This is a genomic window from Bradyrhizobium canariense (assembly GCF_018130465.1).
In the GTDB taxonomy this organism is placed as follows: Bacteria; Pseudomonadota; Alphaproteobacteria; order Rhizobiales; family Xanthobacteraceae; genus Bradyrhizobium; species Bradyrhizobium canariense_C.
In genome coordinates this window covers 229,884-286,072 of record NZ_JAFCKJ010000001.1, presented here as the reverse complement: position 1 = coordinate 286,072, position 56,189 = coordinate 229,884, and the positions used below count along the sequence as shown (strand labels likewise).

Here is a 56,189-nt window from a genome sequence, read left to right as displayed (position 1 = left end):
TGACCGGAGCAGAAGCCGATCTCGGAGATATGCATCTCGATCGACTCGTTGCGGTAGTCGACGCCGCGCCCCTGCTGGAACAGGCCGCGCGTCGGCCGTTCCACCTTGTGCAGGGTCGATTCGATTTCCTCGATGGTGTTGGGATGGAGATGCTTGAGCTGGAGGAACACCGGGCCCTTGCCGGACAGCAGCTCATTGTAGAACTCCAGCATCATCTGGCCGGACCAGTAGTCGCATTCGATGAAGCGCGATCCCTCGTTGTTGGCGGTGAAGGCGCCGAATGGACCCGCGACGTAGGCACAGGCCGGGCCGTTATAGTCCTTGATCAGCGGGTTGATCTGATAGCATTCGAGGTTCGCCAGTGCCGCACCGGCGTGATAGGCCATGGAATAGCCGTCACCGGAATTGGCGGCATTCTCGTAGGTCCCGAACATGTAGCCGGAGGTCGGCAGGCCAAGTCGGCCGGCAGCGCCCATGCACAGGATCACGGACTTGGCCTTGATCACCAGGATTTCGGCGGTGCGGGTGTTGACACTGATCGCACCGGCAATGCGGCCGTCGGCGGATTTGAGCAGCCGCGTCGCCATGTAGCGGTTGGAGATCAGGATGCGGGCGCGGCGGAGCTGGCGATACAGCGCCTTCTTCACGGTCTCGCCGTTCGGCATCGGCAGCACGTAGGTGCCGATGTGGTGCACCTTCTTGACGGCGTAGTCGCCGTTCTCGTTCTTCAGGAAGCGGATGCCGAAACTGTCGAGCTCCTCGATGATCGAGTAGCAGTTTTGCGCGTATTTGTAGACCGCCTTCTGATCGACGATGCCGTCATTGGCGATGGTGATTTCCTTGGTGTACTGCTCGGGCGTCGCGTAACCGGGGATGACGGCGTTGTTCAAGCCGTCCATGCCCATCGAGATCGCTCCGGAGCGCTTGACGTTGGCCTTTTCGAGCAGGACGACATTGGCCTTCGGGTTCTTCAGCTTCGCCTTCAACGCCGCCATCGGGCCGGCAGTGCCGCCGCCGATGACGAGCACGTCGCAGGAAACCTCCGAAAGTCCGTCGACGATCTGATCTAGTGCCATCGCTTGCTCCTGGTTCGCCGGCAGGTCCGGCGCCTTTGCATCAGATTTGTTCAGCAGACGTCCCGGCGATAGCAATTAGTTGTCGCCGGGGTGCGATTTGCGCGTCAGCGCTCGACAAAGGCCTTTTCGATCACGAAATGGCCGGGCCGGCTGTGATTGCCCTCGACAAAGCCACGTGCGGAAAGCATCGCGGGAAGTTCCTCCAGCATCGCCGGGCTGCCGCACAGCATGATGCGGTCGGTCTCGATATCGAGGCCTGATAGACCGATGTCGTCGAAGAGCTGGTTCGACGCGATCAGGTCGGTGATGCGGCCGCGATTCCTGAACGGCTCGCGGGTGACGGTGGGATAGTAGACGAGCTTGTCGCGGATCAGCGGCCCGAAGAACTCGTGATTGCGCAGGCCTTCGACGAGATGCTCGCCATAGGAGAGCTCGGAGACCTGGCGACAGCCATGGGCGAGCACGATGGTCTCGTAATTCTCGTAGACGTCGGGGTCCTTGATCAGGCTGGCGAACGGCGCGAGCCCCGTTCCGGTCGAGAGCAGCAACAGGCGCTTGCCGGGAATGAGATTGCCGGTGATCAGCGTGCCCGTGGCCTTGCGGCCGACGAGGATGACGTCACCCTCCCTGATCTTCTGAAGGCGCGAGGTCAGCGGACCGTCCTGCACCTTGATCGAGAAGAACTCGAGCGCCTCCTCATGATTGGCGCTCGCCATGCTGTAGGCCCGCAGCAACGGCTTGCCCTCGACTTCCAGCCCGATCATCGCGAACTGGCCGTTCTGGAAGCGAAAGCCCGGATCGCGCGTCGCGGTGAAGCTGAACAGGGACTCGGTCCAGTGCCTGACCGACAGAACCGTTTCCTTCTGAAATGCGCTCATTGTCTCTCCTGACCTCGATTGCGCACAAGGTTTCGGAGAGACAGGAATCGGGCAACGCCGAACTGAACTTCCCGGTCGATTAGTTTCACATTTCGTGGCGATGATCGAAGAGCAGGCAGTCAAGATCAGCGCCCCGCGCCTGCGCCTGGCAATTAGTTGCTATCGCAGCAGCGCTGCGGCAACGTAGAGAAGGATCGGAGACACGTCATGACCTTGGTGGCACCGACCGTGGCAGATTACGAAGCAAGCGCCGACCTCGCGACGCTCCGCGTCCGCACCACGCAGGACGGCGAACTCAGCCTACCCGCCGAGCAACTCCGCCTCTCCTGCAAATGCGCCCACTGCACCCGCGCTCGCTTCGACGGCCGCTTCCCTGAGCGGTTTCCGGGCATCGCGATCACCGAGATCGGCGATCTCGGTTACGGACTGACCATCTCGTTTTCGGATGGGCACAACCGGGGGATTTACCCGAAGCCGTATCTGTTGAGCCTGGCGGGGCGGTAGACGCCACAGGTCGTCCTCCAAACTCCGCCGTCATTCCCCGCGAAGGCGGGGAATCCAGTACGCCGCGGCTTCTCGATAACTCATTGACGTCTCTGGAATACTGGATCGCCCGGTCAAGCCGGGCAATGACCGCGGAGTGAATCTGGCACGGACATTGCTCCTCTTTAGAACCATTTGAACGTTCCGGAGGCGGATGATGTTGCAGGCGGCCAATGTGGTTCGCGGGACGGTTCCCGCAACGGTCCGGCCTGCCGGCGGCTCCTCGCTGCTGCTCACCGAGAACCAGCAATGGATCGGCGGACCGCCGCCGTTGATGGACAAGCTCAGCCAGCGCGAGCGGGAGCTGGTGCTGAAGCAGGGCCGCCGAAAAGTGCTCAACCGCGGCCAGACGCTGTTCAGCCAGGGTGGCAAGCATGACGGTATCTGGCTGATCGAGAGCGGCAGGATCCGGGTGTTCTACACCTCTCCGCTCGGCCGCGAGATCACGCTGGCCTATTGGCATGTCGGCAATTTCGTCGGCGGGCCGGAAGTGTTCGAAGGCACCGTGCATCAATGGTCCGGCGTTGCATCCAGCAATTGCAGCGTGGTGCATCTGCCCGGAAAGGAGCTGCGATCCCTTGCCGTCGAGATCCCGAATCTGGCCATCGGCCTGATCGAAGGCCTGACCTTCAAGGGCAAGTGCTATTCGGCGCTGGCCCAGATGCTGGGAACGCGTTCGATCACACAACGCCTTGCGCATCTGTTGCTGCATCTCGTCGAGCTCTATGGCGTCGATGACGCCGACGGTCGCGTGATCGCGGCCGCCTTCACCCATGCCGATATCGCCCACATGGTCGGCGCCACCCGGCAATGGGTCACGATCAGCCTGAAGCGCATGCAGGAGAAGGGAATCGTGCTGACCAAGCGCTCGCAGATCGTGGTCTGCCGGCCCGACGTGCTGGAAGAGATGCGCGGGCAGGCGTCCGACTAGGGCCGGTGCCCATGCAAGCGGCTTTATAGTGCAGGACTGCCCAAGGAGTATGCAATCAACTTTTCCCGGCAACTAATCGACTGTGGTCCTCATTCCGGATTTGCCCTGCCCACGCCCTCACCCAATCATGGCAACCACAGCACATCCAACCGAATGAGGATGAGAATGGTCCGCCATCTTCCCACGCTCTCGATCGCGATGTCGGTGACGTCGCTGGCGCTTCTCCTCGCGCAGCCGGCCGCGGCGGAAACCGTCACGCTCGGCATCGGAACGCAGGACACCACGACCAACACGGTGACCGCCGGCGTCGTCATCCGCCAGCTTCATCTCCTCGAGAAATATCTGCCGAAGGACGGCAAATACGCCAACATCAAGTTCGAGCTGGAGTGGCAGAATTTCACCTCCGGTCCGCCCGTCACCAACGCGATGATGGCGAACAAGCTGCAGATCGGCATGATGGGCGACTATCCGCTGATCGTGAACGGCTTCACTTTCGACAGCAATCCGGAGAGCAAGAGCCGGCTGATCGGCATCGCCGCCTACAGCCTGTCGGGCTCCGGCAACGGCATCGTCGTTCACAAGGATTCGCCCTACTACGATCTCGCCGATCTCAAGGGCAAGCTCGTCAGCGTGCCGTTCGGCTCGGCCGCGCACGGCATGGTGCTGAAGGCGATGCAGGACCGCGGCTACGCGTCGGATTTCTTCCAGCTGGTCAGCCAGAGCCCGGAGGTCGGCTCGACCAATCTCCAGGAGAAGAAGATCGACGCGCATGCCGACTTCGTTCCGTTCGCCGAGCTGCTGCCGTTCCGCGGTTTTGCGCGAAAGATCTTTGACGGCGTCGAGACCAATCTCCCGACTTTCCACGGCATCGTCGTGCGCACCGATTTCGCCGAGAAATATCCCGAAGTCGTCGTCGCCTACTTCAAGGCGGTGATCGCCGCCAATCAATGGCTGCGCGACGATCCCAAGCTCGCAGCCGAGAAGATCCAGGAATGGACCGGCATCAGCAAGGAGGTCGTCTACATCTTCCTCGGCCCCAGCGGCAACATGACCACCGATCCCTCGATCAAGCCGGCGCTGATCGACGCCGCTACGGCCGACGTCAAGGTGCTGCAGAACCTCGGCCGCATGAAGGAGTTCGATCCCAAAAAATGGGTCGACGACAGCTACATCCGCAAAGCCTATTCCGAGATGAAACTCGACTATGACGCGCAGCTTGCGAGCACCAAGAACTACGAGATCGCCGGCGAAGATTCCTTCTGCAAGAAGCCGATTACCGATCCGCGCAAGGCCGGCGAGGTCTGGGTCGACGATTCAGGCATCATGCCCTTCTCGTCAGCCAGCTGCACGCTCGGCGCCTATGCCGACTACAAGGCCAAGGGCAAGAAGATCAACGTCGCCTACGTCTTCGATACCACCCGCGGCATCAAGCTGTTCGCCGACCAGGCTTTCTTCGCGGTCGGTAATGGCGAGGTTGCGCCGTTCCTGTTGAAGAAGGACGCCGAAGCCCATGCCGCCAAGATCAGCGGCAAGGTGCTCGGCTTCGACGACGCTGTGAAGGCGGCGGTCGGCGGAGGCAAGACGTGAGCAGTCCCGCCCTCCTCAGACATCCCGAGGACAACATGCCGGCAAGTGCAATCGCGGAGGCAAGCGCCATGCCCGCCTCCACTCCACCCGCATCACCGCCCTCCTTCGGCACGCTCGCGTTGCGCTGGTACCGGCTCAACCGGGGCGGGCTGCGTGCGACCGCGATCGGCATCATCTCGCTACTCGCCTTTCTGCTGGCCTGGCATCTGCTGACGACCTATCGCGTCGTGTTCTTCGTGCGCTTCACCAACGTGCCCTCGCCGCTCGCGGTCTATGCGAGCTTCACCAAGGCGATCCACGATCCCAAATTCCTGCTGCACGTCCTCTTGAGCTGCCGGCGCATCTTCTTCGGCTTCTCGCTCGCGGCGATCGTCGCCGTGCCGCTCGGCCTCATCATGGGCCGCTTCAAGCTCGTCCACGAGATCATCTTTCCCGTGGCGGAGGTGCTGCGGCCGATCCCGGCGATCGCCTGGGTGCCAATGGCGATCATGCTGTGGCCGACCAACGAGCAGAGCATCGTCTACATCACGTTCCTCGGCTCGTTCTTCCCGATCCTGGTCAACACGCTGCACGGCATGTCGCTGGTCGATCCCGTGCTGGTTCGCGCCGCGCAATGTCTCGGCGCGCAGGAGCGCTCGATCTTCCGCGACGTGTATTTTCCGGCCTCGCTCCCGCACATCTTCACCGGCCTCACCGTCGGCATGGGCGTGGCCTGGGTGTCGCTGATCGCCGCCGAGATGATCTCGGGGCAATACGGCATCGGCTATTTCACCTGGGAGGCCTATTCCCTGGTCCAATATGCCGACATCGCGCTCGGCATGATCGCGATCGGCGTGCTCGGCCTCGGATCGAGCATGTTGATCCGGGGAGCCGGACAATTGGTGATGCCATGGAGATCGAGATGAGCGAGATCGTTGCCAAAGCACCGCAGGGCCATATCGAGGTCAGGAATTTCTCCCTCAGCTACGACAGCATCGAAGGACCGGTGCAGGCCGTCACCGAGACGCAGATCCATGTGAAGCCTGGCGAGTTCGTCTCGATCGTCGGACCCTCCGGCTGTGGAAAGTCGACGCTGCTCAACGCGGTCGCCGGCTTCCTCAAGCCGACCACGGGCATCGTCACCGTCGACGGCGAGAAGGTGAACGGCCCCAGCGCCGAACGCGGCATGGTGTTTCAGCAATATTCGCTGTTTCCCTGGAAGACGGTGCGGGAGAACGTCGAATTCGGCCTGAAGATGCGCGGCATGGCGCGCTCGCAGCGCGAGCGCGCCGCGCGCACGCTGCTGGGACTCGCGGGCCTCGAAGCCTTCGAAAAGCATTACCCCGAGAAACTCTCAGGTGGCATGAAGCAGCGCGTCGGCATCGTCCGCGCGCTCGCGACGGGACCAAAGGTGCTGCTCCTGGACGAGCCCTTCGGCGCCCTCGACGCGCAGACCCGCGTCATCATGCAGCAGATCCTCACCAACATGTGGCAGCGGCTGAAGATCTCGGTGCTGTTCGTCACCCACGACATCGACGAGGCGATCTTCCTGTCCGACCGCGTCTACTGTATGACCGCGCGACCGGGTTCGATCAAGGCGGAGATTCCGATCCCGCTGGAGCGGCCGCGGCAGCAGTCGATGATGATGTCGTCGGAGTTCTTGGCGCTGCGCCGCGGACTGATGTCGCTGATCCGCGAGGAAAGCATCAAGGCGATGGGCGGCGAGATCAGCGATCTCGGCATGCAGGGGCTCAACATCGAGCTGCACGGCGCTTCGCTGGCGGATGTGATTTAGCGCTTTTTCCGACGCCCCACTCTCACTTCCCTTCTCCCCTTGTGGGAGAAGGTGGCGCGAAGCGCCGGATGAGGGGTTCTCTCCGCGCACTCACGGCAACAGAATCACTCGCGGATAGAACCCCTCACCCGGCTTCGCTGTCGCGAAGCCACCCTCTCCCACAGGGGGAGAGGGTGCACCGCCATCGCGGCGAGACGACTATTCACTTGAACCAGTGCACCAGCGCGATGCTGATGCCGAGCAGCAGCAGCAGCGACAACGTCACGGCCGCCGTCACCCGCCCTCCGACATTGGCCAGCACGCGCACGTCGACGCCGAGGCCCAGCGCCGCCATCGACACCACCGTGAGAAAGCTGGTGATCTTCGTCACCGGACCGACCACCGTGCCCGGCACGATCTCCAGGGAGCGCAGGGTCGCGAGCGCAAGGAAGCCGAGGATGAACCACGGGACCAGGCGGAAGAAGCCGACATTGGTCTTCTTGGCGTCGCTCTGCCAGCGCGAGGCCGTCAGCGAGAGGCCGACGACGACCGGCCCGAGCATCAGGACGCGCATCAGTTTCACGAGCGTGCCGATCTGGGTGCTGACGAGCCCCGCCGGCACCGTCGCGGCCAGCACCTGCGGCACCGCATAGACGGTAAGGCCCGCGAGGATGCCGTATTGCGTGGCCGACAGCTGCAGCAGCGGAATCAGCAGCGGCAGGCCGAGCACCATCATCACGCCGAGGATCGCGGTGAAGGAGATCGAGGATGCGATCTCGTCATTGTTGGCGCCGATGATCGGCGCCACCGCCGCAATCGCCGAATTGCCGCAGATCGAGTTGCCGCAGGCGATCAGGATCGAGAGCCGCGTCGAGAGACCAAGCAGGCGGCTGATGCCGAAGGAGACGCAGAGCGCGATCACGACGACCGCTGCGATCGATGCCAACAACGCGACGCCGGACGCCGCGATGGCGGCAAAGCTGATCGAGGCCCCCAGCAGCATGACGGCGACTTCGAGCAGCTGCTTGGCGCTGAAGGCGATGCCGGACTGCCAGCGCGGCGCGGGCTTCCAGAAGCTGCGCACGGCCATGCCGAGCAAGATCGCCATCACCAGCGCCTCGACATAGGGATGCTCGAAGACGCCCAGTTCCGCCCGTTCGAGCAGAGCCGAAACGCCGGCCACGGCGATGCAGAGGAGGATCCCGGGAATCAGCGCGACGATGCGGCTAGTGGCCGTGGTCGGCTTGGCGTCGGCCGGGCTGGATGCTTGATTCTGCGACACAAATCTCTCCCAGAGGAGAAGGATTTATACGCAGCGCCATCCGATTGGGAAATAAGTTTTCGACATATCAGGGCCGAGGGAAGTTCTATCCTCAGCCCGGAATAATCAGGCTCGCCTTAGAAGACAAGGCTCTTGGCCAGCGAGGCGACGCGGCTGAAGCTGTCATAGACGCCGGGCTCGAAGAAGGCCGCACGCGCAAGCACGATGCCGGCGACCAGCGACCAGAACAGGCCGGTGCCAACCCGCAGCAGCAGCTTTGACCCGCGCGAGCGCGGCTGGGTGTCCGTTGCGGACACCAATTGCTCGCCGAAAGGTTCAAACCGGGTGCGTTCCATAGCAGTCAATCCATCAATTTCTGACGGAAATGTCGTCGTTTCGGCCCTAAACAGCAATGGAAGCGATTGGCTTTTTTGCCTCCCGGAGGGGAAACTCCTTCCGCCGGAGGGACCCGGGGCAATAGTTTTCTTCTTCCGGCCTATTTGGGCACCAGCGCCCCCGGCTATAGCGCCAGATAGCGGCGGCGGATCGCCTCGTTGGCCTTCAGCTCGTCGATCCCGGCGGCATAGACGATCTGGCCCTTGTCGATGACGGTGGCATGGCTCGCCAGCCCCAGGCAGAAATGCATGTTCTGCTCGGCGATCAGCACGGTCGATCCGAGCTTACGGAGTTGCCGCAACAATTCGCCGATCCGCTGCACGATGATCGGCGCAAGGCCCTCGCTCGGCTCGTCCAGCAGCAGCAGCGCGGGATTGCCCATCAGCGTGCGCGCGATCGCGAGCATCTGCTGCTCGCCGCCTGACAGGCGCCCGGCGATGCGGTGGCGCAGCGGCTCCAGCAGCGGGAAGACTTCATAGATGCGCTTGATCGGCCATTCGTCCTGGCCCTCCGGTCCCTTCTTGCGACCGATGACGAGATTGTCCTCGACGCTGTGCTCCGGAAAGATCTGGCGATCCTCCGGCACGAAGCCGAGGCCGGCGCGCGCGATATGGTACGGCTTCCGGCCGGAGATCACCGCGCCGCGCAGGCTGACCATGCCCCGTCGCGGCGGCGCCAAACCCATGATCGCTTTCATGGTCGTCGATTTGCCCGCGCCATTGCGGCCGAGCAGCGCCATGGTCTCGCCCTGCCGCACCGAGAGCCCGACGCCGAACAGGATCTGGCTCGTGCCGTAGTAGACATCGAGATCGGCGACTTCGATCACTGCAGCGCTCATGCAGCGGCTCCCGCATGCTCGGTGCCGAGATAGGCCTCGATCACGGCGCTATCGTTGCGGATCTCGTCGGGCGTGCCGGTTGCGAGAATGCGGCCGTAGCAGAGCACCACGATCTTCGGCGCGATCTTGAACACGATGTCCATGTCGTGCTCGATGAAGACGACGGTGATCTTCTGCGTCTCCCAGAGCTCGCGCACCTTGTCGATCATGCGCCAGCGCTCTTCCGGGCCCATGCCGGCGGTCGGCTCGTCCAGCAGCAGCACTTTTGGTTCGAGCACCAGCGCCAGCGCAATGTCGAGCAGCTTCTGGTCGCCATGCGAGAGGGTCGCGGCCGTGCGGTTGCGCTTGCCGGCGAGGCCCAGCAGCTCCATCACATGCTCGGCGCGGTCGCGCGTCTCCGGCAACGGAAAACGCTTGTGCAGCACCGCGGACGAGCGCTGGTCGGCGCTGACGGCGGCGAGCATGGTCTCCTGCACCGTCAGCGATTTGAAGATGCTGGCGACCTGAAACGCGCGGCCGATGCCGTGGCGGACGATCTCCGGCGGCGAGCGACCGGCGAGATCGACGCCGTCGAGCAGCACCTGGCCGGAATCCGGCTTCAGTGCCCCGGTGATCAGGTTGAAGAAGGTGCTCTTGCCCGCGCCGTTCGGCCCGATCACGGCGGTGAGCGAGCCGTCGGGGAAGTCGAGCGTGACGTCGTTGGTCGCCTTCACGCCGCCAAAGGATTTTGCGAGGTTGCGGATTTCGAGCATGGCTAGCGCCCCTCGCCCGCATCGTGCCGGTGCGAAAACCATTCGGCGACGAAATCGAGCAGGCCTTTACGCAGGCCCAGCGCGAAAAACAGGATGACGACGCCCAGCACGATGCCGTGGTACTCGGTAAAGCGCGTCACGGTGTCGTTGAGCAGCAGCAGCAGCACGGTTCCGACCATCGGCCCGAGGAAGGTCGAGACGCCGCCGAGCATGTTGATGAAGATGCCCTCGCCCGAGATGGTCCAATAGGCGAATTCGGGATAGGCACCGGAGACGAACAGCGCCATCACCATGCCGCCCATCGACGCGAACAGCGCCGCCAGCACGAAGACGGTGAGCTTTACGCGCCAGACGTCGATGCCGAGGAAGCTCGCGCGCGCGGCGTTGTCGCGGATCATGCGCAGCGTGTAGCCGAACGGCGATTGCGCGATCTGGCGCATTGCCAGCAGGCCGAGGACGAGAAGCGCACAGCTCGCGATGTAGAGATGGACGTGGTTGGCGAGATTGATACCGAGGAATGCGGGCCGCGGAATGCCGCCGCGCAGACCCTGGTCGCCGCCGGTGAAGGAGGCCCAGGACAGGATGGTCGAGTGGATCAGCATCTGGAACGCCAGCGTGACGAAGGCGAAGTAGATCTCCTTCAGCCGCACGCAGATCGCGCCGATGACGGCCGCGATGAGCGCCGTGATCGCCAGCGTCGCGACGAAGGCCACGGGAATCGGCAAGCCGAGCTTCTGCATGATCAGGCCGAAACTGTAGGCGCCGAGGCCGAAGAACATGCCGTGGCCGAACGAGGTCAGGCCGGTGTAGCCGACCAGCAGGTTGAGCGAGGTCGCGAACAGGCCGTAGGCGGAGCAGCGAATGACGAAATCGAGCAGCGCCTTGCTGCCAGTGAACAGCGGCAGGCTCGCCAGCACGGCAAAAGCGACCAGCGCGATCAGCACATCACGATAGCGTTGAAGCACGGCGACGCTGCGCACCGGCGCCAGCCTGTCGGCGCGCCCGGCCTCCAGCTCGGTCATGCCGCCTCCTTGCCGAACAGGCCGGTGGGTTTTGAGACCAGCACGATCACCATGAACAGATACATCAGGCCTTCCGTGAACAGGGGAAAGCCGAGCGAGCCGAACGAGCGGATCAGGCCGAGCAGCAGTGCGCCGACCAGCGCGCCCACAATCGAGCCCATGCCGCCGATCACGGTGACGATGAAGGATTCGATCAGCACCGAAAATCCCATGCCCGGGGTCAGCGACCGCACCGGCGCGGCGAGCGCGCCGGCAAGGCCCGCGAGCATGCCGCCGAGCGCGAACACGCCGCCATAGATCAGGCCGGTGTTGATGCCGAGCGCGGACACCATGCCGGGATTGTGCGCGGCGGCGCGGATCACCTTGCCGATGCGGCTGCGCGAGAGCCCAATGCCGAGCACGATCGCCGCGAGAAGCGCTACTCCAATCAGCAGCAGATAATAAGGCGGCACGACGCCACCGGCGATGAACAGCGGCATCACCTGGAACGCCGCGGGCATGCCCATCGACCTGAATTCCGGCCCCCAGATCAGCCGCACCACGTCATCGAAGATCAGCACGAAGGCGTAGCAGACGAGCAGCTGCATCAGCACGTCGGCACCATAGACGCGGCTCATGAAGACGCGCTCGAAGATCAGGCCGAGAATGGCGGTGCCGGCCGCACCGGCCAACATTGCAAGCGCGAAGCTGCCGGTGAGCTGATAGGCCGTCATCGCGAAATAGGCGCCGAACATGTAGAAGGCGCCGTGGCTGAAATTGACGATCTTGAGCACACCGAAAATCAGCGTCAGTCCGACCGCGACCAGGAACAGCAGCATGCCGATGATGAGGCCGCTGGTGGTTTGTGTCACCAGGCAGGCGGAGCTGGAGAGGCAGCCGGCAAGCGCGTCGAGATCCACGGGAGCACTTTCATTGCAGCGCGCCTGATACGGCGCGGAGACCAAACGAAACCGGCGGAGACGGTCGGCCGTCTCCGCCGTATGCGTGATCAGGTGTAGCCCTTGCTCTTCTTCCACTCGGCCTCTAACTCGAAGATGGTCTTCCAGTCGCCGGCCTTGACCTCAGGGACATAGGGCTCCTGCGGGATCGTGGTGCCCCAGCCGATCGCGTAGCCAACGAGGGTGTGGTCGTCGCCGCGCATGGTCACGGTGCCGTCGGTGCCGAACGGGCACTTGATGGTGAGGCCCTTCAAGACCTCCGCGATTTTCTTGCCGTCGGTGGAGTTCGCCTTCTTCGCGGCTTCGGCCAGGAACATCACGGCGGTTGCGTTCTGCCACGACCAGTTGGTCGGATATTCGTTGTACTTGGCCTTGTAGGCATCACCCCAGGCGGCATTTTCCGGCGTGGTCGGGAACGACTTGATGTAGCGGTTGCCGGAATGGATGCCCTTGGGCAGGTTCTTCACCACGGTGAGCGCGGTGTAATCGGCCATGTTGACCGCGAACACCTCCATCTGGCCGAACATCGCGTAGATGTTGGCCTGGTCGATGTAGGAGGTGAGATCGCCGCCCCACAGGCAGGAGTAAAGCGCCTGCGGCTTGGCCTGCAGAATCTTGGTCACCACTTCGGTGTAGTCGGGCTGGAACAGTTTTGGCCAGGACTCGCTGATGATTTCGACGTCAGGCGCGAAGCGCTTCAGGTACAGCGTGAACTCGCCGGTGGTGTCGCGGCCATAGGCATAGTCGGGCGAGCAGGTCGCCCATTTCTTCAGGCCCTTGGCCTTCGAGATCGAAGCGGCGTAGCTGCCGCCGACGATGGAGTCATGGATGCCCTGGCGAACGCAGCGGAACGCGTTCGGGATGTGCTGCTTCGGATCGGCCGTCAGCGAGGACGCTTCCGAGCAGGTGTGGACACAGAGCACGCCGAGATCGCGCGCCACCTCGTGAACCGCGAACGATCCGGACGACGCCTCGCCATCGATCAGCCATTCGCAGCCATCCGTGTTGACGAGCTCACGCGCGACGCGGGCAGCTTCCTGCGGCTGGCCCTTGGAGTCGCGGATCACCATCTCGATCTGCCGGCCGGCGAGCCCGCCGGCTGCGTTGACCTTGTCGACCTCGAGCATCACGGCGTTGCGCGACGACGTGCCGAGCTGCGCGACCCGGCCCGACAAAATCGTCGGCATGCCGATCTTGATGGTCTTGGCTTGCGCGCGCGCCACCCACGGCGCGGCAACACTCATCGCACCGGCGCCCATCAGCGCCAATGTTGAACGGCGGCTGATGCCCGGCGTGCGGGTTCTCGTCATTTTTTCCCTCCCTCTGTCGGGTCGGCGTGTCCTGATCCCTGCCGGAGATCGTCTCGTCTCCGTGTTCCCGAGGATTTCAGAGGCAGGGGGTGACGTCAAGCCAAAGATGAATTATGAGTCAGAATTCATCAATGAGGAGACGGTGCCGGCAATCGGCGCAAAACCCGCAAAATGATCAACCTTTCGAGCTTCATCGCCTTCCATGCCCGGCGCACGCCGGAGCGGCCCGCGCTGAAATATCGCGGCGAGGAGATCTCCTATGCGGTCTTCGACGCGCGCATCCGGAAGGTGGCAGGCTGGCTCGCTGCGCAAGGCATCGGCGCGGGCGATGTCGTGGCGGTGCTGATGAAGAACAGCACGGCCTTCCTTGAGCTGGTCTTCGCCACCAGCCATCTCGGCGCGGTCTTCCTGCCGATCAATTTCCGCCTCTCGCACGACGAAGTCGGCTACATCGCCGGCGATGCCGGCGCGCGCCTCCTGATCGTCGATGAGGAGCTGGCTGCGAATGCCGCGGGCGCGAGAGTTGTCGTGCTCGACGAGGCCGCACAACAGAGCGTGACGCGCCTCGCTGGCGATATGCCGCCCGCGCCGATGCACGTCCGCCAATCATCCGACCTGATGCGGCTGATGTATACGTCGGGTACGACCGATCGCCCCAAGGGGGTGATGCTCACCTACGATAATTTCTACTGGAAATCGGCCGACCAGACGATCGCGCTGGGCTTGAGCGCGGAGACGCGCCTTCTCGTCGTCGGCCCGCTCTATCACGTCGGCGCGCTCGATTTGCCCGGCATCGCCGTGCTCTGGCATGGCGGCCTCATCCACATCGCACGCTCTTTCGAACCGGAGAGCGCGCTTGCGGCAATCGCGGAAGACAAGCTCAACGCCGCCTGGTTCGCGCCCGTGATGACGACCGCGATGCTCACCTGCCCCACCCGCGACCGCTACGCCGTGTCGAGCCTGAAATGGGCTATCGGCGGCGGCGAGAAGACGCCTGAGCTGCGTATCCGCGCCTTCTCCGAATATTTCCACAATGCGCGCTACATCGATGCCTATGGCCTCACCGAAACCGTCGGCGGCGACACCTTCATGGACGCCGGCCGCGAGATCGAGAAGATCGGCTCGACGGGGCGCGCCATTGCTCATGTCGAGATCGAGATCCACGACGAGGACGGCAACAAGCTGCCGCCGAACGTCGATGGCGAGATCTGCCTGCGTGGGCCGAAGATCATGCGCGGCTATTGGAAGGATCCGGAGAAGACGGCGTCGGCCTTTTTCGGCGACTGGTTCCGCAGCGGCGACGTCGGCTATCTCGACGATGAGGGCTTCCTGTATTTGACCGACCGCAAGAAGGACATGATCATCTCCGGCGGCGAGAACATCGCATCCTCCGAGGTCGAGCGCGTCATCTACGATTTGCCAGAGGTGCGCGAGGTCGCGGTGATCGGCCTGCGCGATCCGCGCTGGGGCGAGCGGCCGGTCGCGATCGTCGTGCTGGCCGAAGGCGCCAGCCTCGAGCTCCCTGCCCTCACCGAGCACTGCCGGGCGCGGCTGGCGAGCTTCAAGGTGCCGAAACAGCTCATCATCCGCGGCAGCCTGCCGCGCAACCCGTCCGGAAAGATTCTCAAGCGCGTGCTGCGCGCTGAACTGGAGACCGTGGCATGACGCAAGGCCCCGCCACCGAGAAAGTCACAAAACTCAACCGCGTCGAGCGCAACGCCTGGACCAAGCAGAAGATCTTCGAGGCCGCCACGAAGGTCGTCGGCAAGCATGGCTATGCCGAGGCCTCCGTCGCGCGCATCACCGAGCAGGCCGGCGTCGCGCAAGGCACCTTCTACAATCATTTCGAGAACCGTCAGGAGCTGCTCGACCAGCTGTTGCCGAAGATCGGCCTCGACATGGTCGAGTTCATCCGCGCACGCACCGGCACGGCGGATGCGGCGCGGCAGGAGATCGAACGCTTCTCCGCCTTCTTCGACTTCATCCGCGAAGTGCCGGAATTTCTGCGCATCCTCAACGAGGCCGAGTTCTTCGCACCTCACGGCTACCAGAAGCACCTCGACAACATCTCGGTTGCCTATGTCCGTATCTTGCGCCGCGCGCGACGCTCCGGCGCAATCGAGGATTACAGCGACGAGGAGTTCGAGGCCGTCGTCCACATGCTGATGGGCTCGCGCGGCTATCTCAGCCGGCGCTACTCCTATTCCGCCGATGGCGTCACCGCCGTTCCCGACCACGTCATCTCCGCCTATCGCAAGCTGATGACGCGCGGCCTCTTCACTGCACCCGGAGATCAGGACACGCCATGAACATCGAATCTCCGCACAAGCTGCTCGACCTCACCTCGGCGATTGCAGAAGGCGACATCCGCTGCCTGCTGATGGTGCTGGTGCACATGACCGGCGACGAGCGTTGGCTGGAGCCGCCCTATCTGCCCAAGCGCGACATCCGCCTCATTCCCGATCCCGAGGCCGGCGTGCCCCGGGAGATCCAGGATGAGATCCGCGCCGCGGTGGTCAAACTCTTTGCTGAGGGCACGCCTGCGCCTGTCATCACAGATCCCGGCGAAGAGCTGTTGCTGAAGATGATGCGCGCCTGCCTCGGCGAGAATGTCTCACCGGAATATGCGCCCCTGATGCGCGAGGAGATGGGTTTTGTGCCGCGCGAGCCGCGCTGGACCAAGCGCCCTTCGGACCAGAAGATCGCGGATCAGCATGTGCTGATCGTCGGTGCCGGCGTCTGCGCCATCGCGCTCGGCGTCGCGCTCGGCCATCTCGGCATCCCCTACACCATCGTCGAGAAGAACGAGGAGCTCGGCGGCACCTGGTGGATCAACCGCTATCCCGGCTGCGGCGTCGATACGCCGAACCACTCCTATTCCTACTCGTTCGGCTCGGGCAATGCATGGACCCGCTACTTCTGCCAGCGCGAGGAGTTGCACGGATATCTGCTCAAGGTCGCAGACGAATACGGCATTCGCAAGCATCTGCGCGTCAACACCGAGCTGACCTCGTCGCGTTGGGACGAAGGCAAGCGGCGCTGGATCTCGACGCTCAGGACCGCGAATGGCGAGGAAATCTTCGAATCCACCGCGCTGGTCTCGGCGATCGGCCAGCTCAACGATCCCTCTCGCGCCCGCTTCAAGGGCGAGGACAACTTCAAGGGAACGATCCTGCATTCCGCGTTGTGGTCCGATGACATCAAGCTCGACGGCAAGCACGTCGCCGTGATCGGCACCGGCGCGACATCGATGCAGCTCGTGCCGGCGATTGCCGACCGCATCGCCTCGGTCACTATCTATCAGCGCAGCGCGCAATGGGCGCGGCCGGTGAAGGGCTATGCCGACCCCATCAGCGAGGGCGCGCGCTGGCTGCTCGCGCACCTGCCCTTCTATGTGCAATGGTATCGCTTCAACATGTTCTGGCGCTACGGCGACGGACTTTTGCCGTTCCTGCGCAAGGACCCGGCCTGGCCGCATCCGGAACGCGCCGTCAACAAGGGCAACGACCGGCATCGCCAGGAGCTGACCGATTTCATTCGATCGGAATTGAAGGACCGGCCGGACCTGATCGAAAAATGCGTCCCGACCTATCCACCCTATGGCAAGCGCATCCTGCTCGACAACAATTGGTTCAAGACCTTGACGCGCCCGAACGTCGAGCTCGTCACCGACACGATCGATCATTTCGACCAGAACGGCATCGTCACCGCGGACGGCAAGCATCGCCCCGCCGACATCGTCGTGGTCGCGACCGGCTTCAAGGTCACCGAAATGGCCGCGCGCCTCAACATCAGCGGCCGCGACGGCAAGAATTTGCGCGAGGCCTGGGGCAACGACAATCCGACCGCGTTCCTCGGCCTCACCGTGCCTGGCTTTCCAAATTTCTTCTGCATGCTCGGCCCCAACTCCGGCCCCGCGCATGGCGGCAGCGTCATCTTCCAGTCGGAATGTCAGAGCCGCTACGTCTCCGCCTGCCTCGCCGACATGATCGAGCACGACGTCGCAGCGATCGATGTCCGCAAGGAGGCACTGGACGACTACGTCCAGAAGGTCGACGCCGAGCACGAGGCGATGATCTGGACTCATCCCGGCATGAGCACCTACTATCGCAATTCGAGCGGCCGCGTGTTTTCCGCGATGCCCTGGCGCTTTGTCGACTATTGGCGCATGACGCATGATCCGGATCTGCGCCAGTACAAGCTGACGAAGGTGTGAGCTCGAGGAGGGAGTCGCCATGCCGAAGCCACGCGTGCGCATCTATACCGACTACAAGAGCCCCTACGCGTTCGTGGCCAACAAGCGCCTGTTCGAACTCGAGCAGACACACGGCGTCGAGCTCGAATGGCTGCCCTATACGCTACGCGTCGCCGAATTCATGGGGACCGTGGAAGAGCGCACGCCCCACTTCTGGCGCAAGGTCCGCTATGCCTATATGGACGCGCGGCGCTATGCCAATGCGCAAGGGCTCGTCATGAAAGGGCCCCGGCGGATCTATGACGCGTTTTATTCCAGCGTCGGCATGCTCTTCGCCCAACGGCACGGCTTCTTCCGCCCGTATCACGACAAGGTATTTCGTCGCTTCTGGAGCCATGAGCTCGAGATCGACGATCTCGGCGAGATCACCAGCATCATCACGTCATGCGGCGGCTCAGCTAGTGAATTCGAAGCCTACGTCCACGGCCCGGCGCGCGCCGAGCACGACCGCATCATCATTGATGCCGAAGCGCTCGGCGTGTTCGGCGTGCCGACCATGGTGTTCAACGGCGAGCTGTTCTGGGGCGGCGATCGCATCGACATGCTGATCGCGCGTATCGAGAAGCCCGAGACGATCGAGGCCGCGCTCGGCAGCCGCCATCGCAAGCCGGCGTAGGCTCTACATATTTGTAGCATGATCTTTTGGGAAAACCGCTGCGCACTTTTCCGGATCATGCTCTAGGCCGCCAACCCGCTCCCCACCGGAGCAAACTCCAGCCCGAGGCTTTCCGCCACCGCCTTGTTGGTGATGCGGCCGCGATGCACGTTCAGCCCGTTGCGCAGGTGCGGATTCTCCAGCACCGCGGCAAAACCCTTGTTCGCGAGCATCAGGCCGAACGGCAGCGTCGCGTTGTTCAGCGCCTGGCTCGACGTCACCGGCACCGCGCCCGGCATGTTGGCGACGCAATAATGCACGATGCCGTCGACCAGATAGGTCGGATCGGCATGCGTGGTCGGGTGCGAGGTCTCGAAGCAGCCGCCCTGATCGATCGCGACGTCGACCAGCACCGCGCCCGGTCGCATCGATGCCAACATCGCGCGCGTGACGAGCCTGGGCGCACTCGCGCCCGGCACCAGCACCGCGCCGATCACGACGTCGGCAGCGAACACCTCCTCCTCAACCGACTCGATGGTGGAGAAGCGGGTGCGCACGCGCCCGGCAAAGAGATCATCAAGCTCCCGCAGCCGAGGAATCGAACGGTCGATCACGGTGACTTCGGCGCCAAGGCCCGCGGCCATGCGCGCGGCTTGCGTTCCCACCACGCCGCCGCCGAGCACGACGACCCGCGCCGGCTGCACGCCGGGAACACCGCCCAGCAGCAGCCCGCGGCCGCCGGCCGACCGCTTGAGCACGGCGCCGGCGGCCTCGATGGCGAGGCGGCCGGCGACTTCGCTCATCGGCGCAAGCAGGGGGAGGTGACCGGCCGCGTCGGTGACGGTTTCATAGGCGATCGCGGTACAGCCGGAGGCGAGCAAACCCCTGGCCTGTTCGGGATCCGGCGCGAGATGGAGATAAGTAAACAGGATCTGGCTTTCGCGGAGCTGGACCCACTCGCTTTTCTGGGGCTCCTTCACCTTCACAATCATGTCGGACTTCGCGAAGAGATCGCGCGCGCTCTCGGCAATGGTGGCCCCTGCCCGCCGATAGATCTCGTCGGACGCGCCGATGCCGCCGCCCGCGCCGGTCTCGACCGTCACCTCGTGTCCGGCCGCGACATATTCGCGGACCGCACCCGGGGTGAGCCCGACGCGATATTCCTGCACTTTGATTTCCTTGGGCACACCGACGCGCATCCCGGGCTCCTCCTGATTCACCCCGTGATCGTAGCGACTTGCCCGGTTTGGTTTCGTGCAAATATCCGCTAGCTTCGGTCTCCCTGCGCCGGTTTCCGGCGCGCAAACGCCCTTTCACGCTGGAAACGAAACCTTGGCCCTGGACCGGAAAGATCTCGCCATCCTCGCGGAACTCACCACCAATGCGCGGGCCAGCCACACCGAGCTCGCCAACAAGGTCGGCCTGTCCAGCACCGCGCTGGCACGGCGGCAGAAGGCACTGGAGGACGAGGGCTACATCCAGGCCTATCAGGCCGCGCTCGACCTCGCGCAATTCGGCCTCACCACCACGGTGCTGGTCCGTATCGCACTGGAAAGCCAGAGCGACGAGGCGTTGAAGGCGTTCGAGGCGGAGGTCGTGAAGTGCCCCTCGGTCGTGCGCTGCTTCCTGATGTCGGGCAACGACGACTACATCCTGATCGTGATGGCCCGCGACATCCAGGATTTCGAGCGCATCCATCGCACCGAGCTGTCGCGCCTGCCGCGCGTGGCCCGGGTGCAATCAAGCTTCGCGCTGCGCGAGGTCGTCAACCGCGCGGTGCCGAATGTGGTGTTCGGCGAGGCAAAGCGCTGACTGGGTCGAGCATTTCCCGGATCTCGCTGCACGAGCAAACTGTGCAACGGCAATTTTCCATTTCCCCATCAAAGATAATTGAAGGGCCGCTTCAACCGAACGGTTGAGGCGCAACAGGGGCGTTGATCAGACCCAGATGGATGTGGCGCGGCATAGCCAGTTTTCGCGGTCCACTTCATACAACCAGCTGATATTCGGGGTCTTCGATGTTCAAATCCAACCGCCGTATCTTCATTCAGTCAGTTGCCTTCGGTGCCGGCGTACTCGGCGCCTCCCAATCCGCGATAGCTGCTCCCGACGGACATGCCGCGGGTTACGACGTTGCTCCTGCATCGGAGTTCCTGAAGACGATCCCGCGGAAATCCGGCGATCCCGTCGCGTTCACTGCGTCGCTCGACAAGGGGCCGATCAAGGCCACGTCCGGAGGCTGGGCCCGCGAAGTCACCGCCCGCACCCTTCCGCTCGCGACCGGCATTGCCGGCGCGCATCTCTTCGTCAACGCGGGCGGTGCCCGGGAAATGCATTGGCACAATTCGGCCGAGTGGGCCTACGTCGTCGACGGCCATTGCCAGGTGACGGTGATTGATCCCGAGGGGCTACTCGAAATCGTCAATCTCGCACCCGGTGATCTCTGGTACTTCCCGAAAGGCCACAGCCACGCGATCCAGACGCTCGGGTCCGCCCCCTGTCACGCCATCCTCGCCTTCGACGACGGCCTCTATTCCGAGCACGGCACGTTCGGGATCAGCGACTGGATGAGCCGCTATGACGCGCCGACCCTGTCGCAGGTGCTGGGCGTGTCCACCGACATCCTCAGTGCCAGTCCGAAGGCCGAGACCTACATCATGCAGGGCGAGGTGCTGGCGCTCGACGGTCCGCAGGCGAAAATCGCCCGCGCGCTGGACCGCGATCGAACCCATCGCTTCCCGCTGATGTCGCAGAAGCCGCGTGTGAGCACGGCCGGCGGCCAGCTCTACGTGGCCTCCGCCAAGGAGTTTCCGGTTTCGAGCGCGATGACCGGGATCGTGCTCAAGCTCAAGCCCGGCGCGATGCACGAGCCGCATTGGCACACCGACGCCAACGAGTGGCACTACGTCCTGAAGGGGCGCACGCGCGTAACCCTGTTCGCGTTCGACAAGCGGGTCGCCGTCGCGGAGCTCTCGGCCGGGGAATGCGCCTACATCCCCGCCAACTGCGGACACTCCATTCAGAACATCGGCAAGGAGGATGCCGAAATTGTCGGTGTGCTCGATAGCGGCGCCTACCACGAGAGCAGTCTGGGTGATTGGTTGGCTAAGGCGCCGCGGCATCTCCTCGCCAATAATTTCGGGGTTCCGGAGGCCGCAGTGGCGAACTTCGGGCGCAAGCGCATGGTCATTGCCAGCGCGAGTTGACGGTTCGCCCGCGCCCGGAGCGCTGTCATCTAATTGTCATCGAATGTGCAGAGACCTGTGAGCCTTGCACATTCGGGACAGACAATGGACTATTTCAAGCGCTTCAACTTCCTGTTCGCCGCACCTGTGTTCGACGCCGACGACCTCGAAGGCGTCCGCTTCAACCAGATCATCGAGGAGATCCAGCGCTCCGGCTTCGAGGTCGTTCGCGCCCGCAAGCTGGAGGACGCGGAGATGGCGGTGCAGACCGATGCCGCGATCGGCTGCATGGTGGTGGACTGGGGCAAGAAGGGCCTGGAGGGCAAGACCTCGGCGCTGATCAATTTGATGCGGCGCCGCGGCCTCGACTTCCCGATCATCCTCCTGATCCGGCGCAAGCGGTTCGAGGACCTGCCGGTCGAGGTGCTCGACTTCATCGACGGCTATGTCTTCCTGTCCGAGGAGACGCCGACCTTCATCGCCAAGAACCTGATCAGCCGTCTGAAGCAATATGCGGAGACGCTGAAGACGCCGTTCTTCGGCGCGCTGGTCGACTATGCCGAGGAGGGCAACCAGCTCTGGACCTGTCCGGGCCACAATGGCGGCGTGTTCTACAACCGCAGCCCGATCGGACGGGTCTTCGTCGAACATCTCGGCGAGTCCGTGTTCCGCGACGACCTCGACAATTCCGTGCTCGACCTCGGCGACCTCCTCACCCATGAGGGCCCGGCGCTGAAGGCGCAGAAGGAAGCCGCGCAGATTTTCGGTGCGGAAAAGACCTATTTCGTGCTCAACGGCACCTCGACCTCGAACAAGGTCGCGCTCGGCGCTCTCGTTACCGACGGCGATCTCGTGCTGTTCGACCGCAACAATCACAAAGCCGCTCATCATGGCGCGCTGATGATCAATGGCGGCGTCCCGGTCTACGTGCCGACCATCCGCAATGCCTGGGGCCTGATCGGCCCGATGCGCTGGGACATGCTCGACGAGAAAACCCTGCGCGAGGCGATCCGCAATCATCCCCTGGTCGCGGACAAGGACGCCTGGCGCAAGGAGCGGCCGTTCCGCGTCGCCGTGGTCGAGCAGTGCACCTATGACGGTACCATCCACAGCGCCGAGATGATCCTGAAGCGCATCGGCCATCTCTGCGAGTACATCCTGTTCGACGAGGCCTGGGCCGGCTTTATGAAGTTCCACCCGCTCTATGCCGGCCGCTTCGCCATGGGACTGGCGAACCTTTCCCCCGAGGCACCCGGCATCATCGCGACGCAGTCGACCCACAAGCAGCTCGCGAGCTTCTCTCAGGCCTCCCAAATCCACATCAAGGATCGGCACATCCGCGGCCAGAAGCGGCGCGTCGAGCACCGCCGCTTCAACGAAAGTTTCATGCAGCACGCTTCCACGTCGCCATTCTACCCGCTGTTCGCCTCGCTCGACGTCGGCGCGCAGATGATGAAGGGCCGCTCCGGCGAGGTGCTGTGGGACGACACGATCCGGCTCGGCATCGAGCTGCGCAAGAAGATCCGCGCGATGCGCCGGGAGTTCGAGGAGAAGGAGCAGAATCCGGACCGGCGCTGGTTCTTCGAACCCTTCGTCCCCGATCGCGTCGCCATTCCCGATGTCAGCCGCCCCGGTGCCGCGCACAATGTCGCCTGGGAAACGCTGTCGACCGACGAGCTCGCCACCAATCCCGCGCTGTGGCAGCTCTCTCCCGACAGCGCCTGGCATGGCTTCCATGGCCTCAGCGAGGGCTTTGCCATGACCGATCCGAACAAGCTGACGCTGCTCACGCCCGGCTTCGATCGCACCACCGGCGCCTATGTCGAGCACGGCATCCCCGCGCCGGTCGTCGCGCAATATCTGCGCGAGAACCGCATCGTGCCCGAGAAGAACGACCTCAACTCCCTGCTCTTCCTGCTCACCCCGGGCGTCGAGGCAAGCAAGGCCGGCACGCTGATCTCCGGCCTCGTCGCATTCAAGCGGCTGCACGACGACAATGCACTTCTGGCCGACGTCATCCCCGAGTTCTACCAGCGGCGGCAGGCGCGCTATGCCGGCGTGCGGCTGCGCGACCTCTGCGGCGAGATGCACCGCTTCTTCCGTGCCGCCGACGTCAGCGCACTCCAGGCCCGACAGTTCATGCCCGAGCACATGCCTGAGATCGCGATGTCGCCCCGCGATGCCGCGCGCTACCTGTTCCGCAACGATGTCGACTATCTGCCGATCGAGGCGATCACGGGCCGCATCGCCACCACGCCCTTCGTGGTCTATCCCCCCGGCATCGCCACCATCGTGCCCGGCGAGCGGCTGACAGAGCGGGCCAAGCCCATGGTCGACTACCTCAAGATGTTCGAGACCTGCTTCAACACGTTCCCCGGCTTCGACGTCGAGATCCAGGGCGTCTACAAGGAGGTCGACGCCCAGGGCCGCATCGGGCTCTATACCTACGTCGTTACCGAGTAGGTGCCGATGAACGAAACAGGCGCACTGCGCGCGGATGACGAGCCGGTCCTGGTCCGGCCCTCACGCGAGAACGATATCGAGGCGATGCTGGCGATCTATCGCCATCACGTCCGTAACGGGGTGCCACGCGATGTCGAGGGAACCGGCGCGCCGGAGCCGGACGATCTGCGCGACCGGCGCAAGAATTTGAAGCAGACCCGCCTGCCGCATCTGGTCGCGACCTATCGCGGCGAAGTTGTCGGCTATGCCTACGCTGTGCTGTTTCGCAAGCGCCCGGCCTATCGTTATACGGCCAAGCATTCGATCTACGTCCACCACGCGCATCTCGGTCGCGGTGTGGGACGGCTTTTGCTCCAGGACATGATCGACGCCTGCGCGGCGGCCGGCTTCCGCCAGATGATCGGCTATATCGATGCCGACAATGCGCCCTCGCTGGCGCTGCACGAAAAATTCGGCTTCGCGCGCGCCGGCCTGCTCTGCGGTGTCGCCTATCGCCACGGCCACTGGTCCGACACCGTCATGGTGCAACGGTCGCTCGGCGCCGGCGTCACCGCGCCACCGCGCCCGGCCGTTAAGCCCTACGACGGAAAGTCAGCCGGTCTGACCTGGATGCGGTCGGCATGCAACGACCAATGGTGCAACGCCTGGTCCTTGCAGAATCTCGCCTTCGCCCGCTCTCTGGCTTCGTCCTCGTCGGAGGCGTCGATCTCCAGCGTACCCTGGCACACCTCGGTCTGCCGGCCGTACTGCCCGAGCACGTCCTTCATGAACCTGACGACATAAGTTGACATGGGACCTCCTGCCTGCTTCGGCGGCACTCTAATCCCATTTACCCGGTCTCGGGGAGGCAGATTTTGACCGGGATCAAAGCCGGCAACGGTTCCCGCCGCCGATCCAGGCGTCGGTTCGATCCGTCAGCCGCCCCGCCCTGCCCAAAGCCGCGCGCGACACGGAGCGCACCGGCCGACATCCATTACGTCGTGATATCGAGCAGCGACTCTGTCGTCTCGGCGTAGGCTTGAATGACCTTCGCATTGGCAATGAAGCTGTACTTCGCGGTCGCCATTTCAACGAATTCGCTGGCGAGATCGACATTCGGCGAAGCGACCAGGCCGTCCTGGTTTGCGAAGGGAGCGCTTGGATCGGATTGTACGGTAAAGCTCGGCGAAACTGCCGACACGGTCGCGACTGTGCCGCCCGGCGTCGAGCCGCTCGATTGAGAGACTTGATCGACTCGCAGCGGCACATAGGCGGCGGGAAACGTCGGAGCAATGCCCGCACCGGCCGATGTGCTCGATCCGCCTGATGCTGGCAGCGGACCGGTCGTGTTGACGTTGGCGATATTGCTCGCGGCCACGTTCACGCGCAGGCTCGCCGCAGAAAGTCCCGACGTCGCAATCGAAAGTATGCTCATGCCCCCTGATCTACAGGACAAGTCATACGCGTTCATTCACCGCATCGGTAAAATTCGCCGCGTTCTGTGTTCAGCCTCGTAACCAACGATCGGAGCGCGATCAGACTTCGCGCTCCTACCCCGGCGTCACACCGAACGCCTGCTTGAAGCGCTCCGCATAGCGCGGCCAGACCTCGGGATTGATGATGCGCGGCGGGCGCTTGCCGTCGAGCGTCTGCAGCACCTGCTCGGCAGCGATCCGGCCCATGTTCTGCCGCGCCTCGATCGTGACGCCTGCGGTGTGGGGGCTCGCCAGCACGTTGTCGAGCTGGAGCAGCGGATGCTCCGGCGGCGGCGGCTCCTTGGACCAGACGTCGAGACCGGCGCCCGCAATGCGCTTGTCGCGCAACGCCTGGAGCAGAGCATCCTCGTCGTGAATGAAGCCCCGGGCCGTGGTGACGAAATAAGCGTGCGGCTGCATCAGCGCGAACTCACGCGTGCTGATCATGTTGCGGCTGCCCTTGTTGAGGGGGCAGGAGATCGAGACGAAATCGGCGCGGCGCAGCAGCTCGTCGAGCTCCACCTTCTCTCCGCCCCGCTCGGCCATCACCTCGGCCGTGAGGTAGGGATCATAGGCCAGCACCTTCATGCCGAGCAGGCCCTGGCACAGCGCGGCGATGCGGCGGCCGACATTGCCGAGGCCGATGATCCCGACCGTCTTGTGTTCGACCTCGTTGCCGACGAGCTCGTTGCGGTTGACGTCGCGTTCGCGGCGCAGCCGGCGGTCCGACTGGATGATGCGCTTGGACAGCGTCAGCATCATCGCCAGCGCATGCTCGGCGACGGAATGGGCATTGCCGCCGGACTGGTTGACGACCAGCACGCCCGCATCTGTGCACGCCTCGACGTCGACGGGGTCGAAGCCTGCACCATTGCTCGAGACCAGCAACAGGTTCGGCGTGCGCTTCAGGAAGGCGGCATCGACGTGGAAATGCGGGGCGAGTTCGTCCCGGGCGGCGCCGATCTGGTAAACATGAGCGGCACCGATGATCGGCGCGTAGAAGTCTTCGGGGCTCTCGTTCTCGATGCGATCGAGCCGGACGTCGGGCCGCGCCTTCAGAATGTCGATATAGATCGGATTGGCCAGATATTTGACGTAGAAGACGCGCTTGCTGTTGACGGACATCAGGACCCTTCCGGCTCTCTCCTGGAGATCCGCAGGGCCAGCGCAGCGCGCGCTCCTTCCATGCGTTCCTCCGTTCTCTTGTTATTGCCGCTTATGACACGGCGCTGCCGGCCGCGGCAGGCCGCCTGGCGCAGATCACGGTGCAGCCCGGACATGTTGACAATCCCGCCCGCCGCGTCAAGTTCGGGCGACCGCCGCGACGGCCAAGGCGCCTAAGACCAAGACGGCGCCTAAGACAATGGCAAAGACCAAGAAGCATGCGCGGCTGAAGGGAGAACGCAATGGCGATTGCGGAGCAACATACCTCGTCCGAGGCGGCGCAGACCTCCAGCGACAAGAGCTGGCACGGCATCGTCCTGCAAACCCTGAAGCGGAACGAGATCAGCCTCGTCCCTTACGTGCCCGACCGCGTGCTGACGCCACTGATCAAGAACCTGCACGCCGATCCCTTCTTCACCACCTTTGCCACCGCCCGTGAGGAGGAGGCCGTCGGCATCGTCTCGGGCGCATGGATGGGCGGACGGCGGGCTGCAGTGCTGATGCAGACCTCGGGCTTTGCGACGCTCGCCAACGTGCTGGCCTCGCTCGCGGTGCCCTACCAGATCCCGCTGATCATGTTCGTGTCCGAGCGCGGCACGCTCGGCGAGTTCAACTACGGCCAGTCACTGGTCTGCCGCACCATGCGTCCGGTGCTGGATTCGCTGGCGCTGGAGCATCACACCATCACCCGGCTCGACGAGCTCGAATTCATTGCCGACCGTTCGATCAAGCAGGCCGTGACGACGCAGGCGCCGGTGGCGCTGATCCTCAACCCGCTGCTCACGGGCGGCAAGGTCTTCGACAAGTGAGGCCGGCCAAATGAGTTCAAACATGAACACGCGCAACACCAAGGTCATGAACCGCCTCGACGTCACCTCGCGCCTGATCGCGAAACTCAAGCACGAGGAAGCCGTGATCGGCGGCATCGGCAACACCAATTTCGACCTCTGGGCCGCCGGCCACCGTCCGCAGAATTTCTACATGCTCGGCAGCATGGGGCTCGCCTTTCCGATCGCGCTGGGCGTGGCGCTGGCGCAGCCGGACCGGCGCGTCTTCGCGCTTGAAGGCGACGGCTCGCTACTGATGCAGCTCGGCGCGCTCTCGACGATTGCGGCGTTGAAGCCGAAGAACCTCATCATGATCGTGATGGACAACGGCATCTACCAGATCACCGGCGCGCAGCCGACGCCGGCCGCGAACGTGGCCGACATCGTCGCCATCGCCACCGGCTCCGGGCTTGCCAACAGCGCCTGGGCCGCGGACGAGGAGGATTTTGAGCGTCTGGTCGAGGAAGCCATGTCGGCCTCCGAGCCTAGCCTGATCGCCGTCCGCATCGATGACAAGCCCGGCGTCGGCGCCACCCGACGCGATCCCGTGCAGATCCGGGAACGCTTCATGCACGGCCTCGGCGTGCGCGAACCACTTTAACGTTTCGTCATTAACTACACGGCGATCTGATCCCGCTCCGGCGACAGGCTGGCGCAAACCGTGCTAAGCCGCGCGAATGTCCATTCTGGCTCGCTCCCTTGCCTGGCTTCTCGCAACCGTCGTGGCTTTCGTAACCCTCGGCCCGCCCCGCCTGCGTCCGCATTTCGGTCTCAGCCAGGACAGCGAGCATGCGCTTGCCTTCATCCTGGTCGGACTGGCCTTCGGCCTCGCCTACCGGAATCGTCGCTGGATAGTCGCGGCTATCGCGGTGGCCCTGATCGGCCTGCTCGAGCTGATGCAATTCTGGGCGCCGGGACGACATCCACGGCTGGAGGATTTCCTGGTCGATGCCGGCACGGCCTGCATCGGGTTCGCGCTCGCAGCCGTCGCCGATTGGGTCATAACCCGGTTGCGCGCAAATTCGGCCCTGACGAACCAAGGCCCCGCGCAGTGACACTCCGCAGGGCCCAATTCTTCAAAGCCTGGCTCTTCTTCAAAGCCTAGCTCCGCCGATCAGTCGATGATCTTGACGACGCGGCGTGTGCGCGGCTCGACGATCACGCGGCGATCATTCACGACCGCATAGCGATACTCGGTGTAGTTCGGCACGGGCCGCAGCACCACGGTCGGGGGCAGCGGCTCGCCGACCACGACGCGCTCCTCGACGACGACGGAATCACTACGCGGGATTCCGCCCAGAATAGCATTCGGAATTTCAAGGCCGGCGCCGACAGCTGCACCCACGGTGCCGCCGACCATCGCGCCGACCGGGCCGCCGATGTCGCCGCCCGCACGCGCGCCGTTCCTGGCGCCCTCTTCGGTCGTCGACTGGGCAAAGGCTGCACTCGACGCGAGCAGCGACGCGGCAACCAACGAAATTGCAAGACGGGTCTTCATATGCACACCCTCCAGTTTGCTGATGCGCCTTCAACCGCGGGGCCGGAGCATTGTTCCGGTTCCCACGCGGCGAAAGACGTACCAAATCCGGAGAGTGTTACCGCGTAACAGTTCAGGCTGCAGCGATCTCGTGGCCCGCCATCAGCTCCAGCGCCCGCACCATCGCCGAGTGATCCCAACCCTTGCCGCCATGGGCGGCGCAGGAAGAGAACAATTGCTGCGCCACCGCCGTGCTCGGCAACGACAGGCCGAGCGCGCGAGCGCCTTCGAGCGCAAGGTTGAGATCCTTCTGGTGCAGCTCGATGCGGAATCCGGGATCGAAATTGCGCTTCACCATGCGCTCGCCATGCACTTCGAGAATCCGCGACGACGCAAAGCCGCCCATCAGGGCCTGCCGCACCAGTGCCGGATCGGCGCCGGCTTTCGACGCGAACAGCAGCGCTTCGCTCACCGCCTCGATCGTCAACGCGACGATGATCTGGTTGGCGACCTTCGTCGTCTGGCCGTCGCCATTGGCGCCGACCCGGGTGACGTTCTTTCCCATCCGGTCGAAGATCGGTCTCATGGTGTTGAAAGCGCGCTCGGGACCACCCACCATGATGGTGAGGCTTGCCGCCCTGGCACCGACCTCCCCGCCCGAAACCGGTGCGTCGAGATAATCCGCGCCGAGTGCCTCGATCTTCTTGGCGAACTCCTTGGTCGCCAGCGGCGAGATCGAGCTCATGTCGACCACGATCTTGCCCTTGGAAATGCCGCTCGCGACACCATCCTTGCCAAACAGCACGGCCTCCACATGCGGCGTATCCGGCACCATGATGACGACCGCATCCGCCTCCTCCGCGACCTCCTTGCTCGACTTGCAAGCGACGCCGCCCGCCGCGATCAGCTCGGGTGCGACCGGCGCGACGTCATGCAGGAGAACGCGATGGCCTGCGGCCAGAAGATGGCCGGCCATCGGCCGTCCCATGGTGCCTAGTCCGATGAAGCCGATGTCGATCATGTCCAAATGTCCTCAGGTCTCGAATGTCTGCGCGGCGTGCCAGGACAGGCCTTCCAGCGTCGTGGTGCGCGGCTTGTATTCGCAGCCGATCCAGCCGCGATAGCCGATCGCGTCGAGATGGCGGAACAGGAATGGATAGTTGATCTCGCCGGTGCCCGGCTCGTGACGGCCGGGATTGTCGGCGAGCTGGATGTGCGCGATCTGCGGGAGATATTCCTGCATGGTACGGGCGAGGTCACCCTCCATGATCTGCATGTGATAGATGTCGTACTGGACAAACAGATTGTTCGAGCGCACCTCCGAGATCAGCTGCACGGCCTGCTCGGTGCCGTTGAGGAAGAAGCCGGGAATGTCGAGCGTGTTGATCGGCTCGACCAGAAGCTTGATGTTCTCCCGCGCCAGGGTCGAGGCGGCGAAGCGCAAATTCCCGACCAGCGTCTCGTTGAGCTCGCGCGGATCGGCATCGACAGGCGCGACGCCGACGAGACAGTTGAGCTGCTCGCAATCGAGCGCCTTGGCATAGTCGATGGCGCGGAACACACCGTCGCGAAACTCGGCGACGCGATCGGGCAGGATCGCGATACCGCGCTCGCCTGCCGCCCAATTGCCGGCCGGCAGATTGTGCAGCACCTGCGTCAGCCCATGGCTGTCGAGCTGCTCGCGCAGCTGCGCCTTGTCGAAATCATAGGGGAAGAGGTACTCGACCCCGCCGAAGCCCGCCGCTTTGGCCGCGGCGAAGCGGTCAACGAACGGCATTTCGTTGAAGAGCATGGTGAGGTTGGCGGCAAATTTCGGCATGATGCTGTTCCCTATTCCGCCGGCTGCAGCACGCCGGGCCGCGCTGTCGCGACCTCGTCGAGCGGCAGATCCAGCACCTCCTCGAACTCGACGATGTTGTCGATCTCCGTGCCCATCGCAATGTTGGTGACGCGTTCGAGAATGAACTCAACCACCACGGGCACGCGGTGTTTCGCCATCAATTCGCGCGCGCTGGCGAACGCGGCCTGCGCGTCCCTGGGATCGGTGACGCGGATCGCCTTGCAGCCGAGGCCTTCGGCGACCGCGACGTGGTCGACGCCGTAGCCGCCGAGCTCGGGCGCGTTGATGTTCTCGAAGGAGAGCTGGACGTGATAGTCCATGTCGAAGCCGCGCTGGGCCTGGCGGATCAGGCCGAGATAGGAATTGTTCACGACGACGTGGATGTAGGGCAGATTGAACTGGGCCCCGACCGCGAGCTCCTCGATCAGGAACTGGAAATCGTAGTCGCCCGAGAGCGCGACGATATCGCGATCCGGACACGCCGCGCGCACGCCGAGCGCCGCGGGTAGGGTCCAGCCGAGCGGCCCCGCCTGCCCGGCATTGATCCAGTTGCGCGGCCTGTAGACGCCGAGGAACTGCGCGCCGGCGATCTGCGACAGGCCGATCACGGTGACATAGGTGGTGTCACGGCTGAACGCCTTGTTCATTTCCTCGTAGACGCGCTGCGGCTTGATCGGGACGTTGTCGAAATGGCTCTTGCGGAGCATCGTCTTCTTCCGGTCGCGGCAGGCCGCAGGCCACGCCTGGCGCTCGCGGAGCCTGCCTGACCGGCGCCACTCCCTGGCGACGGTGACGAAGAGTTCGAGCGCGGCCTTCGCGTCCGAGACGATGCCGAGATCGGGATTGAACACACGCCCGATCTGGGTCGGCTCGATGTCGACATGCACGAAGGTGCGCCCCTTGGTGTAGGTCTCGACCGAGCCGGTGTGGCGGTTGGCCCAGCGGTTGCCGATGCCGAGCACGAAATCGGATTCAAGCATGGTGGCATTGCCGTAACGATGGCTGGTCTGAAGACCGACCATGCCGGCCATCAGCACGTGGTCGTCGGGGATCGCGCCCCACCCCATCAGCGTCGGCACGACTGGCACGTTGGCGATCTCGGCAAACTCGACCAGAAGGTCGGACGCGTCGGCATTGATCACGCCGCCACCCGCGACGATCAGCGGCCGTTCGGCCGCATTGAGCATCTCCAGCGCCTTCTCGACCTGCTTGCGCGTTGCGGTCGGCTTGTAGACCGGCAGCGGCTCGTAGGTCTCGTCGTCGAACTCGATCTCGGCGAGTTGCACGTCGAGCGGCAAGTCGATCAGCACCGGCCCCGGCCGGCCCGAACGCATGACGTGAAAGGCCTGGCTGAACACGCGCGGCACCAGCGCGGGCTCGCGCACGGTCACCGCCCATTTGGTCACGGGCTTTGCGATCGACTCGATGTCGACGGCCTGGAAATCTTCCTTGTAGAGCCGCGCCCGCGGCGCCTGGCCTGTGATGCAGAGGATGGGAATCGAATCCGCGATCGCCGAATAGAGTCCGGTGATCATGTCGGTGCCCGCCGGCCCCGAGGTTCCGATGCAGACGCCGATATTGCCGGCCTTGGCCCGCGTGTAACCCTCGGCCATGTGCGAGGCGCCCTCGACATGGCGCGCCAGGATGTGGCGGATCGAGCCGCGCTTCTTCAGCGCCGAGTAGAGCGGATTGATCGCGGCCCCGGGAACGCCGAAGGCGGTCGAGATGCCCTCCTTCTCCAGAATTCGGACGGCAGCATCGATAGCTCGCATCTTCGCCATATCGGACCTCGCTCGTTTACGTCAGCGAGCGAGATCATCGGGCGCGCAAGATGCGATCTCAACGAGATCGATTTTATTTTCCACGATGCGGCAGCCGCGGAAAAATCGTGGCGGCTTCAGTCAGTTAGATCGAGACACGCGTGAAAGCGCTCACCCGAACAGCGGCGCCAGCTCCATCTGCGGCACCAGCACGAGGCCCTTGTCGGTGATGCGAATTTCCGGAATGACCGATAGCGGAATCAGATTGAAGCCCATGTAGGGGATGGTGCAGCCGGCCTCCGCCCATTCCTTCTTCAGCACCTTGACCTCTTCGGCCACCTCCGTGACGCGCTTGTCGGACAAGAGCCCGGCGATCGGCAGCGGCACCAGCGCCCTCACCTTGCCGTCGGCGACGACGCAGACGGCGCCCTGATGCTCCTTGATGGCCGAGATCGCCACCTGCATGTCGGCCTCGTTGGTTCCGGCGACGATGATGTTGTGGCTGTCGTGGCCGACGCTGGAGGCCACCGCCCCGCGCTTCAGGCCGAAATCCTTCAGCAGGCCATAGGCGACATTGCCGGCCGATTTGCCATGGCGCTCGACCACCGTGACGAAGCACAGGCCGTAGCGGGCGAACAGCGAGGGCCAATCCTTTGCAGGCTCGATCGCGATCTTCTCGTGAATGAGCGTGATGCCGGGCAGCGCCGTCTTGATCGCGTTGACGGTGCAGGCCTTTGACGGAAGCTCCGGCGTCAGCTTGAGCTTTTCCGGCAGCTTGACGGTGACGTAGGCCGCCTTCGGATATTGATAGCGCTGCGACAGCGCCTGATCGAGCTTCGGCGTGATCTTGCGGTTCTCGACCACGAGCTCGCCGCCATACCAGGTGCATTGCGGCTTCAGATTGTCGTCCATCAGCACCAGATCGGCGCGGCGCCCGCCGCCGAGCCCGCCGATGTCGCCATCCATGCCAAAGCGCGTCGCGCCATGCAGCGAGCCCATCGACCAGGCCTGCTCGGGCGACATTCCCGCCTTCACCGCCTCCCGCACCACCCAGTCGAGGCCGAACAGCAGGAGATCATCGGCGTCGCGGTCGTCGGTGCACACGGCCGTCCGCTTGTGCGAGGCACCGAGTTCGGTGATGGTGCGGATCGCCTGCGGCAGCGAGTGCCATGGCGTGGTCGGCGGTCCCCCGCGCAGGAACACCCAGACGCCGGCATCGAGCAGATCGTCGGCGATGTCGCGGTCGATCGCCTCATGGGTGTCGGTGACGCCGGACGCCGCATAGGCCGCAACGAAGTCGCGGCCGTAGACATGGCCGGACACCGGCCGCCCGCGCTTCAAGGCGGCGGCGAGGATGGCGTGGCTTCGCTCATCGCCCATGGTGACAGGCACAAAGTCCATCTTCTCGCCGAGCCCGACGGCTTCCGGCCAGCGGTCGAACAGGCCGGCGATCTTGTCCGGCGTAAGGTCGCCGCCGGCAGTCTCAAGTGCGGCCGACGTCGCAGGGACCGTGGAAGGCACCGTCAGGAAGATCGAAAGCGGCGCCTCGCGCGCGTCCTCCAGCATCGCCTCGACGCCGGCGACGTCCATCACGTTGCCGATCTCGTGGCTGTCGCAGAAGATCGTGGTGGCGCCGTTGAGCAGGGCCGCCTCGGCATAGGCGCAGGCCGTCACCATCGAGGATTCGATGTGGATGTGCGGATCGACCAGCCCCGGCGCGACGATGCCGCCGGCCGCGTCATAAACCGGCACGTTGCTGAAGACTTTCTTCGCGGCACCGGCCGGCTTCACCGCAGCAACGCGGCCGCCGGTGATCCAGACCTCGCGGTTCGCATGGATGCGCTCCGAATAGGTCGAGAGCACCCGCGCGCCGGTGACGACGAGATCCGGCGCGACACGGGCCGAGGCCACATCGGCCAGACGCCGGGTCATCGAATGCAGCGGTGCGACGGCGAAGCGGGTAAGTCTGGTCATCGGGACCCTCGCGTGGCGTTATGGCCCGGCGATGGTTACGCCCCGCGCCGGACCGGGCAAGCGCAAATATAACGGCACGCCCTGCTTACGCCTTAGGCGGCGAACCGCCTGCCGCCCCTGACCTCGCGGGTCTGCGCGAGTTCCGCCGCCTCGGGGCTGGTTCGGCAGCGGGCTTGACCCGAATCCGCATCGACCTCCCCTTCGACTCGTCGATCTCGAAGGAATTTGTCTTTCGCACGAGGTCACTCAGCTTGCGGAAGCCGAACGTTCTCGGATCGAAATCGGACGCGAGATTGGCAAGCTGGCGGCCGACTTCCCCGAGCGTCACCCAGCCGTCCTCGCTCTCCATCTGGGTGATGACCTTCTTGATGATGGGGGTCGCGGCATCAAGCGGCTGAAGCGACGTCGATCTCGAGGCGGCGTCCTGGGTGTTCGCCGGGGCGGCAAGCAGGTTCTCCGTATAGACGAACCTCCGGCAGGCCTGCCGGAAGCTCTCCGGCGTCTTCTGTTCGCCGAACCCAAAGACATCGATGCCCTGCTCCCGGATCCGGGCGGCCAGACGGGTAAAATCGCTGTCCGACGACACCAGGCAAAAGCCATCGAACCGGCCGCTGTGCAGCAGGTCCATCGCGTCGATGACCAGGGTGATGTCCGAGGCGTTCTTTCCCGTTGTGTAGGCGAACTGCTGCTGCGGGATGATGGCGTGCTTCGACAGGATGTCGGCCCAGCCCTTCGACCTGGCATGGGAGAAGTCGCCGTAGATGCGGCGAACGCTGGCCTCGCCGATCTTGGCAATCTCCTCGAACAGTCCATCGGCGATCTTTGCCGAAGCATTGTCGGCATCGATCAGGACAGCGAGACGGGGCGAGCGGAGCTCAGCAGGCATGACATTCCCTCAAAAGGACGCGGCAACGGTGCATGGATATACCGATGTCGGGGCGCCTGCCGCCACACCTGATTTCTTCAACGACCCACGACGGACCGCGAACCCGGCTCAGGCCGGCTTCACGACCGGGGTCACACCACCGAGCGCAGCCGTCAGTTCCGCCGCGACCTCGCGCACCACGCGGCCGATCTCCGGCAGCCGGGCGTCGGTGACCCGGCTGGTCAAGCCGGACACCGAGATCGCGGCGAGCGGCTCCGCCAGTGCGTTGTAGACCACGGCCGCGACGCATCGCAGGCCCATCTCAGCCTCTTCATCATCCACCGCAAAACCCTGCTTGCGGATGGTCGCGAGCTCCTTGAACAGATCGCTCGGTCGCACGATGGATTTCTCGGTCAGGCGTGGCATGCCGTGATGGCGGATGACGGCACCGACGTCCTCGTCGGAATAGGTCGCGAGCACCGCCTTGCCGACGCCCGACGTCACCATGGGGACGCGACCGCCAACCTTGGTCAGCGAACGCATGATTTCGCGGCTCTCCATGCGGGTCAGCACGATGATGAACTCGTCGTCGACGACGGCGAGGTTGGCGGTCTCGCGGGTGAGATCACGCAGCTTGCGCAGGTAAGGAATGGCCTGGGCGCTGAAATTGCGCCGCCGGGCAAAGCTCGCGCCCACCGTGAAGCTGCGCACGCCGACATGCCATTTGGATTCGGCGCGGTCGAACTGCACGAAGCGGCGGCTTTCCAGCGTCGCCAGCAGGCGGTGCACGGTCGAGGCGGAGAGCCCGGTGCGAACGGCGAGATCGCTGAGGCGATAGCCTTCGTCGTCTTCGGCCAGCGTCTCGAGGATCGACAGCGCGCGGTCGACGGACTGCACGCCGCCGTCGCGCGCGTCGTGGTCGGCCTCCGATGACGATCGGGGCTCGAGCGATTTGCGCCGGATCACGTTCTTGCCCATCGCGACCTGCCGCTTTGGCTATCGTCATTCCGGGGCGCGCGTAAGCGCGAACCCGGAATCTCGAGATCCTCAGGTGCGCAATTGCGCACTGGAGTTCGATGCTGCGCATCGCCCCGGGATGACAAGAATGATAACGCTCAGAGCAGCCCTGCCCCGCGCGCCCATTTGTACTTGGCGCCCAGGACCTCGACCGGCAGCTCGGTCGAATAGGCATAGGCCGGGATGCCGTTCTGGTAGAGATATTCGGCGGCCTCCTCGACCTCGACGTCGCCGGCGAGCGAGGCGACGATCGGCTTGACGAAGCCCTTGGCCTCCATCTCCTTCTTCACCTCGACCATGTTGCGGGCGAACACCATCGGCGGCGTCACGATGGTGTGCCAGTAGCCGAGGATCAGCGAATGGATGCGCTCGTCGGTCAGGCCGAGCTTCACCGTGTTGACGTAGGTGATCGGCGGCTCGCCGCCGGTGATGTCCACGGGATTTCCGGCCGCGCCAAACGGCGGGATGAACTTGCGGAAGGCCGCATCGAGATCCGCCGGCATCGCCATCAGCGACAGGCCGTTGTCGACGCAGGAGTCCGACAGCAGCACGCCCGAGCCGCCTGCACCCGTGATGATCAGCACGTTCTCGCCCTTCGGCGTCGGCAGCACCGGCACGCCGCGCGCGAACTCGAGCAACTGCCGCAGCGAGCGGGCGCGGATCACGCCGGACTGCGCCAGGACGTCCTCGTAGATCTTGTCGTTGCCGGCGAGCGCGCCGGTGTGCGACGAGGCCGCCTTCGCACCGGCCGAGGTGCGGCCGGCCTTGAGCACAATGACCGGCTTTTTCTTGGAGACGCGCTTTGCCGCTTCCGCAAAGGCGCGGCCGTCCTTGAGGTCTTCGCAGTGCTGCGCGATCAGGTTCGTGTTCGGGTCCTGCTCGAAGAAGGCGAGCAGATCGTCCTCGTCGATGTCGGACTTGTTGCCGAGGCCGACGATCGCCGACACGCCCATCTTGGCCGAACGGGAGAAGCCGATGATGGCCATGCCGATGCCGCCCGACTGCGAGGACAGCGCCGCGTGGCCCTTGACGTCATAGGCGGTGCAGAAGGTCGCGCAGAGATTGGCAGGCGTATAATAGAAGCCGTAGATGTTCGGTCCCATCAGGCGGATGTCGTACTTCTTGCCGACTTCGACGATCTCGGCCTGGAGCTCCGGCGCGCCGGCTTCCGCGAAGCCCGACGGGATCAGAACCGCGCCGGGAATTTTCTTCTCGCCGCATTCGGTGAGCGCTGCGGCCACGAACTTCGCGGGAATTGCGAACACCGCGGTGTCGATCACGCCGGGCACGTCCTTGACGCTCTTATACGCCTTGTAGCCGAGGATCTCGGCGGCCTTGGGATGGATCGGGTAGATGTCGCCCTTGTAACCGCCGTTGATGAGGTTCTTCATCACGGAATTGCCGATCTTGCCGTCTTCGGCCGAAGCGCCGACCACGGCAACCGCCTTCGGCTGCATGATGCGGCTCATGGCCGCGACAATCTCTTCGGTCGGGCGCGGCTTCGGCTTGGGCACGTAAGCGAAGTCGACGACGATGCGGACGTCGGCGGCGATCGCGTCCTTGGCCGTCGCGAACACCGGGTTGAGGTCGAGCTCGACGATCTCCGGGAAATCGGTGACGAGCTGCGAGACCTTGACGATGACATCCGCAAGCGCCGTGCGGTTCACCGGCTCGCCGCCGCGAACGCCCTTCAAAATCTCATGCGCCTGGATGCCGTCGAGCATCGACAGCGCGTCTTGCTTGGTCGCGGGCGCGAGGCGGAAGGTGATGTCCTTCAGGACTTCGACCAGCACGCCGCCGAGGCCGAAGGCAACCAGCTTGCCGAACGAGGCGTCGGTGATCGAGCCGACGATCACTTCGGTGCCGCCGGCCAGCATCTGCTGCACCTGGACGCCCTCGATCTTGGCATCGGACTTGTACTTCATGGCGTTGGAAAGGATCGTCTCGTAGGCCTTCTCGGCGTCTTCGGCCGTCTTGAGGCCGACGATGACGCCGCCGGCTTCGGTCTTGTGGAGAATGTCCGGCGAGACGATTTTCATCACCACCGGGAAGCCCATCGAGGAGGCCATCTTGCCGGCCTCGCCGGCCGACTTCGCCACACCCTCCTTCGGCACCGGAATGCCGTAGGCGTCGCAGACCAGCTTGCCTTCCGGCGCGGTCAGGCTGGTGCGGTTGTCCGCCTTGACCTGGTCAAGCACCTTGCGGACGGCATCTTTGGAATTGGACATGTGGCTTCTCCCTTGACCTTGGTTCTTTGCGTTCTCAAAGCGCGCGCGTGTTGCGGCTGCCCGTGATGCTTTCCATTCGCCGCGCTCTGTTCCATGTCGCGCAACGGAGTGGCATAAAGCCGAGATTACTCCGCCGGCTTGGATCAAAAATGGCTGGCGATGGCATTTGGTATGCCAGAAGCCAACTTGTCAAGCTGCAGCGCAGCTTAGAACGCTGCAAAAAATAGGCAGCTTGACATACTGGTATTTGGTATGCCAAAAACTTTCCGGTTAATATTCCTGTAAAAGACGACTCCCACTGGAGGAGATTCGTCGTGTCACTGCGGAAACCAACCAAGGCGTTGCCGAACATGGCCGAGGCAGATATCGCAATCGTTCGTATTGCCCCGGAGAGCAGCTTCAAGAACAAGGCGTATGACGCCTTGAAGGAAGCCATCCTCAAGATGGACATCTACTCGACGCCCGAGCCGGTGATGCTCGACGAGCGCGCGCTGTCCGAACGCCTGGGCGTGAGCCGCACGCCGATCCGCGAAGCCATCGCGATGCTCGAGCAGGACGGTTTCGTGAAGACGGTTCCGCGCCGCGGCATCATGGTGGTGCGAAGGACCAAGAGCGAGATCGTCGACATGATCCGCGCCTGGGCGGCGCTGGAGAGCATGGCGGCCCGCCTCATCACCACCACAGCGCGCAAGAAAGACATCACGGCGCTGCGCGACTACTTCAAGGATTTTGGCAAGGACCGCCTGCCCGAGGATCACGTCGAGGAATATTCGCGCGCCAACATCGCCTTCCATCAGGCGCTGATCTCGCTGTCGGAATCGCCGGTGCTGGTCGATCTCACCAACGACCTCCTGCTGCACGTGCGCGGCTACCGCCAGCTGACCATCGGACGTAAGGACCGCACCGCGACTTCGCTACCCGAGCATCTCGGCATGATTGAAGCACTGGAAGCGCGCGACACCGAACTCGCCGAGAAGCGCGCCCGCGACCACACGCTTGGCCTTGCCGCTTACGTCGAAGCGCACGGTCAGGAACTCTTCTAACTAGCAACGTTCACCAGAAGGGCGAGGCATCGCCCCCAAAGCCTGAAACGGCACCTTGAGACCAGGGAGATAAGGCCCATGCTGAATACCGCGACCAAGTCCGAAGCACCGGGCACCGAGCAGGAACTGACGGATGGTTTTCACCTCGTCATCGACGCGCTCAAACTGAACGGCATCACCACCATTTATAATGTGCCGGGCATCCCGATCACGGATTTGGGCCGCATGGCACAGGCGGCCGGTATTCGCATGATCTCGTTCCGCCACGAGCAGAACGCCGGTTATGCGGCGGGCATCGCCGGCTACCTCACCAAGAAGCCCGGCATCTGCCTCACCGTCTCCGCGCCCGGCTTCCTCAACGGTCTCACCGCGCTCGCGCACGCCACCACCAACTGCTACCCGATGATCCTGATCTCGGGCTCCTCCGAGCGCGAGATCGTCGACCTCCAGCAGGGCGACTACGAAGAGATGGACCAGCTCGCGATCGCCAAGCCGCTGTGCAAGGCAGCCTATCGCGTGCTGCACGCCCAGGACATCGGCATCGGTCTGGCCCGCGCCATCCGTGCCGCCGTCTCCGGCCGTCCGGGCGGCGTCTATCTCGACCTGCCGGCAAAACTGTTCGGCCAGGTGATGAACGCCGATGCCGGCCAGAAGTCGCTGGTCAAGGTGATTGACGCGGCTCCCGCGCAGATCCCCTCGCCCGCTTCGATCAAGCGCGCGCTTGATGTTTTGAAGAGCGCAAAACGTCCGCTCATCATCCTCGGCAAGGGCGCGGCCTACGCGCAGGCCGACGAGGAGATCAAAACCTTCGTCGAGAAGAGCGGCATCCCCTTCCTGCCGATGAGCATGGCCAAGGGCCTCCTCTCCGACACGCATCCGCAGTGCGCAGGCGCTGCCCGCTCGACGGTGCTGAAGGAATCCGACGTCGTGCTGCTGATCGGCGCCCGGCTGAACTGGCTGCTCTCGCACGGCAAGGGCAAGAACTGGGGCGAAGCGCCCAAGAAGTTCATCCAGGTCGACATCGAACCCAGGGAAATGGACTCCAACGTCGAGATCGTCGCGCCCGTCGTCGGCGACATCGGCTCGGTCGTCTCGGCCTTCAATCAGGCGATCGGTGCGGGCTGGACCGCCCCGCCGGCCGAATGGACCAAGGCGATCGTGTCCAAGCGCGACGAGAACGTCGCCAAGATGGCGCCGAAGCTCATGAACAACAAATCGCCGATGGACTATCACGGCGCGCTCGGCGTGCTGAAGAACGTCATCAAGGATCATCCCGAGGCGATCCTCGTCAACGAGGGCGCCAACACGCTCGACCTCGCCCGCGGCGTCATCGACATGTACAAGCCGCGCAAGCGTCTCGACGTCGGCACCTGGGGCGTGATGGGCATCGGCATGGGCCAGGCGATCGCGGCGACGCTCGAGACCGGCCATCCGGTGCTGGCGGTGGAAGGCGACTCGGCCTTCGGCTTCTCCGGCATGGAGGTCGAGACCATCTGCCGCTACAACCTTCCGATCTGCATCGTCATCTTCAACAATGACGGCATCTATCGCGGCACCGACGTCAACAGCGTCAACGCCGATCCGGCAACGACGGTGTTCGTCAAGGGCGCACGCTACGACAAGATGATGGAAGCCTTCGGCGGCGTCGGCGTGAACGCAACCTCGCCGGACGAGCTCAAGCGCGCTGTCAACGAGGCGATGGCCTCGGGCAAGCCGACGCTCATCAACGCGGTGATCGATCCGGCTGCAGGTTCCGAGAGCGGCCGCATCGGCAACCTCAATCCGCAGAGCGTTCTTCAGAAGAAAAAGTAAGTCCTCCCCTTCAACCCTTTATTCCCTGCGGTTGGCAGGGGCAGACAGAGTACGGAGCAACACGATGACCAAAGCGCTTGAGGGCGTTCGCATTCTCGACTTCACCCACGTCCAGTCCGGACCGACCTGCACGCAGCTGTTGGCCTGGTTCGGCGCCGACGTGATCAAGGTGGAACGTCCGGGCGTGGGTGACATCACCCGGGGCCAGCTGCAGGACATCCCGAACGTGGACAGCCTGTATTTCACCATGCTCAACCACAACAAGCGCTCGATCACGCTGGACACCAAGAACCCCAAGGGCAAGGAAGTCCTCACCGAGCTGATCAAGAAGTGCGACGTGCTGGTCGAGAACTTCGGTCCCGGCGTGCTCGACCGCATGGGCTTCCCCTGGGAGAAGATCCAGGCGATCAACCCGAAGATGATCGTGGCCTCGATCAAGGGCTTTGGTCCCGGACCGTACGAAGACTGCAAGGTCTATGAGAACGTCGCGCAGTGCACCGGCGGCGCCGCCTCCACCACCGGCTTCCGCGACGGCCTGCCGCTCGTCACCGGCGCGCAGATCGGCGACAGCGGCACCGGTCTGCATCTGGCACTCGGCATCGTCACCGCACTCTATCAGCGCACCCATTCCGGCAAGGGCCAGAAGGTGACGGCTGCGATGCAGGACGGCGTGCTCAACCTCGCGCGCGTCAAACTGCGCGACCAGCAGCGCCTCGCCCACGGCCCGCTGAAGGAATACAGCCAGTTCGGCGAAGGCATTCCGTTCGGCGATGCCGTGCCGCGTGCCGGCAACGATTCCGGGGGCGGCCAACCCGGCCGCATCCTGAAGTGCAAGGGCTGGGAGACCGATCCCAACGCCTACATCTACTTCATCACCCAGGCCCCGGTCTGGGAGAAGATCTGCGACGTGATCGGCGAGCCGACCTGGAAGACCGATCCGAACTACGCCAAGCCCGCCGTCCGCCTGCCGCGTCTCAACGAGATCTTCGGCCGCATCGAACAGTGGACGATGACGAAGACGAAGTTCGAGGCGATGGAAATCCTCAACAAGGACGACATCCCCTGCGGCCCGATCCTGTCGATGAAGGAGATCGCCGAGGACCAGTCGCTGCGCGCGACCGGTACCGTGGTCGAGGTCGACCACCCCACCCGCGGCAAGTACATCTCGGTCGGCAACCCGATCAAGCTGTCGGATTCCCCGAGCGACGTGGAGCGGTCCCCGCTGCTCGGAGAGCACACCGACGAGATCCTGCGCTCGGTGCTCGGCTTCAGCGACCACCAGGTCGCCGATATCCACAAGTCCGGCGCGCTCGACCCGCCGCAGAAGCAGGCCGCGGAGTAAGCGGACTTATCTCACAACGCGAAAGGCCGCCGGCTTCGGCGGCCTTTTTGTTGGCGGGCGAAGGGCTGCATCGCACGCTTGCCGCGCCGCCAAGGCTGGATTAAAGATTGGTTCGCGAGGAACAGATGCGGTGGCCGGCCGTTACTCCCTCGACCGGCGTGCTCCCGGAAATGCGAGCATGCCGTCTCCACAGCGAGTGCAGCGCACCTCGCAAAGACTTGCCCCACGCTGAAGAATTGGCCGCCTTCTGGCAAGTCGACCCTTTCAGCTCAGGCACGGGAGGCGTCGCGTCCGGCACTCGTCAGGACCACGCTCGTTGATCAAATTGAGGGCGAAAATGTTGAAAGATAAATCCCCTGATCGCGCCAAGCGTGAAGCCGACAAGGCGTTCAAGCCTGCGAAAACGCAGAAGCCGATGAATGACTATGCGAAGGATCAGAACTCCTTCAACGAGAATCGTGAGCGGCTGAAAGCGGAGCGATTGGCCCGGGAGGCGAAGCCGGGAAGCAGCTCCGAGTAAGAGCGTCGGTACCAGACTCCGATCACGCTGAAGGCGCGGCGCCGAATCCGCGCCTGATCTATAGCATCGATAGCACGACGATCCCGTCCTCGACTGCCCCCGAAGCCAGCTGCGCCCGCGCCATGCGCTCGAATGCGGTCCGGTTCTTGTGAAGATAGCTGAACGCCTGCTTCTGCGTCAGAAATGTCGTCGCAAGACGGCACATCTGTCGGCCCGCGCCAAGCGCGAGAAAGAAGGTGATGGTGCCACCGCTGTCCGACTTAACTCTAGGCACGACCAGCGCTCTTTGGCATGTGACCGGCCCTCTCCAGATTGTCGTCGGCGCTATGGAAGGCGGCTATGGCGTCACCTTCTTCTTGCGCTTCGTCGGGGCGGGCGCCGGCAACGATGCTTGAAGGGTTGCGTCGGCCGCTTCCTTGGCTTTGCGCAGCTCTCGAAGCCGCGCCATGTTCTTGCGAACATCGACGGCTTGCCTTTCGGCATCCGCCATGGCTCGCACACCTTCTTCGGCAGCCAAACGCTGACGATTGGAGCGCGCGATGCTTTCAGGTGACGGTTCGGCCGATTTCCTGGCGCTCATTGTTCACCCTGCTCTACAACGGACAAAACCCGCTCAATCCTGGGATCGAGCGGGTAGCATGGCCGTTTCAGTACATCCGTGAAACGGCACCAAGGCTTTAGGCGAGCGAGAGATTCTCTGCGCTGACCTTGCCCCGCATCTTGTCGGTCTTGAGCTCGAAGTTGACCTTTTGGCCCTCGGCGAGACCCGCAAGACCAGCCCGCTCGACTGCGCTGATGTGAACGAACACATCGCTGCCGCCGTCGTTCGGCTGAATGAATCCAAAGCCCTTCTGGCCGTTAAACCACTTCACAGTACCTGTCGTCATTTTCTTCTCCAAAGCGCATACGCGCAGGTTCCGCGTGATCGTCACGCAGAACAAATTCTATTCGTCGATGTCTATGGAAAAGGAGCCCGCGGGCGCATTCAACAAGGCACAGCGGCTGAACGAACAGCTCCAGCTGTATACCACATCTTCCTCATTTGCAAGGCTTGGTGGCGATAAGGCTTGGCGGTGGCAAGGCTTGGTGGTTGCAAGGCCTGGTGATGGCAAGGCTTGGTGACGGAAAGGCTTGGTGACGGCAAGGCTTGGGGCGCGCGGAACAATCCGACGATCGGTTGCTGCGAGCTGACGTTCACGATGACGCCGCAGAATGTCGCAGCAGTCCAGCAACTCTCGCCGGGCACCGTTCAAAAAACTCGAGATGCCCCGTCGGATCGGAAGTATCTCGTTCGTCATCTAGACATGAAGGGGCAAAAGACGCTGACGTCGAGCCCGGCGATTCATGAGGAAGAATGATCATGCCCAGCACTGTCCGCCTGCACCGCGTTCTCTCGACCAGCCCCGAGAAAGTCTATCGCGCCTTCCTGGAGGCGGATGCGCTGGCGAAATGGCTTCCGCCGAACGGCTTTACCTGCACCGTGCATCATTTCGAGCCGAAAGTCGGGGGCACGTTCAAGATGTCGTTCCGCAACTTCACGACGGGCAACAGCCACGCCTTCGGCGGCGAATATCTCGAGCTCGTCCCCGGCGAACGTCTGCGCTACACCGACAAGTTCGACGACCCCAATCTGCCGGGCGAGATCCAGGTGACCGTGATCCTGAAGAAAGTATCCGTCGGCACCGAGGTGGATATCACGCAGGCCGGCATCCCCGACGTCATCCCGCCGGAGGCTTGTTATCTCGGCTGGCAGGAATCGCTGCGGAATCTGGCGAAGCTCGTCGAACCCGAGATCAATCAGTAGCCGCGGAGCGGGAATGGCCTGACGGGCACCTTCTTCGTGGCCATTCTTCGAGACGCCCGCTTTGCGGGCTCCTCCGGATGAGGACAGAGGGCGCGGCAGCAATTTCAGCGGCCGCCAATGCTGCCTCGCCTCATTCTGAAGAAACCGCGAAGCGGTTGTCTCGAGGACGAGGCGCGCACTCAATCGCGCAAGATGCCCTACGCGCCTGGCTTCGGCGCAATCCCGCCGCCTGCAGTCCAGCGGTCGGGGTCCGGGCTGTGTCCGATCAAAGCAAGGCCGTAGGCAATCGACTCGAACTGGTCGCCCGACATCAGCCGTTCGTTGCCGAATCGCTCGGCGAACAGCTTTCGGACGGCGGGCACGAAGGACGTGCCGCCGGTCAAGAACACCTTCTCGATCTCGCGCGCGGTGATACCGGCTTCGCCCAGCACCTTGTCGACGGTGGCCCCGAGCCTCGCGATGTCGTCGGCAATCCAGGCTTCGAAATTCTTCCGTGTGATGGTCGAGCCGATGTCGACCCCGCCGCCCTTGAAGCGGAAGTCCACCTCGTCGTGGCCCGACAGCGCGACCTTGGCGTCGGACACCGCGCGGTAGAGCGAAAAGCCGAGGTCGAGATCGACGATGGTGATGAAATCTTCAAGCAGCTTCGGCTTCAGCGCGGTGCGCGCAAGCTCCCGCAGCTCGCGCAGGTCGCCGTTGCTCTTCATCATCGCGAGCTGATGCCAGCGTGCGAGGTTGGTGTAATGGCCGGTGGGGACCGGCAGCACCTTATCGAACGAACGGAAGCTCGAGCCCTTGCCGAGCCGCGGCGAGACGACGTGGTCGACGATGCGGTAATCGAACGTGTCGCCGGCGATGCCGATGCCTGCGTGTCCAAGCGGCTCGGCGCGTAAGGCTCCTCCCACGCGCGAAAAGCGCATCACCGAGAAGTCGCTGGTGCCGCCGCCGAAATCCGCGACCAGCACGGTGGCATCGCGCTCCAGCCTTCGGGCGAAGGAGAACGCGGCGCCCACGGGCTCGTAGACATAGCGCGCGTGGCCAGCGCCGAGACGCTCGAACGCGGCCCGGTACCGCTGCATGGCCAGCGCCTCGTCGGGATTGCCGCCGGCGAAGCGGACGGGGCGACCGACCGTGATGGTTGACGTCTCGAAGCCGAACTTGTCGCCACCATGGCGCGCCAGCGTGCGCAGGAACGCGGCCAGGATGTCCTCGAACTTGAAGCGCTGCCGGAACACTTGCGTGGTGTTGAAGCTGGAACTCGCGGCGAAGGTCTTGAACGACTGGAGAAAGCGGTAGATATGGCGCCCTTCGAGGAACGTCTCGATCGCCCACGGCCCTCCTTCGGCCTGGGCGCCGGCTCCCGGCCGGTCTTCCCAGAAGCATAGCGCCGAGACGTAGGTGCTGTGGCGCTGGCCGCCGTGATCGAAGCGGATGGCCTCGACCCGGCGGTCGTCCGCTGCAAGGGCTACGACCGTGTTGCTGGTCCCAAAATCGATGCCGATCGAGACGGCGGGTGAGGCGCTCGACATGAACCACTCTGACAGATGATTGGAAGGGGGCAGACCACTAACGGCTTTGCCGTGCCCTGCCAAGGCCTTGCGCTGCCAACACCTGCCCGAAACGGCCCCGTTAACCCGGCGTTATGCTGCAATGCGATGGATTAAATGCTGCTATGCAATGGCATGCATGGACATTGGCATCTGGTATACATAGATTGCCCTTCGAAATGAGACAGCACTACTGACCGTCTCAAGAAAGGGATTTCCGATGTCCAAGACCGCTGCCGTCGCTCTCGCCCCGTCCTCCTCGCTGTTCGCCCGCCTGATGGCCGCGATCGATCGCCTGCTGATGGCGAGCGCCGAGATCTCGAATCACAACGGCGACCTGCCGCGCTTCGGCCTGTAAGCCGGGCAGCGTCCCGCGCCGCGGGACGGTTTTAAATCGGTTCGCATACTACTTTTGATGAATGGCCCCGGATGACGGGGCCATTTCTACTTGTGCTGTCCCGAGTCACGACCGCAACCGGAACAAGGTGCTGCGGCATTTGCGCACGGTGACCGGACCAGCGCTTGAAGCTTGGCATAATGCATACAAGAATGCCGTTCCAGCGCTCGCAGAAAAATGAGAGGCGCCACGGGAGGCTTTATGACGGACATGGTGCAAGCAACCGCCCCTACAGCCGCGCGCGTTAGCGACACGTATCGCTGGGCGCAATTGGCGGTCGGTGTCGCGGCGATGGTGATGATCGCCAACTATCAATACGGCTGGACGTTCTTCGTCCCCGACATCCAGAAGAAGTTCGGCTGGGATCGTGCGTCGATCCAATGGGCCTTTACGCTGTTCGTGCTGTTCGAGACCTGGCTCGTGCCGATCGAAGGATGGTTCGTCGACAAATACGGCCCGCGCCTCGTCGTGCTGGTCGGCGGCGTGCTCTGCGCGGCCGGCTGGGCGATCAACGCGCAGGCGACCACGCTCAACGGCTACTATCTCGGCATGATCATCGCGGGCATCGGCGCCGGCGGCGTCTACGGCACCTGCGTCGGCAACGCGCTGAAGTGGTTTCCGGACAAGCGCGGTCTGGCCGCGGGCATCACGGCCGCGGGCTTCGGTGCAGGTTCTGCGCTGACCGTCGCGCCGATCCAGGCCATGATCAAGGACAGCGGTTTCCAGACCACCTTCCTCTATTTTGGCCTCGGACAAGGCATCATCATCTGCATTCTCGCCTTCTTCTTGTTGGCGCCGAAGGCAGGCCAGGTGCCGAACGCGGTCGTGAACGCCAATCTGCAACAGACCCGCCGCAATTATCAGCCGACCGAGGTGCTGCGTCAGCCGATCTTCTGGCTGATGTACTTCATGTTCGTGATCGTCGGCGCCGGCGGCCTGATGGTGACGGCCAATTTGAAGCCGATCGCGGCCGACTGGAAGATCGACAACGTGCCGGTCACGTTGATGGCGGTGACGATGACCGCGGTGACCTTCGCGGCCACGATCGACCGCGTGCTCAACGGCCTGACGCGTCCGTTCTTCGGCTGGATCTCCGACATGATCGGCCGCGAGAACACGATGTTCATCGCCTTCGGCATGGAGGGGATCGGCATCTGGATGCTCTACCTCTGGGGCCACGATCCGCTCTGGTTCGTGCTGCTCTCAGGCTTCGTGTTCTTCGCCTGGGGTGAGATCTACTCGCTGTTCCCGTCGACCTGCACCGACACGTTCGGCGCCAAGTTCGCGACCACCAATGCCGGCCTGCTCTACACCGCGAAGGGCACGGCCGCGCTGCTGGTCCCGATCGGCAACTACATGCAGCAGTCGTCGGGCAGTTGGGACAACGTGTTCATCATCGCGGCCGGCGCCAACATCCTGGCCTCGGCGCTGGCGATCGCGGTGCTCAAGCCCTGGCGCAAGGTCGTGGTCGCGCAATCGACCGTCTGACGCGCTCCCAAAGCGCTTTCTCGCGCAAAACGCCCGGCCTCACGGCCGGGCGTTTTCGTTTTGCGTCATGCTTTCACAAACCCGCCGCCCGAACGGAACCCCGCATTTTGTCACCGGCACGCCAAGTTAGGGCTTGCAATCTGGAATATGGTATACCAAGGTCGCGATCGCGCTTGCGACGATAAGCCACAATATTGCGACATCAGGTCATCTTGCAACCGGTGTCGACCAGACAGGCGCTTGGGAGGTTCTTGATGATTTCCAGCACCGATGGCGCCGTCACGGCCGCGCCTCTTCGCACAGGTTTCCGTTGGCTCCAGCTCGTCATGGGCATCGTCTGCATGGCGATGATCGCCAACCTGCAATATGGCTGGACGCTGTTCGTCGATCCGATCGATGCGGCCCACCATTGGGGACGCGCCGCGATCCAGCTCGCTTTCACCATCTTCGTCGTCACCGAAACCTGGCTGGTGCCGATCGAGGCCTGGTTCGTCGACAAATACGGCCCGCGCATCGTCATCATGTTCGGCGGCGTCATGATCACGCTGTCGTGGATTCTCAACTCCTACGCCGATAGCCTCACTTTGCTCTACGCGGCGGCGATCATCGGGGGCATGGGCGCGGGCGCGGTGTACGGCACCTGCGTCGGCAACGCGCTGAAATGGTTTCCCGATCGCCGGGGCCTTGCCGCCGGCGCCACTGCCGCCGGCTTCGGCGCGGGCGCAGCACTCACCATCGTGCCGATCGCGACCATGATCGCAACGAGCGGCTATCAGCACGCGTTCCTCACCTTCGGCATCGGCCAGGGCGTGATCGTCTTCGTGCTCGCCTTCTTCATCCAGCCGCCGCGGCTCTCGATCCCGCCGAAGAAGAAGCAGCTCAATTTGCCGCAGACCAAGCTCGACTTCACCCCGCCCCAGGTGCTGCGCGCCCCTATTTTCTGGGTGATGTATCTCGTTTTCGTCATGGTCGCCTCCGGCGGCCTGATGACCGCGGCGCAGATCGCCCCGATCGCGCACGACTTCAAGATCGCCGACACGCCGGTCACGCTCGCCGGCTTTCAGATGGCGGCATTGACGTTCGCGATCTCGCTCGACCGCATCTTCGACGGTTTCGGACGTCCCTTCTTCGGCTTCGTCTCCGACACGATCGGCCGCGAGCACACCATGTTCATCGCCTTCGGCACCGCCGCGCTGATGCTGCTGACGCTGTCGGCCTATGGCCACGTGCCTGTCGTCTTCGTGCTCGCGACCGCGGTCTATTTCGGCGTGTTCGGCGAGATCTACTCGTTGTTCCCCGCCACCTGCGGCGACACCTTCGGCTCGAAATTCGCAACCACCAACAACGGCATGCTCTACACCGCGAAGGGCACCGCGTCCCTGCTCGTTCCGCTCGCCAGCGTGATCTCGGCAACGTACGGGTGGAAAGCCGTGTTCGTGGTCGCGGTGGCGCTGAACGCGACGGCGGCGCTGATGGCGCTGTTCGTGATCAAGCCGATGCGCCGCTCTTTCATCCTCGGCAAGGAAGCCGAGAGCGCCAACGCCGCGACGGGGAACGCCAAGACCGAGACGGCGTAACAGCCACGCACCTTGCACGGGTGAGACAGGGGCGCAGCGATGCGCCCCTTTTCTTTTTGGCGCACGTCTTTTTGGCACACGGCAAACGTCAGTATTGCTGCCGCAAGATTTTTCGGATCAGCCAGATCGAATGCTTGACGATTGGCATTATGTATACCACACTTGCCTCATCATTCACCCAGGGAGGTTGCAATGCTGGTCGGAGACATTCTGCGCAAGAAGACACCGCGCGTTGTCACGGTGCGAATGAACGAAACGGTGGGTATCGCCGCCAAGCTGATGCGCGCCAACAATATCAGCGCACTGGTGGTGAAGGACGTGGTCCGCTCCGAGGGTAACACCGCGGTCGGCATGTTCACGGAGCGCGACGTCGTGCGCGCCGTCGCCGAGCACGGCGCCAATGCCGTCAACGTCAAGGTCTCGCAGCTCGTCTCGGTGCAGCAGCTCGTGTCCTGCACGTCGAGCGACACGATCGAGCACGTCCGCCATCTGATGAACCGGAATCACATCCGGCACCTGCCTGTCATCGACGATTACAGCCTCGTGTCGGTCATCAGCATGCGCGACATCGCTGCCGTCGTGGACGAAGCGATCAACGGCACGCCGCAAGCAGCTTAAAGCGCCTCACTTCCCCTGCGACTACCGGCCCCGGCTCGGACCCTTCCGAGCCGGACCGGATCTTTCGTCCCGAAATCCGGCTTCTGCTGCTTCGCGAGGATTCCATGAAGATCTGCATCTACGGCGCCGGCGCAATCGGCGGCTATCTCGGAGTTCAGCTCGCGCGCGCGGGCGCCGACGTCAGCCTGGTCGCTCGCGGCGCGCACCTTGCCGCGATGCGCGAGCGCGGCCTGACGCTGCTCGCGGGCGAGGAGAAGCACACCGTGCATCCGCGCTGCACCGACGATCCCGCCGAGCTCGGCGTGCAGGACTACATCATCATCACGCTGAAAGCGCACTCGATCACCGGCGTGATCGAGAAGATGCAGCCATTGCTCGGACCCCACACCCGCATCGTCACTGCCGTCAACGGCATCCCCTATTGGTACTTCCACAAGCACGGCGGCCAATACGAGAACTCGACGCTGGAGAGCATCGATCCCGGCGGCCGGCAATGGCGCGAGATCGGTGCCGAGCGCGCCATCGGCTGCATCGTCTATCCCGCCACCGAGATCGAGACGCCCGGCGTGATCCGCCACGTCTACGGCAACAATTTCCCGCTTGGCGAACCCTCCGGCGAGGTCACCTCCGACGTGCAGCGCCTTGCCGATCTCTTCGTCGCGGCCGGGTTGAAGGCGCCGGTGCTCGACCGCATCCGCGACGAGATCTGGCTCAAGCTGTGGGGCAATGTCTGCTTCAACCCGATCAGCGCACTCACCCATGCGACGCTCGACGTGATCTGCACCGATCCGGCCACCCGCGCGCTGTCGCGCGCGATCATGATGGAGACGCAGGGCATCGCCGAGACATTCGGCGTCAAATTCCGCGTCGACGTCGAGCGCCGCATCGAAGGTGCCCGCAAGGTCGGCGCGCACAAGACCTCGATGCTCCAGGATCTCGAGCGCGGCCGCCCGATGGAGATCGACCCGCTCGTCACCGTCGTGCAGGAGATGGGCCGCCTGACCGGCGTCGCCACCCCCGCGCTCGATTCGGTGCTGGCGATGGTGACCCAGCGCGCCCGCATCGCCGGTCTCTACGACGGCATCTCGACGCCGTCAGATCCGCGCGCACTGGCGGTGGCATGATGGCTGGCGAGATCAAGCAATGGCTCCGCTTCCGCAATAGCGGTACGACCGGCTTCGGCACGCTGAATTCGTCAGGCATCAGCGTGCATGAGGGCGAGATGTTCGGCCGCCATGCAGCCACCGGCAAGACGCTGGCGCTGTCGGAGGTCGAGCTGCTGGCGCCCTGCGCGCCCAGCAAGATCGTCGCGCTCTGGAACAATTTTCACGCGCTCGCGGCCAAGCTCAACCAGCCCGAGCCGCCGGAGCCGCTCTACCTCCTGAAGGCCACCACCAGCATCACGACGCCTGGCGCGGTGATCCGCCGTCCCTCCTATTACGACGGCAAGACCACCTATGAAGGCGAGCTCGGCATCGTCATCGGCAAGATCTGCGCCCGGGTGTCGCCGGCGGAAGCGGACAGCTTCATCTTCGGCTACACCTGCGTCAACGACATCACCGCCAACGACATCCTGACCAGCGATCCCACCTTCCCGCAATGGGCGCGGGCCAAGGGCATCGACGATTACGGCCCGTTCGGCCCCGTCATCGCCACCGGTCTCGATCCGGCCAAGCTGATGGTCCGCACCATCCTCAACGGCGCGGAGCGGCAGAACTATCCGATATCGGACATGATCTTCACCGCGCAGGAGCTGGTCAGCAGGATCTCCCATGACATGACCCTGCTCCCCGGCGACCTCATCGCCGTCGGCACCTCGGTCGGCGTCGGCGTGATGAAAGAGCCGGTCAATACAGTGACCGTCGCGATCGACGGCATCGGCGAATTGACGAACGAGTTTCGGCTGTAGCCGCAACCGCGGTGCCCCGGCCCGGATCGTGGCGATATCCGGGACACCATACCCGCAGGGCACCCGCATATCGCTACGCTCACGCGGGTACGAATTCCCGCCTCCGTCCGAGATCTGTGCTCCGCCTAAATCGGGAAGACCTGGCCGGGAAGACCTGGCAACGTCGCAAAGCGAACGACTTGCAGAGATCTGCCCGCCGGAATGTGACCAAACCCACAGATGGGTTCGCGGCATGGTCGTAGGGTCCTATCACCGTTCGGCGCCTACTGCGCTGGACTTCAGATGGGGAAGTACGATGACGCTCAAGGGGATCATGACGGGCATTCTGGCTGGCGTTTCACTGGCTGGCACCATCCTGGCCACGACCGGTTCGGCCGAAGCCCGCTTTTTGGCCGGCCACGGGAGCCAAGCCTACTACAGCCGGGTTGCGACTCCTCACCAGTCTTCGCGCACTACATTCAACTGTCCCCGTTGCAGTGACGGCCAGCAACGCCCCCCGAGCACTGGCCCCTCCAATCCCCACTACGGCTGGGGCAAAGCTTGGTGACAAAGCACGAATAGACCGGCCACGTGCGATGCTTCCTCATCGTCATGGCCGGTTCGTCCCGGCCGGCTGTGGATCGCGCTAGCTGACACGTCCGGCACGCCGCCCGCCCCTTGATCTCGGTTCCGCTCTCCAATAGCAACTATGGCGATAATGTGTGCCGGCGTGAGGAAGTCACGATGTGGCTGTTTTTCCTGGTTGCCTGGTTTGTTCTGCTCGCCGCCATCGCGATCTTCGCCCAGCAGGCGCTCGGCTACGATGTCGGCCACCTGCCCGCCTGGTTCGGAGGCCTGCCTGTCCCGCAGCGTATCGCGACCGGCGCGATCCCGGCCCTGGCGCTGGCACTGATCGGCGCCTCCGCCTGGCGGCTCTCGCGCCAGGACCGGCGCCTCGACAATTTGCGCGACCGCCTCAAGAAGACCCGCGAGGACGTCGTCGTCGCCCACGCCCTGCAGAACCACCTCGACGCCACCGTCCAGCACCTGATCGAGAGCGATCCCCGGGAGGCCGTCTCCGCCCTCCATGACAAGCTGGGCGAAACCGAGCAGCGCGCACTGCTCCAGCGGGGCCGCAACGAATCCACCGACATGCACGACCAGCTCGCCGAAATCCGCCGCCGCCAGCAGGAACTGCGCGACATGGTCGGCAAGGTCGCCGAGCAGCGCCGCGCGGTCGAGCCCGTCTTCACTGAGATCCGCGACCGCCAGAACCAGCTCGAACGCTCGCTGCACGACCTCGAGACCGACGACCGCAAGAACAACCTCGCCGACCGGCTCAAGGACATCGCGCGCGACGTGTCGACACTGCTGTCGCGGGTGGGCACGGTCCAGGACACCTTCGCGACCCTGAACCAGTACAAGGAAGATCTGGCCAAGTCCCACGCCGAGCTGGTGCCGCTGCGCGCGTCGGACACCGGCCTCAATGCCCTGATCGGCGAGCTGGACCTCAGCCATGAGCGCCTCGCCAAAAGCGTCGACGAGCTCGAAACCGGCGGCGAAGCGCCGCTCGGCACCCGCGTCGAGACGCTGTCGAAGAACAAGATCGAGATCGAGCAGCGCCTGGCCCGCATCGACGACAGCTTCCACATCCTGAAAGGCATCGGGCTCGACTTCGAGGAGCTCCGCCAGCGCCAGGCCCAGCTCGAACGCTCGCTCGCCGGTGTCGAGACCGACGCCGACGGCAAGACGCTTGCCGACCGCCAGAATGCGCTGAACGATTTTGTTCTCCAGTCGCGCCAGCGCCTCGGCGCGTTGCAGGAGACGCTGGCGACGCTGAACGCCTTCAAGACGGAGCTGTCGAAGTCGCAGGCCGACCTCGTCCCGCTGAAGGCCCCGGTGTTCGGCATCGAGGCCCTGATCGCGGACGTCGGCACCACCCGCGACCTCCTCGCCAAAACCGTCGGCGAGATCGAGGCGAGCGGCGACGTCACCCTCGCCTCGCGCGTCGACGCGCTGACCAAGAGCAAGCGCGAGGTCGAAGACCGCCTCGCCCGCATCTTCGACAATTTCAACGCGCTCGACGGCTTGCGAAAAGACATAGGCGGCATCTTCTCGACGATCCGGAACAGCCTGAACCGGATCGGATGAGGCCGAGCCGCGCAGGCTGGGCAGAGCGCGCCGAAACATTCAGACACATCACATCTCCGCGCGCCCGGCAGATGCCGCCAACATGTCGCGCGGATGCCGCACTGTGGACGCATTCGGCCGCCCTTCTGTGAGGCGTGTCTGGGGGCACGGCGGTGCCGTGTTTGGACCAAACCTTCTAGGGGTATGACTGTGAAGAAGATTGTATTTGTCGTGGGTGCTACGCTTGCTCTGGTGACGGTCGCGAACGCTGCGGATCTGCCGCGTCGCCAGCCCGTTCCCGTCTATTCGGAGCAGGCGCCGATCGGCAAGATGCCGATTGGCAAGAGCCCGATTGGTAAGGCCCCGATCGGCAAGGCGCCCGGCCCCGTCGCGGCGCGCTACTGACGCGCAGCGAAATACGCGCAGAAGAAACAAGCGCCGACTCTGCGTGAGTGGCCGACAGTCGAGGGGCACAGCGTGACGAACAAACCTGATCGATCGGGATCCTGCATCCTTGCGGGATTCGCCCTCGCGGCGATGCTCGCATGCACGACGCCCTCAGCCTCGGCCCACGAAGCCAACAAGCGCGTTGCCGACGCAAACGCACTTGTCCCGGCCGACCACGTCTCGCGACCGGCGCCGCCATCGACGCGGCGCGCGGTCGCGCGCGCGGAGAAAGGTCCGTACTACGTCGACTTCCGCGCCCGCACGGCCGCGAGCTGGGGCCACGCCTTCGTCTGGTACGGCAAGACCAGCGAGCGCGCCGTCGAGGTCGCAGGCCTGACGCCGTCGGGCGACACTTGGGCCTATGTGCTCGGCCACCTGACCTGGGTGCCGGCGGAGACCGGCGCAAGCTACGGCGATCTCGACCCGGACTATCTGACCGCAAACTACCGCGTCTATCTGAACGAAGCCGACGCCAAGCGCGTGTTCGCCTATATCAAAAAATTGCAGGCGAGCTCGCCGGTCTGGAATGCCGAGACCACCAATTGCACCGGCTTCATCGGCGACATCGCCGAGTACATGGGATTGAAGGTCCCCAACCGCTGGCAGCGCCCGGAAAACTTCGTCAACAGCCTCAAGGACATGAACGGCGGCCGCCAGATGGTGCGGCTGTCGGCGGAGTAGCCCGCCAGGGCGCACCACACGACGCCGTCGAAGCAATTGGGGCACGATGGATCGGCGGAGTGCCCGTCGGGCAAAACACCTCGCGCGAATTTTCCACCTCGCTTGTCAACCCGCCGCGCCGAAAATATTCCGCTTTACCGAAATTCTGATTTACCGTACACACCGACCACCCTGGCCGAGACAAGGGCGGATCGCGATCGTCACGAACCGCGGGCAGGGCAGCGATGGACGCGACGGCGTCGGGCGCGATCGGAATTGCAGGGCGGCTTCGCCGTGAGCAGTCCCACCGCGCGTACGACACGATGCCGACAGCATCTTCGCATGGCTTCGGGCGTGAGCACACGCCAGCTCTCGAAGTCCCAGCGAGGACGTGCGCGGACGGCCAAGTCGTGTGGTCCTGACGCCCGAATCCGGCGTCAAGTCTCGTGGTGGCGCTCTCCGCCCGACCGGACGGCCGCGCCAGCGATCCACGAGGCGACGGGGGCAATAGGGCTCGACTCCCCGGG

56 protein-coding genes and 1 pseudogene (1 of these 57 only partly in view) are annotated in these 56,189 nt (G+C 64.0%); 32 read left to right on the top strand and 25 right to left on the bottom strand.

Going from position 1 to position 56,189, the window contains the following annotated elements:
* Together JQ591_RS01260 and JQ591_RS01255 are read right to left on the bottom strand one after the other, a co-directional pair.
* A protein-coding gene (locus tag JQ591_RS01260) for a fumarate reductase/succinate dehydrogenase flavoprotein subunit (protein WP_211394221.1) crosses the window boundary here: on the bottom strand, nt 1-1,076 show its 5' portion. The gene continues 667 nt to the left of window position 1, outside the view; only the first 1,076 of its 1,743 coding nucleotides appear in the window; the start codon lies at nt 1,074-1,076; its stop codon lies off the left edge, out of view.
* A 104-nt stretch (nt 1,077-1,180) separates the two neighbouring features.
* Nucleotides 1,181-1,954, bottom strand: a complete 774-nt coding sequence (locus tag JQ591_RS01255; protein WP_211394220.1) for a ferredoxin--NADP reductase — start codon at nt 1,952-1,954, stop codon at nt 1,181-1,183.
* Nucleotides 1,955-2,161: 207 nt separating this feature from the next.
* Here JQ591_RS01255 and JQ591_RS01250 point away from each other — a divergent pair, with 207 nt between their 5' ends.
* The 5 genes from JQ591_RS01250 (at nt 2,162) to JQ591_RS01230 (ending at nt 6,789) form a co-directional block, all read left to right on the top strand.
* The gene (locus JQ591_RS01250; RefSeq protein ID WP_211394219.1) at nt 2,162-2,458 is read left to right on the top strand and encodes a gamma-butyrobetaine hydroxylase-like domain-containing protein; all 297 of its coding nucleotides are present in this window, start codon (nt 2,162-2,164) and stop codon (nt 2,456-2,458) included.
* Between the two features lie 193 nt (nt 2,459-2,651).
* Nucleotides 2,652-3,428 (top strand): Crp/Fnr family transcriptional regulator, encoded by a 777-nt coding sequence (locus tag JQ591_RS01245; protein WP_211394218.1) that lies wholly within the window; start codon nt 2,652-2,654, stop codon nt 3,426-3,428.
* A gap of 165 nt (nt 3,429-3,593) precedes the next feature.
* Nucleotides 3,594-5,015 (top strand): ABC transporter substrate-binding protein, encoded by a 1,422-nt coding sequence (locus JQ591_RS01240; protein WP_211394217.1) that lies wholly within the window; start codon nt 3,594-3,596, stop codon nt 5,013-5,015.
* The gene (locus tag JQ591_RS01235; protein ID WP_433995193.1) at nt 5,012-5,920 is read left to right on the top strand and encodes an ABC transporter permease; all 909 of its coding nucleotides are present in this window, start codon (nt 5,012-5,014) and stop codon (nt 5,918-5,920) included. The genes JQ591_RS01240 and JQ591_RS01235 overlap by 4 nt, the downstream gene beginning before the upstream one ends.
* Nucleotides 5,917-6,789, top strand: coding sequence for an ABC transporter ATP-binding protein (locus JQ591_RS01230; protein WP_211394216.1), 873 nt, complete (start codon nt 5,917-5,919; stop codon nt 6,787-6,789). Before JQ591_RS01235 ends, JQ591_RS01230 begins: the two co-directional genes overlap by 4 nt.
* A gap of 202 nt (nt 6,790-6,991) precedes the next feature.
* On the opposite strand, the gene JQ591_RS01225 is transcribed toward JQ591_RS01230, so the two are convergent.
* From JQ591_RS01225 to JQ591_RS01195, 7 genes are all read right to left on the bottom strand, one after another.
* The gene (locus JQ591_RS01225; protein ID WP_211394215.1) at nt 6,992-8,050 is read right to left on the bottom strand and encodes a YeiH family protein; all 1,059 of its coding nucleotides are present in this window, start codon (nt 8,048-8,050) and stop codon (nt 6,992-6,994) included.
* 116 nt (nt 8,051-8,166) lie between these two features.
* The gene (locus JQ591_RS01220) at nt 8,167-8,346 is read right to left on the bottom strand and encodes a hypothetical protein (protein ID WP_349630356.1); all 180 of its coding nucleotides are present in this window, start codon (nt 8,344-8,346) and stop codon (nt 8,167-8,169) included.
* Nucleotides 8,347-8,549: 203 nt separating this feature from the next.
* A complete protein-coding gene (locus JQ591_RS01215) occupies nt 8,550-9,263 on the bottom strand; it encodes an ABC transporter ATP-binding protein (protein ID WP_211394213.1) in 714 nt (237 codons plus the stop codon).
* Nucleotides 9,260-10,015: an ABC transporter ATP-binding protein gene (locus JQ591_RS01210; RefSeq protein WP_211394212.1), complete on the bottom strand. Its 756-nt coding sequence runs from the start codon at nt 10,013-10,015 to the stop codon at nt 9,260-9,262. The genes JQ591_RS01215 and JQ591_RS01210 overlap by 4 nt, the downstream gene beginning before the upstream one ends.
* Nucleotides 10,016-10,017: 2 nt before the next feature.
* A complete protein-coding gene (locus JQ591_RS01205) occupies nt 10,018-11,037 on the bottom strand; it encodes a branched-chain amino acid ABC transporter permease (protein ID WP_211394211.1) in 1,020 nt (339 codons plus the stop codon).
* Nucleotides 11,034-11,936 (bottom strand): branched-chain amino acid ABC transporter permease, encoded by a 903-nt coding sequence (locus JQ591_RS01200; RefSeq protein WP_211394210.1) that lies wholly within the window; start codon nt 11,934-11,936, stop codon nt 11,034-11,036. The genes JQ591_RS01205 and JQ591_RS01200 overlap by 4 nt, the downstream gene beginning before the upstream one ends.
* An 89-nt stretch (nt 11,937-12,025) precedes the next feature.
* Entirely contained in the window at nt 12,026-13,285 is a 1,260-nt protein-coding gene (locus tag JQ591_RS01195; protein ID WP_211394209.1) for an ABC transporter substrate-binding protein, read from the bottom strand.
* A gap of 171 nt (nt 13,286-13,456) precedes the next feature.
* On the opposite strand from JQ591_RS01195, the gene JQ591_RS01190 reads away from it, so the two are divergent.
* From JQ591_RS01190 to JQ591_RS01175, 4 genes are read left to right on the top strand one after another with little or no spacing between them, the layout of a single operon-like run.
* Nucleotides 13,457-14,950, top strand: coding sequence for an AMP-binding protein (locus tag JQ591_RS01190; RefSeq protein ID WP_211394208.1), 1,494 nt, complete (start codon nt 13,457-13,459; stop codon nt 14,948-14,950).
* Nucleotides 14,947-15,594, top strand: coding sequence for a TetR/AcrR family transcriptional regulator (locus JQ591_RS01185; protein ID WP_211394207.1), 648 nt, complete (start codon nt 14,947-14,949; stop codon nt 15,592-15,594). Before JQ591_RS01190 ends, JQ591_RS01185 begins: the two co-directional genes overlap by 4 nt.
* Nucleotides 15,591-17,501, top strand: coding sequence for a flavin-containing monooxygenase (locus JQ591_RS01180; RefSeq protein ID WP_211394206.1), 1,911 nt, complete (start codon nt 15,591-15,593; stop codon nt 17,499-17,501). Before JQ591_RS01185 ends, JQ591_RS01180 begins: the two co-directional genes overlap by 4 nt.
* Before the next feature lie 19 nt (nt 17,502-17,520).
* Entirely contained in the window at nt 17,521-18,156 is a 636-nt protein-coding gene (locus JQ591_RS01175; protein WP_211394205.1) for a 2-hydroxychromene-2-carboxylate isomerase, read from the top strand.
* Between the two features lie 62 nt (nt 18,157-18,218).
* Here JQ591_RS01175 and ald read toward each other — a convergent pair whose 3' ends face one another.
* Entirely contained in the window at nt 18,219-19,334 is a 1,116-nt protein-coding gene (ald, locus tag JQ591_RS01170) for an alanine dehydrogenase (RefSeq protein ID WP_211394204.1), read from the bottom strand.
* A gap of 133 nt (nt 19,335-19,467) precedes the next feature.
* Here ald and JQ591_RS01165 point away from each other — a divergent pair, with 133 nt between their 5' ends.
* The 4 genes and pseudogenes from JQ591_RS01165 to JQ591_RS01150 form a co-directional block, all read left to right on the top strand.
* Complete coding sequence (locus JQ591_RS01165; RefSeq protein ID WP_211394203.1) at nt 19,468-19,947, top strand: Lrp/AsnC family transcriptional regulator; 480 nt, start codon at nt 19,468-19,470, stop codon at nt 19,945-19,947.
* Between the two features lie 206 nt (nt 19,948-20,153).
* Nucleotides 20,154-21,341: a cupin domain-containing protein gene (locus tag JQ591_RS01160; protein ID WP_211394202.1), complete on the top strand. Its 1,188-nt coding sequence runs from the start codon at nt 20,154-20,156 to the stop codon at nt 21,339-21,341.
* An 84-nt stretch (nt 21,342-21,425) separates the two neighbouring features.
* The gene (locus JQ591_RS01155; RefSeq protein ID WP_211394201.1) at nt 21,426-23,783 is read left to right on the top strand and encodes an Orn/Lys/Arg decarboxylase N-terminal domain-containing protein; all 2,358 of its coding nucleotides are present in this window, start codon (nt 21,426-21,428) and stop codon (nt 23,781-23,783) included.
* Between the two features lie 6 nt (nt 23,784-23,789).
* A pseudogene (locus tag JQ591_RS01150) lies at nt 23,790-24,362 on the top strand (N-acetyltransferase family protein); the annotation flags it as partial.
* Here the strand turns inward: JQ591_RS01150 and JQ591_RS35205 are convergent.
* The 3 genes from JQ591_RS35205 to JQ591_RS01140 form a co-directional block, all read right to left on the bottom strand.
* Nucleotides 24,362-24,574 carry a hypothetical protein gene (locus JQ591_RS35205; RefSeq protein WP_249136330.1) on the bottom strand — a complete coding sequence of 71 codons (213 nt, stop codon included), beginning with the start codon at nt 24,572-24,574 and terminating at the stop codon, nt 24,362-24,364. The pseudogene JQ591_RS01150 and the gene JQ591_RS35205 overlap by 1 nt on opposite strands.
* A 182-nt stretch (nt 24,575-24,756) precedes the next feature.
* The gene (locus JQ591_RS01145) at nt 24,757-25,197 is read right to left on the bottom strand and encodes a flagellar basal body rod protein FlgC (RefSeq protein WP_211394789.1); all 441 of its coding nucleotides are present in this window, start codon (nt 25,195-25,197) and stop codon (nt 24,757-24,759) included.
* 115 nt (nt 25,198-25,312) lie between these two features.
* Nucleotides 25,313-26,362, bottom strand: a complete 1,050-nt coding sequence (locus JQ591_RS01140) for a hydroxyacid dehydrogenase (protein ID WP_211394200.1) — start codon at nt 26,360-26,362, stop codon at nt 25,313-25,315.
* A 281-nt stretch (nt 26,363-26,643) separates the two neighbouring features.
* On the opposite strand from JQ591_RS01140, the gene JQ591_RS01135 reads away from it, so the two are divergent.
* From JQ591_RS01135 to JQ591_RS01125, 3 genes are all read left to right on the top strand, one after another.
* Entirely contained in the window at nt 26,644-27,210 is a 567-nt protein-coding gene (locus tag JQ591_RS01135) for a thiamine pyrophosphate-binding protein (RefSeq protein ID WP_211394199.1), read from the top strand.
* 10 nt (nt 27,211-27,220) lie between these two features.
* Nucleotides 27,221-27,829: a thiamine pyrophosphate-dependent enzyme gene (locus JQ591_RS01130; protein WP_211394198.1), complete on the top strand. Its 609-nt coding sequence runs from the start codon at nt 27,221-27,223 to the stop codon at nt 27,827-27,829.
* A 76-nt stretch (nt 27,830-27,905) separates the two neighbouring features.
* Nucleotides 27,906-28,283, top strand: coding sequence for a VanZ family protein (locus JQ591_RS01125; RefSeq protein ID WP_211394197.1), 378 nt, complete (start codon nt 27,906-27,908; stop codon nt 28,281-28,283).
* A gap of 59 nt (nt 28,284-28,342) precedes the next feature.
* Here the strand turns inward: JQ591_RS01125 and JQ591_RS01120 are convergent, their stop codons facing one another.
* The 8 genes from JQ591_RS01120 to JQ591_RS01085 all read right to left on the bottom strand — a co-directional run bounded on the left by JQ591_RS01120 (nt 28,343) and on the right by JQ591_RS01085 (nt 38,389).
* On the bottom strand, nt 28,343-28,726 hold the full coding sequence (locus JQ591_RS01120) for a DUF1236 domain-containing protein (RefSeq protein WP_211394196.1): 384 nt from the start codon (nt 28,724-28,726) through the stop codon (nt 28,343-28,345).
* Between the two features lie 112 nt (nt 28,727-28,838).
* Entirely contained in the window at nt 28,839-29,726 is an 888-nt protein-coding gene (locus tag JQ591_RS01115) for a 2-hydroxy-3-oxopropionate reductase (RefSeq protein WP_211394195.1), read from the bottom strand.
* A gap of 12 nt (nt 29,727-29,738) precedes the next feature.
* A complete protein-coding gene (gene hyi / locus JQ591_RS01110; RefSeq protein ID WP_211394194.1) occupies nt 29,739-30,524 on the bottom strand; it encodes a hydroxypyruvate isomerase in 786 nt (261 codons plus the stop codon).
* 11 nt (nt 30,525-30,535) lie between these two features.
* Nucleotides 30,536-32,326, bottom strand: a complete 1,791-nt coding sequence (gene gcl, locus JQ591_RS01105; protein ID WP_211394193.1) for a glyoxylate carboligase — start codon at nt 32,324-32,326, stop codon at nt 30,536-30,538.
* A 150-nt stretch (nt 32,327-32,476) separates the two neighbouring features.
* Nucleotides 32,477-34,279 carry an adenine deaminase C-terminal domain-containing protein gene (locus JQ591_RS01100; RefSeq protein WP_211394192.1) on the bottom strand — a complete coding sequence of 601 codons (1,803 nt, stop codon included), beginning with the start codon at nt 34,277-34,279 and terminating at the stop codon, nt 32,477-32,479.
* 85 nt (nt 34,280-34,364) lie between these two features.
* Complete coding sequence (locus tag JQ591_RS01095) at nt 34,365-35,165, bottom strand: NYN domain-containing protein (protein ID WP_211394191.1); 801 nt, start codon at nt 35,163-35,165, stop codon at nt 34,365-34,367.
* A 108-nt stretch (nt 35,166-35,273) separates the two neighbouring features.
* Nucleotides 35,274-36,122, bottom strand: a complete 849-nt coding sequence (locus JQ591_RS01090) for an IclR family transcriptional regulator (protein WP_211394190.1) — start codon at nt 36,120-36,122, stop codon at nt 35,274-35,276.
* Nucleotides 36,123-36,259: 137 nt separating this feature from the next.
* Nucleotides 36,260-38,389, bottom strand: a complete 2,130-nt coding sequence (locus JQ591_RS01085; protein ID WP_211394189.1) for an acetate--CoA ligase family protein — start codon at nt 38,387-38,389, stop codon at nt 36,260-36,262.
* 350 nt (nt 38,390-38,739) lie between these two features.
* Between JQ591_RS01085 and JQ591_RS01080 the strand changes: the two genes are divergently transcribed.
* From JQ591_RS01080 to JQ591_RS01065, 4 genes are all read left to right on the top strand, one after another.
* Nucleotides 38,740-39,432, top strand: coding sequence for a GntR family transcriptional regulator (locus JQ591_RS01080; protein WP_162137408.1), 693 nt, complete (start codon nt 38,740-38,742; stop codon nt 39,430-39,432).
* Between the two features lie 78 nt (nt 39,433-39,510).
* Nucleotides 39,511-41,244, top strand: coding sequence for an oxalyl-CoA decarboxylase (gene oxc / locus JQ591_RS01075; RefSeq protein WP_211394188.1), 1,734 nt, complete (start codon nt 39,511-39,513; stop codon nt 41,242-41,244).
* Between the two features lie 64 nt (nt 41,245-41,308).
* The gene (gene frc, locus JQ591_RS01070; protein ID WP_211394187.1) at nt 41,309-42,586 is read left to right on the top strand and encodes a formyl-CoA transferase; all 1,278 of its coding nucleotides are present in this window, start codon (nt 41,309-41,311) and stop codon (nt 42,584-42,586) included.
* A gap of 337 nt (nt 42,587-42,923) precedes the next feature.
* Nucleotides 42,924-43,106 (top strand): hypothetical protein, encoded by a 183-nt coding sequence (locus tag JQ591_RS01065; protein ID WP_211394788.1) that lies wholly within the window; start codon nt 42,924-42,926, stop codon nt 43,104-43,106.
* Between the two features lie 58 nt (nt 43,107-43,164).
* Here the strand turns inward: JQ591_RS01065 and JQ591_RS01060 are convergent, their stop codons facing one another.
* From JQ591_RS01060 to JQ591_RS01050, 3 genes are all read right to left on the bottom strand, one after another.
* Nucleotides 43,165-43,380, bottom strand: coding sequence for a hypothetical protein (locus JQ591_RS01060; protein ID WP_211394186.1), 216 nt, complete (start codon nt 43,378-43,380; stop codon nt 43,165-43,167).
* Nucleotides 43,381-43,443: 63 nt separating this feature from the next.
* Entirely contained in the window at nt 43,444-43,686 is a 243-nt protein-coding gene (locus JQ591_RS01055) for a transcriptional regulator (RefSeq protein ID WP_211394185.1), read from the bottom strand.
* Nucleotides 43,687-43,783: 97 nt separating this feature from the next.
* On the bottom strand, nt 43,784-43,993 hold the full coding sequence (locus JQ591_RS01050; RefSeq protein ID WP_211382982.1) for a cold-shock protein: 210 nt from the start codon (nt 43,991-43,993) through the stop codon (nt 43,784-43,786).
* A 34-nt stretch (nt 43,994-44,027) separates the two neighbouring features.
* Here JQ591_RS01050 and JQ591_RS01045 point away from each other — a divergent pair, with 34 nt between their 5' ends.
* The 3 genes from JQ591_RS01045 to JQ591_RS01035 are packed head-to-tail and all read left to right on the top strand — an operon-like array spanning nt 44,028 to nt 44,910.
* Nucleotides 44,028-44,228: a hypothetical protein gene (locus JQ591_RS01045; protein WP_211394184.1), complete on the top strand. Its 201-nt coding sequence runs from the start codon at nt 44,028-44,030 to the stop codon at nt 44,226-44,228.
* Nucleotides 44,225-44,464 carry a hypothetical protein gene (locus tag JQ591_RS01040; RefSeq protein WP_211394183.1) on the top strand — a complete coding sequence of 80 codons (240 nt, stop codon included), beginning with the start codon at nt 44,225-44,227 and terminating at the stop codon, nt 44,462-44,464. Before JQ591_RS01045 ends, JQ591_RS01040 begins: the two co-directional genes overlap by 4 nt.
* A 2-nt stretch (nt 44,465-44,466) precedes the next feature.
* Nucleotides 44,467-44,910, top strand: coding sequence for an SRPBCC family protein (locus JQ591_RS01035; RefSeq protein WP_211394182.1), 444 nt, complete (start codon nt 44,467-44,469; stop codon nt 44,908-44,910).
* A gap of 197 nt (nt 44,911-45,107) precedes the next feature.
* Here JQ591_RS01035 and JQ591_RS01030 read toward each other — a convergent pair whose 3' ends face one another.
* Entirely contained in the window at nt 45,108-46,439 is a 1,332-nt protein-coding gene (locus JQ591_RS01030; RefSeq protein ID WP_211394181.1) for an Hsp70 family protein, read from the bottom strand.
* A gap of 238 nt (nt 46,440-46,677) precedes the next feature.
* Between JQ591_RS01030 and JQ591_RS01025 the strand changes: the two genes are divergently transcribed.
* From JQ591_RS01025 to JQ591_RS00985, 9 genes are all read left to right on the top strand, one after another.
* Complete coding sequence (locus JQ591_RS01025) at nt 46,678-46,815, top strand: hypothetical protein (protein WP_211382977.1); 138 nt, start codon at nt 46,678-46,680, stop codon at nt 46,813-46,815.
* A 240-nt stretch (nt 46,816-47,055) separates the two neighbouring features.
* Nucleotides 47,056-48,342 (top strand): oxalate/formate MFS antiporter, encoded by a 1,287-nt coding sequence (gene oxlT / locus JQ591_RS01020; RefSeq protein ID WP_211394180.1) that lies wholly within the window; start codon nt 47,056-47,058, stop codon nt 48,340-48,342.
* A gap of 254 nt (nt 48,343-48,596) precedes the next feature.
* Nucleotides 48,597-49,919 (top strand): oxalate/formate MFS antiporter, encoded by a 1,323-nt coding sequence (oxlT, locus tag JQ591_RS01015; RefSeq protein ID WP_211394179.1) that lies wholly within the window; start codon nt 48,597-48,599, stop codon nt 49,917-49,919.
* 192 nt (nt 49,920-50,111) lie between these two features.
* Complete coding sequence (locus JQ591_RS01010; RefSeq protein WP_211394178.1) at nt 50,112-50,537, top strand: CBS domain-containing protein; 426 nt, start codon at nt 50,112-50,114, stop codon at nt 50,535-50,537.
* 104 nt (nt 50,538-50,641) lie between these two features.
* Nucleotides 50,642-51,661: a 2-dehydropantoate 2-reductase gene (locus JQ591_RS01005; RefSeq protein ID WP_211394177.1), complete on the top strand. Its 1,020-nt coding sequence runs from the start codon at nt 50,642-50,644 to the stop codon at nt 51,659-51,661.
* A complete protein-coding gene (locus JQ591_RS01000) occupies nt 51,658-52,446 on the top strand; it encodes a fumarylacetoacetate hydrolase family protein (RefSeq protein WP_211394176.1) in 789 nt (262 codons plus the stop codon). The genes JQ591_RS01005 and JQ591_RS01000 overlap by 4 nt, the downstream gene beginning before the upstream one ends.
* A 723-nt stretch (nt 52,447-53,169) precedes the next feature.
* Nucleotides 53,170-54,576, top strand: a complete 1,407-nt coding sequence (locus JQ591_RS00995) for a hypothetical protein (RefSeq protein ID WP_211394175.1) — start codon at nt 53,170-53,172, stop codon at nt 54,574-54,576.
* Nucleotides 54,577-54,759: 183 nt separating this feature from the next.
* Nucleotides 54,760-54,960, top strand: a complete 201-nt coding sequence (locus tag JQ591_RS00990) for a hypothetical protein (protein ID WP_211394174.1) — start codon at nt 54,760-54,762, stop codon at nt 54,958-54,960.
* A 72-nt stretch (nt 54,961-55,032) separates the two neighbouring features.
* Entirely contained in the window at nt 55,033-55,683 is a 651-nt protein-coding gene (locus JQ591_RS00985) for a hypothetical protein (RefSeq protein ID WP_211394173.1), read from the top strand.
* The last annotated feature ends 506 nt before the right edge of the window (nt 55,684-56,189 follow it).

Bases quoted from the DNA above. Each gene is read 5' to 3' on its own strand.
- JQ591_RS01255 (WP_211394220.1), bottom strand. From the start codon at position 1,954: ATGAGCGCATTTCAGAAGGAAACGGTTCTGTCGGTCAGGCACTGGACC.
- JQ591_RS01250 (WP_211394219.1), top strand. From the start codon at position 2,162: ATGACCTTGGTGGCACCGACCGTGGCAGATTACGAAGCAAGCGCCGAC.
- JQ591_RS01245 (WP_211394218.1), top strand. From the start codon at position 2,652: ATGATGTTGCAGGCGGCCAATGTGGTTCGCGGGACGGTTCCCGCAACG.
- JQ591_RS01240 (WP_211394217.1), top strand. From the start codon at position 3,594: ATGGTCCGCCATCTTCCCACGCTCTCGATCGCGATGTCGGTGACGTCG.
- JQ591_RS01230 (WP_211394216.1), top strand. From the start codon at position 5,917: ATGAGCGAGATCGTTGCCAAAGCACCGCAGGGCCATATCGAGGTCAGG.
- JQ591_RS01215 (WP_211394213.1), bottom strand. From the start codon at position 9,263: ATGAGCGCTGCAGTGATCGAAGTCGCCGATCTCGATGTCTACTACGGC.
- JQ591_RS01210 (WP_211394212.1), bottom strand. From the start codon at position 10,015: ATGCTCGAAATCCGCAACCTCGCAAAATCCTTTGGCGGCGTGAAGGCG.
- JQ591_RS01205 (WP_211394211.1), bottom strand. From the start codon at position 11,037: ATGACCGAGCTGGAGGCCGGGCGCGCCGACAGGCTGGCGCCGGTGCGC.
- JQ591_RS01195 (WP_211394209.1), bottom strand. From the start codon at position 13,285: ATGACGAGAACCCGCACGCCGGGCATCAGCCGCCGTTCAACATTGGCG.
- JQ591_RS01190 (WP_211394208.1), top strand. From the start codon at position 13,457: ATGATCAACCTTTCGAGCTTCATCGCCTTCCATGCCCGGCGCACGCCG.
- JQ591_RS01185 (WP_211394207.1), top strand. From the start codon at position 14,947: ATGACGCAAGGCCCCGCCACCGAGAAAGTCACAAAACTCAACCGCGTC.
- JQ591_RS01180 (WP_211394206.1), top strand. From the start codon at position 15,591: ATGAACATCGAATCTCCGCACAAGCTGCTCGACCTCACCTCGGCGATT.
- JQ591_RS01175 (WP_211394205.1), top strand. From the start codon at position 17,521: ATGCCGAAGCCACGCGTGCGCATCTATACCGACTACAAGAGCCCCTAC.
- ald (WP_211394204.1), bottom strand. From the start codon at position 19,334: ATGCGCGTCGGTGTGCCCAAGGAAATCAAAGTGCAGGAATATCGCGTC.
- JQ591_RS01160 (WP_211394202.1), top strand. From the start codon at position 20,154: ATGTTCAAATCCAACCGCCGTATCTTCATTCAGTCAGTTGCCTTCGGT.
- JQ591_RS01155 (WP_211394201.1), top strand. From the start codon at position 21,426: ATGGACTATTTCAAGCGCTTCAACTTCCTGTTCGCCGCACCTGTGTTC.
- JQ591_RS35205 (WP_249136330.1), bottom strand. From the start codon at position 24,574: ATGTCAACTTATGTCGTCAGGTTCATGAAGGACGTGCTCGGGCAGTAC.
- JQ591_RS01145 (WP_211394789.1), bottom strand. From the start codon at position 25,197: ATGAGCATACTTTCGATTGCGACGTCGGGACTTTCTGCGGCGAGCCTG.
- JQ591_RS01140 (WP_211394200.1), bottom strand. From the start codon at position 26,362: ATGTCCGTCAACAGCAAGCGCGTCTTCTACGTCAAATATCTGGCCAAT.
- JQ591_RS01135 (WP_211394199.1), top strand. From the start codon at position 26,644: ATGGCGATTGCGGAGCAACATACCTCGTCCGAGGCGGCGCAGACCTCC.
- JQ591_RS01130 (WP_211394198.1), top strand. From the start codon at position 27,221: ATGAGTTCAAACATGAACACGCGCAACACCAAGGTCATGAACCGCCTC.
- JQ591_RS01125 (WP_211394197.1), top strand. From the start codon at position 27,906: ATGTCCATTCTGGCTCGCTCCCTTGCCTGGCTTCTCGCAACCGTCGTG.
- JQ591_RS01120 (WP_211394196.1), bottom strand. From the start codon at position 28,726: ATGAAGACCCGTCTTGCAATTTCGTTGGTTGCCGCGTCGCTGCTCGCG.
- JQ591_RS01115 (WP_211394195.1), bottom strand. From the start codon at position 29,726: ATGATCGACATCGGCTTCATCGGACTAGGCACCATGGGACGGCCGATG.
- hyi (WP_211394194.1), bottom strand. From the start codon at position 30,524: ATGCCGAAATTTGCCGCCAACCTCACCATGCTCTTCAACGAAATGCCG.
- gcl (WP_211394193.1), bottom strand. From the start codon at position 32,326: ATGGCGAAGATGCGAGCTATCGATGCTGCCGTCCGAATTCTGGAGAAG.
- JQ591_RS01100 (WP_211394192.1), bottom strand. From the start codon at position 34,279: ATGACCAGACTTACCCGCTTCGCCGTCGCACCGCTGCATTCGATGACC.
- JQ591_RS01095 (WP_211394191.1), bottom strand. From the start codon at position 35,165: ATGCCTGCTGAGCTCCGCTCGCCCCGTCTCGCTGTCCTGATCGATGCC.
- JQ591_RS01090 (WP_211394190.1), bottom strand. From the start codon at position 36,122: ATGGGCAAGAACGTGATCCGGCGCAAATCGCTCGAGCCCCGATCGTCA.
- JQ591_RS01085 (WP_211394189.1), bottom strand. From the start codon at position 38,389: ATGTCCAATTCCAAAGATGCCGTCCGCAAGGTGCTTGACCAGGTCAAG.
- JQ591_RS01080 (WP_162137408.1), top strand. From the start codon at position 38,740: ATGGCCGAGGCAGATATCGCAATCGTTCGTATTGCCCCGGAGAGCAGC.
- oxc (WP_211394188.1), top strand. From the start codon at position 39,511: ATGCTGAATACCGCGACCAAGTCCGAAGCACCGGGCACCGAGCAGGAA.
- frc (WP_211394187.1), top strand. From the start codon at position 41,309: ATGACCAAAGCGCTTGAGGGCGTTCGCATTCTCGACTTCACCCACGTC.
- JQ591_RS01065 (WP_211394788.1), top strand. From the start codon at position 42,924: ATGTTGAAAGATAAATCCCCTGATCGCGCCAAGCGTGAAGCCGACAAG.
- JQ591_RS01055 (WP_211394185.1), bottom strand. From the start codon at position 43,686: ATGAGCGCCAGGAAATCGGCCGAACCGTCACCTGAAAGCATCGCGCGC.
- JQ591_RS01050 (WP_211382982.1), bottom strand. From the start codon at position 43,993: ATGACGACAGGTACTGTGAAGTGGTTTAACGGCCAGAAGGGCTTTGGA.
- JQ591_RS01035 (WP_211394182.1), top strand. From the start codon at position 44,467: ATGCCCAGCACTGTCCGCCTGCACCGCGTTCTCTCGACCAGCCCCGAG.
- JQ591_RS01030 (WP_211394181.1), bottom strand. From the start codon at position 46,439: ATGTCGAGCGCCTCACCCGCCGTCTCGATCGGCATCGATTTTGGGACC.
- JQ591_RS01025 (WP_211382977.1), top strand. From the start codon at position 46,678: ATGTCCAAGACCGCTGCCGTCGCTCTCGCCCCGTCCTCCTCGCTGTTC.
- oxlT (WP_211394180.1), top strand. From the start codon at position 47,056: ATGACGGACATGGTGCAAGCAACCGCCCCTACAGCCGCGCGCGTTAGC.
- oxlT (WP_211394179.1), top strand. From the start codon at position 48,597: ATGATTTCCAGCACCGATGGCGCCGTCACGGCCGCGCCTCTTCGCACA.
- JQ591_RS01010 (WP_211394178.1), top strand. From the start codon at position 50,112: ATGCTGGTCGGAGACATTCTGCGCAAGAAGACACCGCGCGTTGTCACG.
- JQ591_RS01005 (WP_211394177.1), top strand. From the start codon at position 50,642: ATGAAGATCTGCATCTACGGCGCCGGCGCAATCGGCGGCTATCTCGGA.
- JQ591_RS01000 (WP_211394176.1), top strand. From the start codon at position 51,658: ATGATGGCTGGCGAGATCAAGCAATGGCTCCGCTTCCGCAATAGCGGT.
- JQ591_RS00995 (WP_211394175.1), top strand. From the start codon at position 53,170: ATGTGGCTGTTTTTCCTGGTTGCCTGGTTTGTTCTGCTCGCCGCCATC.
- JQ591_RS00990 (WP_211394174.1), top strand. From the start codon at position 54,760: ATGACTGTGAAGAAGATTGTATTTGTCGTGGGTGCTACGCTTGCTCTG.